The following is a 40,714-nucleotide window of genomic DNA, read 5'->3' as shown; positions in this document are numbered from 1 at the left end:
TTGTCAAGAAACGCATGGCTGAGGTGGTTGCCGGAATCGCCCAGGTCACTGGCGCGAAGATAGCTCTTACTATCGAGGGCAGCAACGCCGCTGTCTTCAACCATCCGGTGCCGACCGAGCTGGCGATGAATGTGGCCAAGGAGGTGGCCGGTGAAGACAAAGTGGTCGAGACGCCGCCGGTACTGGGGGGAGAGGATTTTTCTGACTTGGCGGCGGTCCGGCCGGGTGCCTTCATCAGATGCGGCAACGGTGACAGCGCCGGTTTGCACCACGCCGCCTATGACTTCAACGACCAAGCAATTCCGTTCGGCACAACGTTCTGGATCAAGCTTGTAGAGAACACGCTCGCGGCTTGAGGTGTGAGAATGGCAAGTACTATGGTCGGGATGTCAGATGTTGAGGACCAGATCGGCACCCTTGGGACAGAACCGATCAGAAATTGATTTTAGAAAAAGACCGGCTCGACAGATGGTGTGGCGGTACATCGAATTTGGATGAAGACGGTCGCCACCCGGCCGATCAGCTTCTTGCACACCCGGCGCCGGAGCGTTAACCGGACATCCGCCAGTCAGGATCAAATCGGGATGGATAGCGTCGAATGCATCGTCGCGGGAGCAGGTGTTGTCGGCCTTGCCGTCGCCCGGGAACTCGTGCGGCTCGGCATAGAGACGATCGTAATCGAAGCGGCGGATGCAATCGGCACCGAGACAAGTTCCCGCAATTCCGAGGTGATCCACGCAGGCATCTACTATCCGGCCGGCAGCCTCAAGGCGAAGCTCTGCGTCGACGGCCGCACGAAGCTCTATCGTTACGCCGCTGAGCGCGGAATCCCGCACAAGCGCTGTGGCAAACTGATAGTGGCGACGCTCCCCGAGCAGGAAGCGACGCTCGCAACGATCGCCACGAAGGCCGCCAGTTGCGGCGTCAGCGATCTCATCAGACTCAGCGCCGCCGAAGCGCACGCCTTGGAACCCTCCCTGCGCTGTACGGCTGCCGTCCTGTCGCCCTCGACCGGCATCATCGACAGCCACGCCTTGATGCTTGCGCTGCTCGGGGAAGCCGAAGAGGAAGGCGCCTACCTCAGCCTCAACACCAGGATCGTATCGGGCCGGATCGAGCCGGGCCGCTTCGTACTACAGACTCATGATCACGGCACCGGCAGCGACTACGACATCTCCGCCCGATATTTCGTCAATGCCACTGGCCTCGACGCCAACGCGCTCGCCGTTTCGCTCGGAGGGCTGGAGCGGAAATTCGTCCCCCGGCTCTACTATGTGCGTGGCAACTATTTCTCGGTGACCGGACGTCCGGCCTTCTCACGTCTGATCTATCCGGTTCCTGAGCCGGGCGGCCTCGGCATTCACCTGACGCTCGACCTCAATGGCGGCACGCGCTTTGGCCCCGATGTGGAATGGATCGAGGCCAAGGATTACAGGGTCGATGCGCGCCGCGCCGAGCACTTCTATGGCGAGATCCGCAAATACTTGCCCGACCTCGCCGACGGCAGTCTGAGCCCAACCTATAGCGGCATACGGCCCAAACTCTCGGGTCCGGGCGAGTCGTCCGCCGATTTCATGATTCAGGGGCCCGACGCCCACGGCATCGACAGGCTCGTGAACCTTTTCGGCATTGAAAGCCCGGGCCTCACCGCGTCGCTTGCGATCGCCGAGGAGGTGGCTCGGCTTCTCACCGCGACTGCAACCAGGACGCGATGAGGGCACGGCCAGGTCATATTTTCGAAGACCTGACTACAGAAGCCACTCCTCCCCTGCCGCCACACCGCCTTCGATACGATCCCAGCCGAGCGCGCCGACGAAAAGATCGCGGTCGAGAAGGCACAGGCCGCCTATTCTATTCAGCAGCGACGTACCGATGACGAAAGAGGCCCGACAGACCGACTGCAGTGAAAAGGCAACAACGTGAGCCGAAAGGGCTACTCCACAGTACCCGTCCGCATCGGCTTACCGGCGCGAAGATGCTTGCGGTGCCCGTGGACGCGGCAGATGCTGCGCAATTTGGCTCGAGGCGATGTAGATGTCTGCTCAGATGGGATGGGGACCGTGGCAATCATCCGGTGAGTGCCGGTGAGTTCCTCTCGATACGGATCGTGCGGCGAGGTCTATAAGCAGGCGCCGTCCGCAGTGTTTCTGCTGCACTTAGCTTGGGTTTTTGACCGCCAGCACCAATGAGGGTAGCTGCACCTTCCGCTGGGATCGGAAGCTTGGTGGATTTCCCATGCCACGCTGGACCTGCTTGGCTGTTTCAATCCGCTTTGGGACGCGGCAATCCATCGCTCGGAGGTGTCCAGCTGACAGTTTCGGTTGAGTAGGGATCTCTTCTCACCAACAGCACTTTAGGATGCGCAGGCGCGCAGAAAACGCGGGTTTCCTGCGCTCATACATTGTAATTGGCGGAAACGGACCATCCGACGCTGCTAATTTCACGAAGCAGGCACTGAGCTGTCCGGTCCCGGCACGAGGTCCCAGAAGTATCGAGCCGCGAGTTTGGTCCCGCATTTCGAAACAATAACGTGAGCTGGGAGGAGCTAAAGATGAAAAGGAAGCAACGCCACGAAACCAGGAATGATCCCCTGCGACGTGCAATCCTGAGGGCGATAGCTGCACTCGGCATAGCGGCGCTAGCAATCGCCCCGTTTGCCGGTTTGGCCTCGGCGCAGTCGCTGCTCGATAAGATCAAGAACGGAGAGACTGTTCGCATCGGCTTCTCCAATGAAAACCCGTGGGCCTATCCGGGCACGAATAACGAGCCGCTTGGCTTCGTCAATGCCATGACGATCGACATTTTGAAGAAGTTGGGCACGACCAAGGTCGAGCCGGTCGTCACCGAATGGGGCTCGCTCATTCCTGGCTTGCAGGCAGGCCGCTTCGACATCATCACCGGCGGCATGTACATCACGCCCGAGCGCTGCCGCAACGTGATGTTTACCGATCCGATCGTGACCCCCATAACAGCGCTGATCGTGCCCAAGGGCAACCCGGAAGGACTGCACTCCTACCAGAACGTGCGCGACAAAGGACTTACGTTCGTCACCGGTTCCGGCTGGTCTGAGGTGAGCAACGCGCAAACAATCGGCATCCCCGACGACAAGGTCATGCAGGTCGCCGGAGCGGTGGAGGTCGTGCAGGCTGTGAAGGCCGGCCGCGCCGCCGTCGGCGGCGGCGATTACTGGACCATGAAGAGATTTGCCGACGAGGATGACAGCATTGAGCTAGCCGATCCTTTCACCCAACCCGTCGAGCCGCCTAGTTCCGCGCTCGCCTTCCTGCCCAATCAGCAGGCGTCGGTCGATGCTTTCAATGCCGTGCTAAAGGATTATCTCGGCTCCGACGAGATGATGAAGTCGGTCGGAAAATACGGCTACACCAAAGCAAACTTGCCGCCGGAGAGCCACACGACCGCCGGGCTCTGCAAGGGCTGAGGCCGGCAGAATTGCCTTCCATGACTATGATCGCCTCCCCGCTCTCGTGCCGGGGAGGCTCCAGTGCAGCCGCGTTGTCTATTATAGATGAACGATTGTAAAGTGACGTCGGGTTGGTGATAGCCCTATTCGAGGTCTCCCAGAATTGGGGCGGACATTGAGCAGTGACCTGCGGGTTCGTGTTGTAAAGACTTCGAGTGAGGCATGTCCGCACGCAGGGTGGGTGTGCTGCCCGTAATCCCTGGACGCAGACTTCCGGCAGGCCGCGAAAAATCGGTCACAATCGCGGCCTCACCGCCTTGTTCGGTCTGGGTTCTCAACCCCAGATGTTCGCCGACAGCCCAAGCGCCTGAAGCTGGGAGCCCCGATCCTCGATGCCAACAACCCGCAGCGTATCGGCCTCAGGGCGAGCTCGCCGTGGCACGACACTCAAAAGTGCGTCGTTGCTGGCAGGCACCATCAGCCGCGGAGCGCCGCGCCAGCACAAAATGTCAGGCAAGGCAACTCCAGCTGAGGTCTGGCAAGGTCGCTCGGCGACAACGCCATCGCCGAAGCGCTCGGCAAGAGTTGGCGGCGGCAAAACGGGGGTATCGTAGAGGAAGCGGCGGGCGATCCGCCCAAGTTCGACCCTTGCCGGCAAAAAGGCAGATCCGAAACCGTTATGACAGACCGGCTGGGGACATGTGCGGACGATCGCCGCAGAGCGGACAAGCCCCGTCATCGGTCGCGGCGCGCGTCGAAAACACGATCACTCCTTTCTCCTCGGCAACCGATCCGGCCGTGATGATGACGACAACGGCAATTTGTTGGCCAGGATGCTCCCCTTGGGAAAACACCAAGCGAGCAGCTGGAATCATCAAGCTGAGTCGAAGCCGTTCTTGCACGCCGGCTCAACCGCTTGGTACCAATCGACATCCTGAAGTTGACGGACGCGCAGTTTGCCCTTGAGAATGCCGTCAACTACGCAGCCCGTCCGGAATCATGCCGGGCGCCATGGGCGGATAGCTCCCGGATCACGGAGTGCGGTAATCAACGCTGACCGTTGAGGAACTGCGAAGTTGGCAAGAATCGCCACTTAGTTACGCATCCCACACGGCGGCGCGCCCGTGTTGATCTCCGCAGACCAAATCTCCCGCCTGTGCCAGCAGAACGCGGCTTTTATGCGCATTTGGTATTACAACGCCGATCTCCTGCGCCTATAGATGAGGCATTCGCGCAAACCGTCTCATAGGACGCGCTAAATTCGCGGAGCGGCACTGGCCGTCCAATACCCCATATGAAGATCGGCCTGACCTGTTTGCAGGCCGCCAATTCGAAGGATTTCGCCGCTATGAACAAGCAACTCTCGCCTGCAAAGGATGTAACCTTCGCGCTCTTCGATCGCCTCGAATCCGAGGTGCGCAGCTACATCCGGGTATATCCAGTCCTGTTCGATCGTGCGGTTGGCACCAGCATGATGGCTTCAGACGGTCGGGAATATCTTGACTTCTTCGCAGGCGCAGGCGCGCTCAATTACGGGCACAACAACCCAGTCTTCAAGAGGGCATTGCTGGATTACATCGAGCGCGATGGAATACTTTTCTCGCTCGACCTTGCTACGACCGCCAAGAAGGCATTCATCGAAGCTTTTGAGCGGTATATTCTGAAGCCCCGGGGCTTAACGTATAAATTGCAGTTCACTGGTCCTACCGGTACCAACGCCGTCGAGGCGGCGCTAAAGCTGGCACGCCAAGTGACAAAAAGGTCGAACATTGTCTCGTTCACGAATTCGTTCCATGGGGAGAGCACCGGGTCATTAGCGGTAACCGGAAACAAGGAGCACCGTACAGCTGCGGGCTTTCCTCTCGCGAACGTGACCTGTTTGCCTTACGAAGGTTATCTCGGCGCTTCAGTTGACACGATCGACTACTTTGAAAAGCTGCTCGAGGATCCAAACAGCGGCCTCGATAAACCTGCCGCAGTGATCCTGGAAGCAATCCAAGGTGAAGGGGGCATCAATGTTGCTAGCGTTCAATGGCTGCAACGGCTGCGTGACCTGACATCGCGGCACGGGATCCTGATGATCCTTGATGACATCCAGGCCGGTGTCGGTCGCGCGGGTAGCTTCTTCAGTTTCGAAGCGGCTAAAATCGTGCCAGACATCGTCACGCTCTCCAAGTCTTTGTCGGCGATCGGAACGGCGATGGCCCTTGTTCTCATTAAGCCTGAACTGGATGTTTGGGCTCCTGGCGCACACACGGGTACGTTCAGAGGCAACAATCTCGCTTTCGTAACCGCCCGTGCGGCTCTTGAGGCCTACTGGTCCGACTCCAAGTTTGAGGACGAGATCGCTCGCAAGTCCGCTATCCTGGCTGAGGAACTAAAGTCGATCGTAGACGATTTCCCTGCCCTTGGCTTCAGCGTACGAGGCCGCGGATTGATGTATGGCCTCGTATCGCCAAAGCACCGTTCATTGCCGGTCCTCATAGCGCAGGAGGCTCTCCACCGCGGTTTGCTAATGGAGACCGCCGGCTCGTACGGTGAGGTACTCAAGTCCATGCCTGCTCTGACGATCACCGAGGATGAGCTCCGCCGTGGTCTATCTATCGTTCGCGACAGCATCAGCGCGGTGCAAGGCAGCGTGGCGGCAACCCTTTGAGGGGGCGTTCCGCTAGTGAAGCACTACAACTTTTGCGGCGAGAGGCACATAGAAATGGCAACCAATGTATCGTCGGTTCAGTAGCGAGCCCGCCGATATTTGTGTCGGGCAAGTTCCGAGCGGCCCATTAGATCCTTGCTTCAAGTCGTGAGCCCGGCAGATGTCCAGGAGTGTGCGACCGTCCTGATGGCGACAAACCCAACGACCCGGCGCGCACGTGGAGGCTGCGCGCATAACGTGGCCACGTCGGCCGCAGATAGCCTTATACGCAAGGATTCCGACTACGCCACCTCCCTAGGCGTACCGGCCCCGGCAGCGAGCTTAGTCTCCTGCCGGGGATTCATCTGCTGAGTGTCTGTGCACTTAGCCGCTCTCGGCGCTTTCAGCCGGCCTCCTTCAGTGGCGGTAGCGTGTGGCTGCAGAAGAATTCAGCAGATGGAAAATGAGCAAGAGTGAGGTTGAATCAATACAATGTCACTCATAGCATGGAAACGTGCGTGCCGAGCATAGAAACCTGGTGCTTATGAACAGCCACGTCGGACCATCGTTGGCGCTGAAGCACCGATCGCCGGGTGATTTATATGATTTAGGATCGTCTTGCGCCCGGCTATTAAATGCTCGGTGCCGCATGCCTGCACGAATAGCTCGCCAGTCAAAACGCGACCGAAATCCTGTCGCTGTCATCTGGCCAAGCGTATAGAGGAACAGAAGAAACAAAACGAGCCAGCAGGAACTGATCCGAGACAGTGCGCGCGGAATCGTAGAGAAGCTATCAAGCGGTATGGTTACTCCAGTCGACCTGCTGGATGTCTTGGAGAAGCGGATCTCGGATGTCGACGGCAAGGTCAATGCTTTACCGATGCTATGCTTCGACCGTGCGCGGAAATCAGCAACGGAACTCATGAAAAAGCCCATAGCCGAGCGCGGCACTTTAGCGGGACTGCCGGTGCCGATCAAGGATCTCACGGACGTCTCTGGCGTGCGCAACACCTCGGGCTCACCCATCTTCAAGGACAACATCCCGGCGCGGTCAGACCTTTTGGTCGAGCATTTGGAGGAAAATGGCGCACTGATTTATGCCAAATCGAACACGCCAGAATTCGGTTCCGGCGGCAATACTTTCAATACGGTGTTCGGTGCAACACTAAATCCTTGGGATACATCACGTTCCGCCGCCGGGTCCTCCGGTGGTGCGGCAGTAGCACTCGCCACTGGCATGGCTTGGCTTGCACAAGGCTCAGATATGGGGGGCTCGTTGCGGAATCCAGCAAGTTTTTGCGGCGTGGTGGGTCTACGACCCAGCATTGGCCGGGTGGCGCGTACGCCAATGAGCAAGGTCGACGCCACGCTTGGCTTGGCCGGACCGATGGCGCGCAACGTTGAAGATGTTGCTTTGATGCTTGATGCAATGAGCGGCCATCACCGACTCGTTCCTTTCGGCCGCGCGCTCAGGCAAAAAGCCCAAACGCGTCGCCTATTCGCCTGATCTTGGGATCACGCCCGTTGACCCACAGGTCGCTGCAATCACACGCGCGGCAGCAGAGCGATTTGGAGAGGCAGGCGCGATCGTCGAAGAAACGCATCCGGATTTTGCCGAAGCGCATGAGTGCTTCCATGTGCTGCGAGCGTTCGAGTACGCCGGCATGGGAGTGCTTTTGCGTAAGCATCGCGAACTGATAAAACCGGAGGTCATCTGGAATATCGAAGCGGGATTGCGGCTCACGGTCGAACAGATTGAGCGCGCCGAGATGCTACGTGCAATGGCTCGGTATCGCCTATGCGATTACGCTTGCCTGCTGTCCGGCGCTGTCGTTGCCATGCGGCTTCACCGAGTCTGGCCTGCCCGTCGGATTGCAAATCGTGGCCGCGCCGCGTGGCGAGGCTCAGTTACTTGCTGGCGCCAAGGTTCTGGAGGATATTTTGGACGTGCGCCCTTCAACACCGATCGATGCGCGGGGAACCGAATCTGGTTGCTAAAGGGCGGTATTAGGTTCGCTTTCTCTGCGTCGACTTCTTTGTCTGCAAGAGAGTTGCGGCCACGGAGAGCAGAACAACGAGGCTCCTGCTGACTTCCCTCGTTGTAGGCTTGGGACGAAATCAAAATATGAATCAAAATCAGGCGCTGCGCACCCGCCCATCGACTAGGGCTTTTACCGAAAACCAGGGCCAGTACCTGGCCGTCATCTACGCCTATTCGCACATGTTTCGGCGCCGGCCCGCCGAAGCCACGTGAAGTCAGTCCGCCGTCGGTTCACCAGATGGTCATGACCCTCGAACGAAAGGGCCTCATTCGACGTCAATCCGGCGCTCCCCAAAGCGTTGAGGTCCTCATTCCGCCCGCAACGCCCTGCACAAATGAACCAACCAAGATTCGTGGGAAAATCTGTAAGCGTCCCAGACCGTGACCTCTACCAGCACAGGTAGGCCGCATTGGTCACGTGCTGAAGATCGTCGGCTGCAGGCGTCTACGCGACGTCACTCTAAGGCGACCACGTCTACATCTTGAAGCGAAACGACCTTCGTGGTCATCAATCTGGCGGGCAAGGCATTGGACATGAAGATTGTCGTGTTTCTAACTAAGGTCGAGCGTGTCCGGATGAACCTGATCACGGAAGAGTCAGGAACCTCCCCTTACACCAGAAAGCGGTGCGCTACGCCGAACGCCGTGCGGGCGCAAATGTGCGCAGACCGTGAAAAGACGCCGATTTCCTGCATCCAAGAGGCATGTTCGCGCAAAGTGGCGCACAAATCCTACTACACTAGTATAGTGGGCACTGAGCGGTCCCATGTCGAACAAAGGTAGATGGACAAACCCCAATGTAGCCCGCATAGCAAGGGAACCGCCGCATCATAATTCATCTGAACAAAATGGATATGAGGTCGTCTCACGGTGTGGTTGGTGGGGCCCGCGGCAAAACAAAAAGGAGGAACTATTGGATGGATAAGTGGCAACACCTTAGGAACAGGAGTGATGTCTTGAGACGTGCAATCCTGAGGGGAATGGCTGCACTCGGCATAGCTGCGATGGTAATCGCCCCGTTTGCCGGTCTAGCCTCGGCGCAGTCGCTGCTCGATAAGATCAAGAACGGTGAGACGGTCCGAATCGGCTTCTCCAACGAGATTCCCTGGGCCTATCCCGGTGAGAACAACGAGCCGCTCGGCTTCGTCAATGCCATGGCGGTCGACATTCTGAACAAGCTGGGCACGACGAAGGTCGAGCCGGTTGTCACCGAATGGGGCTCGCTCATCCCCGGCCTGCAGGCCGGTCGCTTCGATATCATCACCGGTGGCATGTACATCACGCCCGACCGCTGCCGCAATGTGCTGTTCACCGAGCCGCTGGCTAAGGTAACAGGGGCCCTGCTCGTACCAAAGGGCAACCCGGAAGGCCTACGCTCCTATAACGATCTGCGCGACAAGGGTCTAACCATGGTCACTGGCTCGGGCTGGACTGCCGTCAAAAATGCGCAAACAGCCGGCATCGCCGACAATAAGATAATGCAGGTCGCCGGAGCGGCGGAAGTTCTGCAGGCGGTGAAAGCCGGCCGCGCGGCTGCAGGTGTGGGCGACTACTTCACGATGAAGGCGTTCGCCGATAAGGACCCCAGCGTAGAAATCGTCGATCCGCTCATCGGTCGCGCCGAGGACGGCCTCTTTCCCGCAGGCTATGTCGGCCTCGCCTTTCCGCCCGACCAGCAGGCGACGGTCGACGCCTTTAACGAGGTGCTGAAGGCCTATACCGGCTCCGACCAGATGTTGGAGTCGGTCGGTAAATACGGCTTCACCAAGGCGATGCTGAGGGACGACACCAAGGCCGCCGAAATCTGCAAGGGGTGAAGCTCAGCCACGCGTGCGCCTGCCCGCCTCCCCGGCCCAGGCCGGAGAGCGCGAGGGCGAGGGTACAAACGTGGACGAACTCGATCTCGGCTTCAACGCGCGGAGCTGCGCGCCAGAGGTGTCGCTGATCACCATTGTCGTGACCCCGGGGGGGGCACCCTGGCGATCGTCTTGAGGCAAATCGTCGGACGTCCGGGTCTCGCCCGTTGGCCGCTACGCTGGTTGGGCGTCGCCAATATCCCGAACGTCGAAGCAGACACTGTGCACGACCAGCTAAGTGCCCAATTCGACCATGCTCAATTCCTGGGAATGGCCCTGAAACCATTGGCGGGCGCGTCAACAAAGTCAGAGCGGGCAAGGCACGACGGCAAACGCTGCGCCTTCAGCGGATTATCAACGGGCCAGTACGGGAGCCGACGGGGGATGCCTCGGATTTGGGAGCTTTTGGATGAGTTCGATGTTGGAACGAGCTTCTTCGTTCCCGCTGCAATCGCTCGCATTGTTTGCAGACGAACAACGCGTAGACGTAAATGAAGGCCAAGAAATCGGGATGCGCTGCTGGAAAGGACTCGCACGAGAAATCCGAAGGGGTCGGTCTCATTCCGCGACCTCGTCAATGTGGCCGCTTTCCTGGGGTTCTTGATCAGCTTGGCCCGGAACATCAGGCCTGGATAAAAGGCTCTTTAGCGATCGGTATGTCTTCCTGCCAGCGCTATTGCCCTTCCCCTGCGGCTTTCCGATCTCCAGCCGATGGAAGCTGGCATACGCGCACAAGCGGTATTGGGACGATGGCGCCTGACTTCCTTTTCCTGGAACCCCGCGCATGCTCTATGTCTGCAATGCGCCCTCTGCAGCAGCGATTTCGGCTTTTCCTATCGGCGGCATGATTGCCGACCGCCCTTTGAATAGTTCAACGACAGGCATTGGCGAGAACACCGAAGACCTCGCCGTTATTTGCCCGCCGAGCAGGTGAACCAGTCGCGCAAAGCACAGAATTACAGCAGCCAATGGGAGACGGCTTCAATGGATAGAAGTAGCCGAAAGGTCCTTGTTACTGGCGGTAGCAGAGGACTAGGTTTCGCAATTGCTAAAAGGTTGTCGGAAGATGGGGCGCAAGTGGTCATTTGTGGTCGCGATCAGTCAAAATTGGATCTAGCTGTCGCTGAATTACTTTCGAGATCCGCATTTGCTCACGGCATAGTTGCCGATCTTTCGCGGCGAGCGGATGTTGACATGTTGTTCGATCGCACACTGGAACTGTTGGGAGGCCTTGATTGCCTCATCGTGAATTCTGGTCACGCGCCATACGGAACTATCGAAACATTAAGTGACAGGGATTGGGATCAGTCCTACGAGATGTTGCTTATGAGTGCAGTTCGGCTATCGCGAGCTGCAGCCAGACTGATGAAAGCGTCAGACCTTGGTGGGGATATCGTCTACCTGACGACTACAGGCGTTCACGAAGCGACAGATCACCGACTTGTGTCAAATGTCATGCGGGCCGGAATAGCAATAGTGGCCAAGCATCTTGCAGATTCCCTTTCAGGAAGCGGTGTTCGTGTAAATGTTGTAGCGCCAGGATATTTCGATACCGGCAGGGTACGCAGGAGAATTGAGGACCTGATGGTTAATGAGGGACTTGATAGACCGTCCGCCACTGGACGAGTCGCCACCGCTAATCCCTTGGGGCGGATCGGAGCGGCCGATGAGCTTGCAGAACTAGTCGCATTCATAGTGGGCGATCGCGCAAGATACCTGAATGGAACCACGATCACGATTGATGGGGGCAGTAGCCGCCTTGTTACGTAATCCGACTAGAGCACGTCCTGTTTAATCCGGTTCATATCCTGCGGCTTTGAAGTAGTTGGCACATTCGGCTGGGGTGAAGAGGTCGACGACCGCGCCGACCGCGTCCCAGAGAGCCTTGATGGTTCTCTTGGGCCTTTGCTCGCAGCAGCGCCTTGAGTTTGGCGAAAGCGTTCTCAATCGGATTGAAGTCGGGACTGTAGGGCGGCAAGTAGAGCAGGCTCGCGCCTGCGGCCTCAATCGCGTCGCGCACGCCGGCGGCCTTGTGGGCGGGCAGGTTGTCCATGACGACTACGTCGCCCTCCGACAATGTAGGGACCAGCACCTGCTCGACATAGGCCAGGAACACGTTGCCGTTCATGGCGCCGTCGTAGACGAAGGGCGCAGTCATGCCCGTCAGCCGCAGCGCTCCGGTGAAGGTCGTGGTCTTCCAGTGATGGGGTGGACGCCCCCGACGGCATCGATGTGCCAGAGTGGAGGTGTTCTCAGCCACTTAAAGGAGGCGCCTATGACGGAAGTTAGCACCATCGGCCTGGATCTGGCCAAGAATGTCTTTCAAGCACAGGAGCGAGCTCTGCCGGAGCGGTCATCTTCCGCAGGAAGCTGCGGCGCGACCAGGTGCTGGCTTTCTTTGCCGCCCAACCACCGTGTTTGGTGGCAATGGAGGCATGCCCGGGTGCCCACTACTGGGGTCGGGAGATCGGGAAGCTCGGCCACACCGTGCGGCTGATCGCACCCGCCTATGTGAAGCCTTTCGTCAAACGGCAGAAGAACGACATGTCCGATGCGGAGGCGATCTGCGAGGCGGCGCAGCGCCCGACCATGCGCTTCGTGGCTGTGAAGAGCGAAGCCAAGCAGGCCTCCGCCGTGATCTTCCGGACCCGTGATATCCTGGTCGGCCAGCGCACTCAACTCATCAACGCGATCCGCGGCCATCTTTCCGAATACGGCCTGATCGCGCCGCAAGGACCTTTCCATATCGGACGCCTCATCGCTCAAATCGAGGATCCCACATCGAGTGTGCCGGAAGCTGCTCGCTCCTGCCTTGCCCTCCTCGCCGAGGGGTTGCGCCATCTGCAGAACCAAATCGCCGCGCTGGATACGGAGATCTCTGCCCGCGCCAAAGCCGACGACGCGACTCGGCGTCTGATGAGCGTGCCTGGGATCGGCCCCCTGATCGCCACCGCCATAGAGGCGCTCGCGCCGCCAGCGGAGACGTTCCGATCGGGCCGTGATTTCGCTGCCTGGGTCGGATTAACGCCGGTTCAGCGCTCTACGGGCGGCAAGGAACGACTGGGCCGAACATCTCGGATGGGAGAGCGCACACTGAGGCGGCTCCTTATTATCGCAGCGAGCGCCGTGGTGCGGTGGGCCAAGCGCAAAGGGGTGCCTAAAGGATCCTGGCTCGGCCGGATGCTCGAGCGCAAACCGCCGATGTTGGTGATCGTGGCGCTGGCGAACAAGAACGCCCGAATAGTCTGGGCGCTTTTAACGAAGGGGGAAAGCTATCGGGCTGCGGTCGTGCCCGCTTGAGCGGGACGGGCGCGAGGCCGTTGGCGGCGTGAGGAGGTCAAAGGACAGGTATGGCGCAACGTCGGTGAGGCGGGATCAGGAGAACCAGGCGCATGGGGAGCGCTTCCAGCGCGTTCCAGTGATGTGGACCCGATCCTCGAACTCCCATACGGGCCCGCGGCCATGACGAGCCGCAAGAGAGGCCGAACACATGGCAGCACCCGATCACGCGCAACAGCCTGTACCAAAGATTCTTCTTGCCCGAGGGGCGTCCATACATGGCCATGCGGCACGCCGGCCCGGCAGCGCTCGCCGCGCGGCGCTCTTCCACGCAGGCGGGCCATCTTTGTGGAGAGGCCGGTCTCATCGATGAACACGAGCTTCGCCGGATCAAGATCGAGCTGGCCGTCGAACCAGTCCCGGCGCCGCTTCAGGATGTCGAGGCGACCCTGCTCCAGTGCGTGCGCGGACTTTTTTTGAATGTCCAGCCGTGACCGCGAAGCCAGGCGCTCAAGGCGCTGCGGCTGATCCGCACTGACTGCTCGGCGACGAGCCGCTCCACCATCTCGTTCAGCGTGATGTCCTTGCGCTCCTCGATCAGCCCGACGATGAAGGCTTCATGCGCATCGAGGCTGGAGGCGCGACGGCGGCCCTGCGGGCGTGGCGCCAGTTCGCCGATCTTCGCCCGCGCAATCCAGCGGATCGCGCTGGACACTCCACGCCGAACCGCGCCGCCGCTTGCCGCGCCGACATGCCCTCGTCCGAAGCCTTCAAGACCCGCGACCGAAGATCACCGCTCAATGCTCTTCCCATCGTCCACCTCCATCGAGGTGGATGTTGAATCAGCACAAAACGCAGCCGTCACATCACAATCGATTCATCGATCACAGGACGTGCTCTAGATGACGCGGATACGCAGACCCAGCAGCATTTCGATGCGGCCTTCGATGCATTCAAGTACTGTGGACACCAAAATGGCGATCTAGAACTGATGCGCGGCGCTGGCGACTTGCGCCACCTCCACGGCGGATGGGTTCTGGAGTTCTGGACGCTGTATCTTCGGCTATTGCCGGCATCATCGCGGCCGAGGTTGAGAGTATGCTGTCACGGGCTGAAGTGACGAACCAAACAAGACAGTGCAGGCAGCGTCGGACCAGCGAATAGGGAAAAATATGTGCAGACAGCGGGAAAACGCCAGTTTTCTGCGTTCAGGGGGCATAATTCGCGCAAGCGGCTCATTTCACGCTGCTACATTCGCCGGGCGGGCCTGAGCAATGCGTATAATGGATAGTCAACATAGACGAGACCTAGAACGATTACAGAAAGCATCCGGTTGCTGAAGGGCAGGTTGTCTTCTTAGTCAAGTCTTCAGCGCAAGCTGCTAGTGAACGACTGGTACAAGACTTTATGTTTGCAATTCCGTCGGCGGGACCACGCCACTGACGCGGCGCATGTTCAGGCGCGCTGCGCGACTAGATCGGCCCGACGATCGCCGCTTGGCTGGTCGCGCCGTCGATCGGCATGTTGACCGCGCCCAGCTTCTTGGCCGCGGACGTTGGATATAGGGATACCCAGAACCGCATGCGTGATTTTCAGCTTCCAGGGCGCTCGCCCGTCCGCGCCACCGAAGGCATGGTTGCAACGTCTCACCCGCTCTCGACGCTTGCAGCCATCCAGTTGCTGCGCTCCGGCGGTAATGCCATGGATGCCGCTGTCTGCGCCGCGGCCGTCCAAGCCGTCGTTGAGCCGCAATCGACCGGCATCGGGGGCGACTGCTTCGTACTCTATTGCCCGAAAGGTGAGGGGAATGTGCTCGCCTTCAACGGCTCGGGCCGTGCACCCCGCGCAACCACGGCCGACTGGTATCTGGAGAACGGCTTCAGCGAAGTTCCCAAGCAAGGTCCGCACGCGGTCACGATTCCCGGCGCCGTCGACGCCTGGTGCCGGCTCCTGGAGGACCACGGTCGGAAAGGTCTCGCCGACGTGTTAGCACCCGCAATCCATTACGCGGAGAGCGGTTACGTCGTGCACGACCGTGTTGCCTTCGACTGGTTAGGATGCAAAACCGATCTGTCGTCCGACGAGGCGGCGGCGCGCATCTTCCTGCCCAGTGGCAAGCCGCCCAAGGCTGGCGATGTGCACCGCCAGCCTGAATTGGCGGCTACACTGCGCATCATCGCTAAAAAGGGCCGCGCCGGCTTCTACGATGGTGAGGTCGCCGATGATATCGTGGGCCGGTTGCGTCAGCTTGGCGGGCTGCACACGCTGGACGACTTCGCCGCCACCAAAGGTGACTACAAGACCGCGATCAGCACGTCCTATCGGGGCTACGCGATCCACCAGATGCCGCCCAACAATCAAGGTCTGACCGCGTTGGTGATGCTGAATGTGCTCTCTGGCTTCAACCTTGCTGCGCTCGATCCGAGGGGCGCAGAGCGGCTGCATCTGGAGGTCGAGGCTGGGCGGCTTGCCTATCGCGACCGCGATAACCTGATTGCTGATCAGGATCACGTCGCCGTGCCGGTAAAGACACTGCTCTCCAGTGTTTATGCCGATCAGCTGCGCGCCGCCATCGACCCGCAGCGCGCCATGACCGAATTGCCGCGCCTCGAACTGCCGGGCAGCGACACGGTCTACATCTCCGTCGTGGACCGTGATCGCAACGCCGTGAGCTTCATTAACTCGACCTATGATTCGTTCGGCAGCGGTGTCGTGGGTCCGAAGACGGGCGTCGTCCTGCAGAATCGCGGCAGCAGCTTTCGGCTCGATCCGAGACATCCGAACTGCATTGCGCCCGGCAAGCGGCCGATGCACACGATCATGCCTGGCATGATGACGAAAGATGGCCGCGCGGTGATGCCTTTCGGTGTCATGGGCGGTGGCTACCAGCCCTTCGGCCATGTCCATCTGCTGACCAACATGATGGACTTCGGCATGGACCCGCAAGAAGCGATCGATGCCGCGCGCGTGTTTTACAACCGCGACGTCGTGGAGGCCGAGCGAGGCGTTGGCGCCCGCGCGGTCGAAGGCTTGCGCCAGCGTGGCCATCAGGTGGTGGAGTCGCGTCGCCCGCTGGGCGGCGGGCAGGCGGTGCTTATTGATTGGGAGGAGGGAACGCTGACCGGCGCTTCCGACCCGCGCAAGGACGGACTCGCGCTCGGCTATTGAGCACCCGCTTGCTGGAAGTGGACCTATCCATCGAACATAGACGGGAACCATGACTGGAAATAAAAATACCTACCTGGCCCACCGTCTTTCTTCTGGCATCGCAGACGCGCCGGCGATCTTGGCGCCGGGCCGGGCGACACTTTCGCATGGCGATCTGCATGACTTGATCCGAGAGACCGTCGCGCAGCTCAATGCGCTCGGCATCGGTCGCGGCGATCGCGTCGCCATCGTGCTGCCGAACGGCCCGGAGATGGCGGCGGCGTTCCTGGCGGTGGCCGCGGGCGCCTCGACCGCGCCGCTCAATCCGGCCTATCGAGCCGACGAGCTCGATTTCTATTTGGGCGATATCGGCGTCAAGGCGATCCTCGTCGGCAAGGATGAGGTTGGACCAGCGGTCGAGGCTGCTGGACGTCTCGGCATCCGCGTGCGGCGGCTCCTCGTGCCAGACGGTGTGCCGGCCGGCGTCTTTTCGATCGATGGTGATCCGGTCGGGGCGCCGGTATCGTCGGGATTTGCCGAGAACGGCGATACAGCGCTTCTCCTCCATACCTCCGGCAACTACGTCCCGCCCGAAATTGGTGCCGCTCAGCCACGCCAATCTTGCGGCCTCCGCCGCTCACATCCGCGCGACACTTGGCCTGACGCCAGCGGACCGTTGCCTCAACATCATGCCGCTGTTCCACATCCACGGGCTGATCGCGGCGGTGCTCTCCTCGCTTGCTGCTGGCGGCAGCGTATTCTGTACGCCTGGCTTCAACGCGCTGCGTTTCTTCCTATCGCTAAGCGAAGCAAAACCGAGCTGGTACACGGCCGTGCCGACAATGCATCAGGCAATACTCGCGCGGGCTGCACGCAATCCCGAAGCGGTGGCGAAAGCGCGGCTGCGCTTCATCCGCTCGTCGTCGGCCTCGCTTCTGGCGCAGGTCATAGCTGAGCTGGAATCGGTGTTCGGCTGCCCGGTGATCGAATCCTACGGCATGACGGAAGCCGCGCACCAGATGGCGTCCAACCGCCTGCCGCCGGGCCCGCGCAGGGCCGGCAGCGTCGGCGCCGCCGCGGGGCCTGAGGTCGCGATCATGGCGCCTGACGGGCGGCTGCTCGGACCCGGCCATACGGGGGAGATCGTCATACGCGGCCCGAACGTGACCGCTGGCTACGAAAACAACCCGGATGCGAACGCCGCGGCCTTCGCCCATGGCTGGTTCCACACCGGCGATCAGGGCGTGCTCGACGATGACCGCTATCTGCGCGTCACCGGCCGGCTGAAAGAAATCATCAATCGCGGCGGCGAGAAGATCTCGCCGCTGGAAGTCGACGAGGTGCTGATGGACCATCCCGCCGTCGCCCAGGTCGTCACCTTCGCGATGCCGCACGACAAGCTCGGCGAGGAGGTCGCCGCCGCGATCGTGCTGCGCGAAGGCGCCGCCGCCAGCGAGAGTGAAATCCGCAGCTTCGCCTCCGACAGGCTTGCCGACTTCAAGCTGCCGCGCAGGATCCTTGACGAAATCCCGAAAGGCGCGACGGGCAAGTTGCAACGCGTCGGGCTTGCGGCGAAACTCGGCCTGGGATGATACGCATCACTGTCTTCGGCGCCGGCGCGATCGGCGGCTACCTCGCAGCGAAGCTTGCTCTCGTCGGCAAGACCGACCTGTCGATCGTGGCGCGCGGCGCGCATCTCGAAGCGATCCGGTCCGGCGGGATCCGCCTGATCGAGGACGGCAAGGAAACCGCCGTTCCCGTACGTGCTGCTGTGCAGGCTGAGGAACTCGGCATTCAGGACTACGTCGTACTCGCCCTGAAGGCCCATTCGATCGGGCCGGCGCTCGACCAGATCGCGCCGCTTCTGGGCGAGGAGACCACAGTCGTCACCATGCAGAACGGCGGGCCGTGGTGGTACTTCCATAGGCTCGGTGGGCCGCTCGAAGACACCCGGCTGCAGGCGGTCGATCCGGGCGGTCGCATCTGGGAGAGACTTGGACCGAACCGAGTCATCGGGTCAGTGGTATATCCCGCGGTCGAGGTCGACAAGCCCGGTTTGATCCGTCACATCGAGGGCAAGCGCTTCTCGCTCGGGGAGCCCTCCGGCGAAAGGAGCGAGCGAGTCACGCGGCTTGCCGAGGAGCTGGTCGCGGCGGGACTGCAGGCCCCTGTGCGCGACGACATCCGCAGCGAGATGTGGGTAAAGGTTTGGGGCAATCTGTCCTTCAACCCGATCTCGGCGCTCACCGGCAGCACGCTTGCCGACATCGTCAGCGATGAGGGCACGCACTCAGTCGCCCGCACTATGATGCTGGAAGCGCAGGTGATCGGCGAGAGCTTGGGCGTGCGTTTCCTGCTCGGCGTCGACCGCCGTATTAAAGGCGCCGGAGACGTTGGCGCCCACAAGACCTCGATGCTGCAGGATCTAGAGCGTGGTCGTCCGATGGAAATCGATGCTTTGGTCACCGCCGTCCAGGAACTTGGCCGCTTGACTGGCCACCCGACGCCAACCATAGACAGCGTGCTGGCGCTGGTACGGCGCCTTGCCATACAGCGCGGCTGCTATTCTTCCTAGCATGAGTTTTTTGGCCTCTGGCCTTCGGAACCTTCCTGAAGAACCAGCCACGAATCACGAACGACCTGGGATCTTCTACGCTAGCAGGTCGTATCTGGAAGTCGTCGGATCGACGGATGATCTCGACCACGAAGTCGAGATAGGTGGCTTTGTCCACGAGCTTCAGCCGGTCATAGGCGCCGTCGGCGAACAGAGCTTCACCCAGGCCAGCGCTTGCGGATACCATCCAGGATCGCCTGAGCGCCGGCACTGTCGGAGATATCGGCGGTGGTGAGATTGACCATCAACAGCCGCCCATCCGTATCCACGGCAATGTGTCGCTTGCGGCCGACAATCTTCTTGCCGGCGTCGTAACCGCTTGTTTCAGCTTGCGGAGCCTTGACCGACGGCTGTCGATCACGCCAGCCGTGGGAGTGGCCTCGCGCCCGGCTCGCTCGCGATCCAGCATCAGCGCCACGTCGCTGATAGTCTGGAGCAGAAAACGCCGCCAACTCGCGAGACCAGCCGTAGACCGTCTGCCAGGGCCGAAATGGATCGGCAGCATTCGCCACCGCAACCGGAGCGGACCAGGTAGCGCACGGCTTGGCCACCTCCCGGAAATCAACCTCGCGCGGAGGGCCGCGACGCCCAGGCTTGGGCATCAGCGGTACGAACTGCTCCCACCCTTCGTCCGTCAAATCAGACGGGTAGCGCTTGGTCTTCTTGGCATCTGGGCCATCCGCCCACGGCTCTGCTCTGTCCACATCAACACCGTGAATCATAACCAGGCCTCAGACGGAACCCAATAGCCAGGCGATTTTCAAAACGGTCTCTCAACCCCCGATCTCCTTTGTGCACGATACAACGCCGGGTGAACTCTGAGCTCCTTTAATATTAAAGTACGAATAAAAGTACATCATAATATTTCACGAAGCACGGAGCCTTGAACGTCTTGTTATATCGGACAGTATTTGTTATTCCGAAATGACTTCAGCTGGCGGCCCGCTTTTGGAAGCAGGTCCCGCGTCTGCTGTAGATCGAGAAGCGCTGTGCGCTCATTCTGCAACGCGTAACGAAACGGATTCATGCCATGACACGCTACCGCAAGTCTCACTTGCTAAACTGGCAGCCGACGCAACACAAAAAGAAGAGCGTTTAGGCAAGCGCGAGAGTTGCAGTGAGTTGCTGGGCCGCGGAGTAAAAGGGATTAAGGAGAGCTAGTGCCGAGGATATCCCAGGCTGGAGACTGCACGGGACATTTCGGTGTCAACCGGCCTTCTTGGGGCAGCCGCAAGGGGACGGGTTCTGAGGCACTCTTACCGCAGGCCGGGGTGGGGCTTACCTATAGAGGCGCGACGGGCAGTCCCGCCAGAAGGGCGGGGACTCAATTTGCATGCAACTGCGCGAGAGAAGCATTTTGAGTTCATGCGGCAGCGAGATGGACGATGGCGCCGCTCCTTCATACGTGCAACCAGGTGCGCTCTCAGCCCTCGCCTACTGAAAGGTATCGTATGATATTCGACTACGTGGTTGTTGGCGGTGGCTCCTCTGGTTGCGTCATGGCGAGCAGACTTTCTGCCGATGGAAGTCGTGTGCTGCTCGTCGAGGCTGGTCCTGATACGCCGCCGAACGCCGTCCCTGACGACATCCTCGATAGCGATCCTACTCGCGCCTACTTCAACCCCGATTATCAGTGGTCATCCCTCAAAGCGACCTTGGTGCGAGACGGCCGAAAGGCCTTCCACTACGAGCAGGCCCGCGTCATGGGCGGCGGTTCCAGCATAAATGCCCAAGTGGCCAACCGCGGTGGTCCTGGAGACTACGATGAATGGGCCTCGAGCGGTGCTGCAGGCTGGGGTTGGCAAGAGGTTCTGCCCTATTTCCGTCGCCTCGAAAGCGATTTGGATTTCGGTGGCGAATTTCACGGCAAGGATGGTCCTCTGCCGATAAGACGTGTTCGACAATCGGAATGGTCGGGCTTCATCCAGGCTGTATCGAAGGCGTATGAGGCTTCGGGTATTCATTTCAGGCCGGATTTCAATGGTGCGTTCGGCGATGGATATTCCGTTGTGCCGTTGACCAATTACAACTGTCGTCGGGCTTCTACGGCAATGGCCTACTTGACCGAAAGCGTGCGCGCGCGGCCCAATTTGAAAATTTTGCCGAAAACCTCGGTGGTACGTCTTATCTTTTCCGGACAGGCCGTCACTGGCGTCGAGACGGAAAACAGCTCCGGCCGGCGGACCTATCGGGGTTGGACCGTGGTTCTCACCGCTGGAGCTCTGCATTCGCCAGCCATCTTGATGCGCTCCGGGATCGGTTCAGCTGAACAACTCACAAAGCTTGGCATTCCAGTGATTGCGGACGTCCCGGGTGTTGGCCAAGGCCTCCAGGAGCACCCGGGGATCGCCATTTCGGCATATTTGGAGCCGAACAATCGCATGGCACCCAATGTCAGTGGTCACATCCAGATGCATGCACGTTACTCGTCGGGTTACGAAGGATGTCCTTCGACGGATATGGCGATTTCTGCGGTTGCCAAGTCGGCCTGGCATCCGCTCGGGAAGTGTCTTGGCTCCCTCTTCCTGTGGGTCAACCGTAGCTATTCCGCAGGAACCGTAACGCTGAAGGATCGCTCTCATGCCATAGAGCCGGAGGTGGATTTCAATTGGTTGAGCGACGAGCGGGACGTCGAGCGACTGAAGAGTGGTTTTCGATTCCTTGCGCACTTGCTGAAACAAAAGTCGCTTTCGGCGGTCGCACTCGATCCGTTCCCCTCGGCTTGGAATTGGCGTGCCAAACAGGTCAGCAAGATCAATCGCGTCAACTACAGCCTGACGTCAGCGCTGGCACTGCTTATGGACAGTTCACCGCGCTTGCGCCGCAGCCTCGTGAAGCATGTCATCACGAATGGTCAAACCATCTCGAATCTGCTCGACAATGAAGAGCGTCTGGATCTCTTTGTCCGCCGAAACGTAGCGGCCAGTTGGCATCCGACATCGACCTGCCGGATGGGGGCGATCTCGGATCCCTTCGCTGTGACCGATCCGTCAGGTCGCGTCCGCGGCGTTTTCGGCGTGAGAATCGCTGACGCCTCGGTGATGCCGTTCTGCCCCCGGGCCAACACAAACATCCCCACGATTATGGTGGCTGAGAAGATGGCTGACACGATTTTGAAAGGGCGTGGCACGACAGACCCTGGCTAGCTACGAGATGATAACGCGGAAGCCGGTATCCAACGCGCTGATGAGGCTCTGGTAAAGCGTGTTCTCTGCTCCCACCCGGGCCCTGTGCATCCCGTGATGCAAAAAGAATCGCAGGTTGCAGCTGTGCGATTTCTTGTCGCTGATAGCGATGGCACCCTCGTTGGTTTGATGGCGCGAGCCGGGCAGCTGCTATAACAGGTGTCGCCGAGGTCAAATTGTATGTTGTATGTTGAGCCGAAGGCGCCGATCGTCAGGAAAAGGTTGATTACCGAGGCTGCATCGGACATGTCGTCGCCGCTTCACCCAGCCATGCTCAGACGGAAGCGATACTGCAGCGTGCCGTCGCCTCAATCGGATGGTCGATAACACAACCGTGATGGCTTTCCTTGGCGTCGGTCGACTGCACAGTCTGAATACTGAAGACTACTTATAAAGCCACAATCCAAATATTAATCTGTGTTTTTTTCGAGGAATTAAAACCTGAATTTACGTTGCTAGGCAGCGCCTACATCGCCCGTGAGACCGCGACGGCCGGGGCGGCACTCGGCCCCAGGCTCACCTCACTCCAGTCGGCGACGCAACGGCATATCCGCGACCCCTGTGAAAACGCTGAACCGCACTAACCCCGAAAGATCATTCTGCCCGACGCCGAAACCGTCTGATCCTGCTGCCGAGATAGCTCGATGTTACTACGAAATCCAGCCGCACTCCGGCTTCCGCTTCGTCTCACCAGGCGAGTTCAGGGCGAAGGCCGCTGGTGCCCCATGCAACCCGCTGCCTGTCTCGGTCAAACGAGGGCCCCCCTCCCACTAGCCCGTCTTATGCACGACGGCGCGTCTGAGAGGTTGGCGGATGTAGCCTAAGCAATTGACTGGGCGTAGGATTCGGTTGTCTAAGCCAGCCCTGCCACCACATCTCGCGAGCCACACCCGCCATGACGACGATACGTTGCTGCCGCTCTCATTTCCAGCCGTTGGGCGCAAGAAGATCACAGCTGCGTTTGACGGCGGACGCATCACCTCGGATGGCGGCGTCATGCTTTTGGCCGCAGACGAGCGACGCCTGCAAAGGGCCGACAGGCTGGCCGGTGCGATCCACGATCCGCGCGACCCACAGCGGGTGAAGCACGCCATGGCCGACATTTTGCGCGCCCGCATCTTTGCGATCGCATGCGGCTACGAGGATGCCAACGATCTCGATCGGCTGCGCACCGGCCCGGCCTTCAAGGTCGCCTGCGGGCTGCCCGACAGCGGGATTGATCTGTGCTAGCAGCCGACCTGCTCGCGCCTGGAGAACCTGCCCGACCTGCGCACCGTCATCCGGCTCGGCCGCGCGCTGGTGGATCTCTGGTTGTCGAGCTATTTCGCGCCGCCCAAAAGCGTTACGCTCGACATCGACGACACGCTTGATGTCGTTCACGGCCATCAGCAGCTCTCGCTCTTCAACGCCCATTACGACGAGCGCTGCTTCCTGCCGATCCACATCTATGACGCCGCGACCGGACGTTCGGTCGCCGTGATCCTGCGTCCTGGCAAGACCCCGACGGGCAAGGAGATCCGCGGCCATTTGCGCCGGCTTGTCCGGCGCATCCGCGCCGGCTGGCCGGCCACCCGCATCCTGGTCCGCGGCGACGGCCACTATGGCCGGGCGCAGGTCATGGCCTGGTGCGAGGACAATGCGCTCGACTACCTCTTCGGATTGCCGGGCAACAAGGTTCTCCAGCGCCTCGTTGATGAAGCCGCCGACGATATCCGCACCCGCCGCGCGCTCGAGCAGAAGCCGGTGCTGCGCGGTTATGCCGAGACCCTATACAAGGCGAAATCCCGGAAGACGCAACGTCGCGTCTGCGCCCGCGTCGAGGCAACCACCCGCGGCCTTGACATTCGCTCGTCGTCACCAATCTCGACAAAGGCGCCGCGCATGTCTACGACGTGATCTACTGCGCCCGTGGCCAGGCCGAAAACCTGATCAAGATGCACAAGAGCCCCAGCTTGCCTCCGACCGCACCAGCTGCCGCTCACCGATTGCCAACCAGGTGCGCCTCGTCCTGCACACCGCCGCATACTGGCTGATGCTCACCCTGCGCGAGGCAGTGCCCAAAACCGATCATCTCAGCAACGCCGAGTTCGCCACACGGCGGCTCAGGCTCCTCAAGCTCGGCGCCCGCGTCATCGAAACCGTCTCGCGCATCCGCCTGGCCTTCGCCGCCGCCTATTCCGAGGCCAGCCTGTTCCGACAAATCGCTCTCACGCTACAGCCCGCAGCACCATGAGCGCCGGGGCATCAAGGCCCCGCCGAACCCGAACTTGACCCTCCAGCGCGTTCCAAAGTCCAGTCTCAGTTGCGGTGAAAACGACGCCTCATACCTGCATGACCGAACGCTCAGCGGCGCTCGAACCACAAGGCTCACGAATAGGACTTTATCGCATTTTCGAGAATTCGATACTAATTGCTTGAGGTTTGCCGACTATGAACTTTACCTGCAATATTAAGCCACACGTGCCAAATATTCAATAATATCATCACATTATATTAACAGTCTTTGTGTTGTCGTAAGTACTCACTAGGTCTATACAGGAACTACATCTTTTAGCGGCGAGAGGCGCCGTCTGCAGGGGCATCCCTGCGCCGATACACTGTCTAAGGGACGGCAGATCCATCGGGTAGAAGGATGCGGGCTCTAGGTTTTTCCAGGAGCCCCATAGGGCAAAGCACCAATGAAGGAACGAATATGACCATGTTACCCGAAATTTCACTGGCAAAACTGACGTCCGATGCAACACGGAGTGATGAGCGAGGGCGCCTGCAAATGGCCTGCCAAGAGTACGGGTTCTTCTACCTTGTTGAGCACGGCATCCCCAAGGAACAGATCGCACAAGCCATCGAGGCTTCCCGGCGGTTCTTCGCCTTGCCACAGTCGATCAAGGAACGCTACGGTCACGCCTCTCAAACCGTGTACCCCGCTGTCGCCCGTGGATACAGTCCGTTGCACGGCGAAATACTACATCCCGACGCCCACACTGATCCAAAGGAATTGTTTGGTCTCGGAATTGAGAACGAAGGCGACCGGCGTCCGTTTGCCGGAATCACGCGTTTTCCTGACGACGCATTGGCTCCAGGTTTCGCGCGAAGCCTGCTCGTTTTGCAGGCTACCGTGCTCAACCAGGTTGTTCCGCAGATCGGGACCGCGCTCGCCGACCTGATCGAAATGGAACAGGGTTGGTTCGAACGCCATTTCAGCCCGCCGACGCTCATGCAACGCGTGATCCGGTATCCAGCTCGTGGCGGCACGTGCGGGAAGCACACCGACGGTGGCTTCTTCACGCTTCTGCTGCAGGAGGAGCTCCCCACGCGATCATTGCAGGTCTGGTTCCACGGGCGCTGGGTGCCAGCGCCGAGCCTGCCCAACAGTCTCGTAGTCAATTTGGGGGATATGTTTCAGGTCCTGAGTGACGACCGCTTTAAGAGTACGCCGCATCAGGTCGCGCACAGTGGTCTGACTGACCGAATTTCGCTTCCCTTCTTTATCTATCCCGATATCGACGCTCGCCTGACCTCGCGGCAAGAGCGGCACGCCTTCAGTGTCGCAGAAATGATGCTGCGCAACATGGAGTCAGTCGAAAACGGCAATGGCGCGGGACGCGCGAGAGAGTTGCAGTAAAGATCGATCTTCTGAAGGCGGGCCTATGCCGACGACGCGGCGCACCTCAGCGTAGTGCTGGGAAAACTCTCCCACAGCTAAATTCGTATGACGTCGCGCTATAGCGCGGCGGCCTGCAACGCGCCTGGGTACCCCTAAATGGTGGCTGCACGAAACTGCGCTGCAGCACGCCCTCACAACTGTAGTAGCGGACCCTCGGCTAGTTCCCGGAACCCGCAAAGCAACGTGGTTGGGCTTGGCCTCTGCGTTCTAATCCACGACCGAAAGGCCGTAGGGAGGTCGACACTCACGGCATCCCACCTTCTCAGGTCGCCTACATCCGCTGCGGACGGCGGTTTGAGTTATCGTTATTGCACATTGGTCCACCTGAGCAGGTATAGTCTGCCTCAGGCCAACGTGACGTACTTCAACATTGGTGAGTAGTCCAATCCTCATAATCTTCAAAGACAGGAGAATGTCTTCAATGTACCTGAGCCATGATCTCAACAACGCATTGCAGGCAACCCACAATTGGATTAGCGATCTGATGTGGAGGCTTCGCTGGCATGACCGCGAACGGGTCTACGAAGCCCTAACCGCGACGCTGCACGCCCTGCGCGACTCCCTAGATGGCGACGAGGCCGTTTACATAGGCGCTCAATTGCCAGCCTTACTACGCGGCTTTTACTACGAGGGCTGGCATCCGAGTCGCCGCGCCATAGCCGGGAACCGGAATTCGTTTCTCGATCGGATTCACTACGGCGTCCATCGTGACCCGGCGGTGGATCCGGAAGAGGTTGCCCGCTCGGTCATAGCCCAATTGGCGGACCGTTTGTCTGCAGCAGAGATCGAAGAGGCCAAGGCCGCCACTCCAAGAGTGCTGCATTACCTTTGGCCAGCCTCCGACAGACGTTTGCCTCCCTGAACGTATCCACGAAGCCACCGCTGGGGAGGAGAAGAGGAAGGCTGCCCCAGTGCTTGCATCAGGACTCGCGGCGTCCAGCAGCAAGGCGGGAAGCGCGGCGAGTCTCGGCTCGCCAGCCGGAACACTGGAATGATTTGAGCAGCCTTTAGCGTGTAGGCCTCAGAACCCGCGTCGCCGGCATAGCGGTCAGTCCTATTATTACCTATTCAGCCAGCAAACGGTTCAATGCCGGCTTAGTCGATGGTGCGACGAGTGCGGAAGCGGTCGAGCTCCTAGGCGGCGACGAGTGGATGAGGTGCGCCTGTGGCGACGCTAGCCGCCCACGCCGGCCTGGCGCTCTGACGATCGTGTGGTTAACCTGCTGCGGCGGCCAAGACACGGCTCCGCCGACCGGTCGAAACATTGATCGTTTGATTTTTTGTCAGATCTCAAACATTTCTCTTGGCGTTTTCGTTAGAAAAACGCCCCCGGCCTCTTCGACGACAACGGAGTCAGATAGAAAATGGTCATTCTGCCCGTCGGTTACCCAGGTCAACAAATGGAACACCATGGATTCGCGTATTTCCATCGAGGTCGTCTCATCCAGGCTCTTTACGCCAGGTCCGCCAGTCCACGTCGGTGGAAAGGATAGACCGAGCATATATCCGCAGTGAGGAGCCTTGGGGCTAACGTTCGCAAGGTCAAGACAAGCCTTCCAAGCGGAATAGACGTCCCTAGCAAGACACCCGGGCTTGAGAGCCGCCAAGGCGGCCAGCTGCGCTTGATGGCTCACTTCGCTTAGTCGCTTTGCTGCTGCAGATGCGGATCCGATGTACCCATATCTGGCCATTGGCGCATGATAGCGATTTACACAGCCCGACAACTCCAGAAGAAGCGGAGCGCCATGTTTGAGAGGCTGTTCGGTCCACGAAGTATGTGGCTCCGCAATCCTGTCCCCCGACCTGAGGAATGGTGGAAAGCCCGGACATTGTCCCCCCGCAGCGATCATCTCACTGTAAATTTTTGCAACGACGGTGTTTTCGACCACCCCCTCACCGGCTGCACCGAGGGCGGTGGAAACCATGAGATCGGAAATTTGAGCAGCGCGCTTGATCTGCTCTATCTCGAAGGGCGATTTTACCTCTCGCAGGCTCTCGACTATACCCGATGCATCAGTGAAATGAGCTTTGGGAAGATACGATTGAAGATGGGCGTCAACTTTAACCGTAGCGGCACTGTTTCGCTGAAGGCCAACGCGCGCGCCCTTGCCTGCCAACGAGACAATTTTAGCCGTTATCAGTGCAGCGACATCACCCGTGTCTGTGTATCCAACAAATTCAACACCAATAGTCTGCCGAGAAACCGTAAGCGCCTCGATATAGCGTGCGAATAAAGTTAACCCTGCGTCTGGAAATACCAGAAGAGCATGAAGGGCAAAATAACCTTCATAATCTAGGCCTGTAATGTAACAGATATCTTCCGGGCTGGTAAATACTGCTGCGTCAATATGTCGGTTACGGCAAGCTTGCTTCACCGCATTTAGCCGACGTTTATGCTCAATACTTGATGGCTTGGCGCGTTGATCCATTCTGGATTCCCAGGTTTGATTGCAATTGTCCACGTTCTTCCTTTGGCGACTGTGTTTTCGTTGGTACAAACACGCAAATGCGGATGGTAGCAGAGCATCGTCGACACGTTCTCCTGCTATGTGCCTATGCTCGACCCGCGGTTCAGCTATCGGGCGGAGGATGTAGTCAGGCACTGGCGCAGATCTGTCCGAAGATCGGCTGTCCAAAGACGATCCGCCGCACAATCGCCATCACCCGAAATTTGTCCATGGTCATGTACGCCATCCCGCGACCGGCGCCGCCAGCTACGATGTTGATCCAAGGAAGCTTCTGACAGCATTCGCCAGTAGTCAGTCGATGTCATCTTAAATCTCACCTGCGGCGGAAATTCCGGTTTGCGCCCGACCCGGAGGATGAATCGCGCGCCGCGCTTCGCACGACGGGAGATTGCCTCTCGAGGTACTCGTGCTTCGCCGCAGGGGTAGTTCCGCGTCCTCGGCAACCGAGTTTCGAGTCAGGCTCTGAGGAAAAGGAAATTAATGTGCCCTTTACAATTCGATAATTCCGAGGTCCACGGCTTTTATGGCCGCGACTGTTCTGCTGGCCACAGCCAACTTTCGCATCACGTTTTTCATATGAAAATTGACAGTATCTACGGAAATTCCTAGAATTTTTCCTATTTCCCACGACGATTTTCCTCGCGCCACCCACAAAATGCACTCTTTTTCTCTCGGAGAGAGGCTAGGAGCTTCCTCAATGGCACTCGAATTGGCGAACTCGGCGACCTTCATGTGGAAATGTAAGGCGGCAAGTTCTAAGTACGTGATTGTTCTATTTTTGAATTCGCTTTCGTCGCCTTGAGCAAAGCTCAAAGTGGCAAAGCAGCCATCGGGGCCGTGCAGTGGAACGCTAATGCCTGACTTTAAGCCGAACATAGCAGCCTCATCGAAAATGCGCCGTTCGTCTTCAGTCGTGCTTGCGGCGTTGTACACCTCGCTCCAGCGAAAGGCGCCTGCCCGCTTTCGACACATTTTGACGATAGGATCTATCTTATCGTAACCCATTTCGAAATAGCGCTCCTGCCATTCATCAGGATAATTCAGCATGACCACCGGGCGGCGTCGGACTGGCCTCCAATCTTTTCGGTCTAGTGTAGGAGAACCATAGGCGATCCACGGGAAGTCAAAATTCAGGGCAAAAGCAGACAGCAGATGGAACAACCGTTCAGATTGAGTAACGCCATTAGCCTGGTCGAGGAATCGGCCGAACTGGACCGCAAACGCTTGCTCGGCTGCCATTGAGAAGTCCATTGACGGGACCGACACTCTGGTTGCCAGCCTTCGCAGTTGAGGGACTGAAGTCGTCGTCGGGCATCCCATGTTCTCTGCTCCGCAGCCATCTGCGCCGGATGTTTTCACTGGTTGCACAAAGCTGCCGCCTATAAAGCTGCGCCTCTGGGCGCCGTGTGTCTGAGGCCGGCATCGCCAAAGCTCTATCAGATTGCCGTAGCACCCAACATTATCTTCGGGTTAAGTCTACGTTACCCAAGCTCTTCTGAAGCTTCATATCGGGACCGTAAATTAAACTTGGGCAACATTTTCATGATTTTTTTCAAGAAGCATGTCGATATTGACCTGATGGGATGGACGGCCTCCAGACTATGTCGTGCCCCAGCAGATGATTAGTTCTAGCGGCGACGAAGCCGCCGACCTGCCCTGCGTCGGTCCTCTGCCACACGGCTTTTGCCACTTGTGGTTCACTCTGGGCATGATGAGCCTGGTTCCTGCAGTCCCGCGCAAAAGCCTCTATCCGCTCACGCCCTCTACGCCGATCCCCGTCTGTCCCAGCCATTAGGCACCGACACATCTGTCCCCAGAGATTGTCCCACCCCGAGCTTCTACGATATCTGTGTCCATAACGACGCGTCAGGGTTTGCTTTCAACTCCAGACAGGTCACCTGCCTCAGGTCTTGCCGGGAGCTTTTGACCTGATGCCCGCCACCAAGGCTCTTTACCTGAGCAACTCGGACTGGCTTGAGGCCTACTCCTGAAGGCAGGTCTCTGCTGGTCGCCGACATTCGAGAGGATTTCGCCTTGATGGTCAGCGCCGCGAATGCGTTTCCGTCGAAGACCCGGGCTTCACCTTCTCCTCCAGCTGCTTTTCCGCCGTTCCAGCGCGTGCCAGAGCGATCCGGCGGACGAGCGCGCCCAACATCATGCGCTTCGCTTCGGCGGACGATGAAAGAACTCCTATGCTCAAGGCTGATATGCGATGCCAAGCTCGGGCCAAACTCCCAGAGATCGATGTTGACGACCTTCGAGAGCAGTGCACCGAGGTGCCATACCCTCCCCGACACAATCTTGAACGGACAAAGGCTGCAACAAAGATATTAACATAGTTATGGAAATTTTCGCAAATGTTTTCTTTCAATGCTATACGATTCATGCAAGACTAAGTTAGGGGACGAAATAATGGAGTATTCGCTATCAGAACGAGGAAATGCGTATGACCGGAAATACCAGGGGTACGGTATCGTTGTCAGATCTTGAGATGTACTTCGATGAAGACTACATTCACTTTGGCGATGTTGTTAATCCCCCCGAAATAAGTGACAGACAATCAGAACTAATTTGGCGGATTCTTTCTCTTAGAGAAGACGTCCCAGTTCTCGAACTTGGGTGCGGGTATGGGCGAATTACCAACCGGTTGGCGGAAAAAGGAGCGCAGGTGGCCGGACTTGATATTTCGCCGATTTTGCTGAAAAAAGCCGAGGCAGATGCGGCTGAACGCGGAGTCAATGTTCAATATGTTCTGGGTGACATGCGTTCGCTGCCCTGGCGAGATCGATTCGACGCGGCATTTCTGTGGTACACGACATTTGGATATTTCGATGACGCGGACAACGAGAGAGTTCTTCGTGAAGCCGCTTCCGCACTTAGAAAGGGCGGCCGCCTGCTAATCGATTACCCCAATCGTGTCGATTTCCTGCGCCACAAGTCGCCTATCTGTTACGTTACGGAGCGTAGCGCCGATGTAAGAATCGATATATTTAGCAACGATGTTCTAAGTGATCGCTCGAACCTCGAAAGGATTGTCGTTCGCGATGGATCCGTTAGACGAACGCACCTTTCTTTCAAACAATATGGCTTTTCTGAATACGTTCGTATGTTGCGAAGCGCGGGATTCGAGGCCGTTGAAGCTTATGGGCAGGAAGGTGAAGCGTTTACATACGATAGTTCTCGCCTCTTGGTTGTCGCATACAAATAACTTGCTCTTGCCTGAACTCAAAGTGGAGGGGGGCATCAGCCCCGATAATCTAAGGAACTATTTTGAAACAAAGTTGCCGCCGGTTTCGACGGTGGGGCGATCACCCTCGGATGCCGCGTCTTGCTGCTTCGCCGACGGGGCTCTCGGCTTTTCGACCGGGTGGCCGCTTTGCTTCATCGACCACCGCGATCCGGATTGCACGGTGCACAAGTGTCGAGACGCTGGTCGGACAGCGCATCGCGGCAATCGCGCTTGGTTACGACGCCGACGATCACGATACACTTCGCCACGACCCGGTGCTGGCGCTCTTGTCGGAAAGCCTGACGTCGGAGATGTGAGGGAGGCAAGGACCGCATGGGCAAATGATCGATCAGATCGGGGCCAAGCAGATTTATGCCTGATCCGCGCTGTCAAACGGCCCTTTAATTGCGGGTAGTTGTCAATCCGGATCTCGCACTGCCATCGCCGGGGTCATGGTCCTTTCCGAGGTCGAGTGCCTCATGATGATGTTCGGGTCGGGCGCCTCAACCTTTCCAACGAGATGCAGATGAACTGCTGTCAGCCGTTTGACCGAGGTCGCCGCAACCACCGTCCCGGCGGGGACATCACGAGCTCCGGAAACGGGCCCGCGATTGGGATCGAGTGCTGATCTGTTATGCCATCTTTTCGCAGCCCCACTCGAAGCTGGTGCCGTCAACCCAAATGCAATGAAGCAGAACCGCGATCTTCCGTGCGACCGCGACCTTTGCCTTCTTCAAGCCGATCCGCCTCGACAGACGCATCCCCCAGGCTTTCAGTGTGGACCATTTCTTAGTCCGGTGCAGGAGCACGCTGGCCGCCTCGTACAGGTAGGTTCGCAGCAGTCGATCGCCCCAACGTGAGACGCGGCCATTAATATCCGTTTCACCGGACTGCTTTCGTCGCGGAGTCAGGCCGAGATAGGCTCCCACGTTGGCGGCCGAGCGAAAGCGCGAGGGATCGTCGATCGTGTGGCGGAAGGTGAGCGCGGTCACCACGCCGATGCCGGGGACTGTCATTAGCCGGCGTGTGGTTTCGTCTTCACGAGCGAGATGCCGGACCTGCCGATCAAGCTTCTCTTGTTCACAGCAGGCCTGCTCGTGGACAGACAGAAGCGCCTGAACCAAAGGGCGAAGCGGATGGCCGTCGGCAACCAGTTCCCAAACCTTTCGCCGGAACTGTGACCCAATCGATCGACTGAACTGCAGCCCATATTCCTTCAGCATGGACCGTGTCTGATTTTCGAGATCGCGACGGATCTCGACAAGTCTCGACCGGGCGACGAGCATGGACCGGGTGGCCTGACTCTCTGCGCTCTTGACCTTCACTTCCCGATACCAGCCGACGAGAACCAGTTCGGCCAGGCCGCGGGCATCGTTCTCATCGCTCTTGTTCATTCGGACTGAAAGCGCTGCCTTTGCATGCCGAGCATCAAGGCAGACGACCGGCAACCCTACCCTTTTCAGCTCGTGCCAGAGCCAGCTGGACATGGCACCCGTCTCAAATCCGATGCGCACGGCTGAGGCGCACGTTTACGCAGCAACTCCGTCAAGGCTCCTGGATCGGACTTCGCCTTTCCCTGGAACACCGTCTTTCCAGTATCTTCGACCACGCAGACGCTCGTCTCCCTCTGCGACACATCCAGTCCGACATATTGCTTCACTGCGGCCTCCTTGATCTCAATGGTCGGCGGCTTTTGCCGTCAGCCGAATCTTCGTTCAAAGGAGCGACGGCAGCAATTACGTCATCGTTTCCAAAACTGAACCCGGATTGGAGTGCGCCCCTCGGACCGGACAGGATGAACAAGCAGAATTGACTTGGATGCCGGCTTTCGAAGGATAGAAGCCCATGGTGACTTATCGCACGCACAGCATCGAGTTCAAACGTCAGGTAGTGCAGGAGTTCCTGTCCGGCGAGACGCTGCATGGTCTCGCCAAGCGGCACGAACTGCCGCGTTGCCTGATTCGCATCTGTTCAGAAATACGAGGCCGGCTCCTTCGACGAAAACATGGCGGCGGCCGACACGATGCAGACCTATGAGGCGCGGATCGCAGCGCTGGAGCGACTGGTAGGCCGGCAAGCCTTGGAAATTGAGTTTCTAAAGGGGGCTCTGAAAAGCGCACCACGTCCGAGAAGCGGGACTACATCCGTGATCACCGGTCCGGCGGCTCCATCGCTGAAGGATGCCGGCTGATGGGGATCGCGCGATCAACCTACTACGATCAACCCGAAACCGCGGTGGATGACACAGAGCTCGTCGAGACGATGGGTGAGATCTCTGACAGCTTCGAAGCTTACGGCTATCGCCGCTTGCAGGCGGCGCTGCGGCAGCGCGGCATCGTCGTCAACCACAAGGAGGCCAGACGGTTGATGCGCGAGCACGATCTGCAGCCCAGGATCAGGCGGCGCTTCATCGCCACTACTGACAGCGATCACGAGTTGCCGATCTTCCCGAACCTGGCGAAGAACGTGACACCCGACGGCCAGAACCAGCTCTGGGTGAGCGACATCACATGCGTGGCGATTGCGGCGGGCTTCGTCTACGTCGCGGTCATTTTGGATGCCTGGTCACGCAAGGTCGTTGGTTACGCCATCGGTCGGTCGATCGACGCGCGCTTGACCGTTGCAGCATTGAAGGCGGCAATCGAACGACGAAAACCCCCGCCGAGCTGCGTCCATCACTCGGACCGAGGTCGCAATATGCCGCACTCCTCTACCGCAACGTTCTCGCCGAGCACGATCTTATTGGATCGATGGGCCGGCGCGGCAATCCCTACGATAATGCGAAAGCGGAAAGCTTCATGAAGACGATGAAGGTCGAAGCCGTCTATCCGATGGCCTACCAAACCTTCGCGTCGCTGAGGACCTTCCCCGCTTCATTGATGAGGTTCAACACCCGCCGATTGCACTCGGCGCTCGGCTATCTCAGCCCGCAACAGTTCGAGGACCACACGCCCGGCAGATGGTAAAAAACTGCGGCTTGACCCTGTCCGATCCGAGGGGCGCACTCTAGATCGGCGTCCAATTTTGCACGCCGATTCACATCCGCGCATCACCATACCGGCCCGCGGCATGTGAAATGATCGCACCCGAAAGGCCTTACACAAGTCCCGCACTCGATCACGCGCTCAAAGGTTCAAATCTTCCTTGCAAAACGCCTGGCATCCCACAAGTTCAAGCGTAAGACCGTATGTCCGCCTCTGCCGATGAGGTGGCTCGCCCTACACTGCGCGTCCGAGTTGCTCGGGCGGGCCGAGCCGATCCTCACCACAGGAGGACGAGCCGTGGCGGATTATAGAGAAGCATTTGTCGGAATCGATGTTGCGAAGCTGAAGAACGCTATTGCGATTGCGGAGGCAGGCCGGGAAGGAGAGGTTCGGTTCTTCGGTGAGGTCGACGCGTCGGCCACCAGCATGGGGCGGGTCATAGGCCGGATCGCCAGCCGCTTTCGTCACCGGCGGCCTCGATCCGGCCTCTTCGAGCCCCAGCAGCAATTGATCCTCGGGGAGCGTCTCAGCACGACGGCCGAAGCGGTGGCGCTGCAATTCCTTGATGATCTGGATCAGCCGGGCGTTCTCGACGTCGCGCGCCAGGACCATCGCCTTGAGCGCGTCCGGATCGTCGGGAAGCGACACCGTCGATCTCAAGCTCGATCAGGCCGGCGTCGCGGACCGTCTTCTGCTTCCGTGGTCGTGCTGGGCGCTGCGCCACCGGTTCCCGCAAGGACCTGCAATCACCGCAGGAACGAACAGAGATTCTGATGCCGTCGCCTCTGCCGAGGGCTGACGCGCAGCTCGGCGCCAGGCAAACAGTTGCTGCGGGGAAAGCGCACATCGGCGAGCTACAGCACAAACCGTCTCACCAGCCTCGTAGCTCTCCGCAACGATCCGCGCCTTCTCCTCTGGAGGTCACTCGCGTCGCCGGCCGGAGCCCGTGGACACCTCGAACCGGCGCACCGGCTCCAAATCGTTCGACTTAAGCGTAAGCTCTGAAATCGTCATATGTCGAAGCCCTCAAAGGCTCCGAACATCGTCCTTCACGCCGATCCGGAAAGGTGCCGTCGGAACATCGCGTACCATCGGCCACACCAAGGGCGAGCACCGGATCGACCGCCAACTACCTCGCCGGTCAGCAGGGCGATGCCGTCAACGCCAACCTGGCCGCCGCCGGCTAAAACTTCTCTCTCCTGCTCAGAGCGACAAAAAGCCTTTCAGCCACCCGGATTGTTCACGGCCGATTCCTGATGCTTGTGAGGCGACACCCACGCTATTTATCAGCTCGAAACGCTGCATCCCTAATGTCGCATGTCAGCCGAGGCACAAGTTACCTATACCGCCTCCTTCACGGCGCTTAGGAACTGCTGGGTGCGCTTGCGCTGCGGATTGCCGAACAGCTGCTCCGGCGTGCCCTGCTCCTCGATCCTGCCGCCGAAGAAGAAGCAGACACGATCGGCGATGTCGCGGGCGAAGCCCATTTGATGCGTAACCATCAGCATGGTCAGGCTGTAATCCGACACAAGCCGGCGGATGACGTTTGTCACTTCGACGATGACCTCAGGATCCAGCGCCGACGTCACCTCGTCGAAGAGCATGACTTTGGGCCGCATCGCAAGCGCTCGAGCTATCGCCACGCGCTGCTGCTGCCCACCGGACAGGCGCGAAGGATGCTGGTTGCGCTTGTCGCCCATTCCGACCATCTCTAGCAGCTCCTCCGAGCGCTCACGCGCCTGCTTGCGCGGAATGCCCAGTACGTGTACGGGCCCTTCCATGCAGTTTTCCAGCGCCGTCATGTGCGGGAACAGATTGAAATGCTGGAAGCACATGCCGATCTTCGAGCGCACTGATCTTAGATATTTCTGGCTGGCGGGCACCAACTTGCCGTCCTTCTCCATGTGGGTGAGCGGCTTGCCGTCGACGTAGATAACGCCCTCGTTGATGTTTTCCAGTGTCATCAGTGTGCGCAGCACCGTGGTCTTGCCCGAACCTGACGGCCCGACGATTGTGACCATCTCGCCCTCTGCGACATCGAGATCGAGATGTTCGAGAACAATCAAAGATCCATAACGCTTTGCGACCTTCTGGAAACGCACCATCGGCACACCCGCGCCGGTAAGCTCTAGCGGGTATTGGGAAAGGTCTTCTGTTTCGTCCATCAGTTCGTCCCGAGTTTGCCGCGAACCCAACCATCGAAGCTGCGAAGAACGGCGGCCGACGGCAATGAAATCAAAAGGAAGATGATACCGACCATCGTATAGGGTTCAAGGTAGCGATAGTTTTCCGAGCCAATTGAGTTTGCGGTTTGAACCAATTCCGCCACGCCGATGACTGACAGCACGGGCGTGTCCTTAAGGATGCCTACCAGGTAATTCCCCATGCCCGCCACGGAAGGCGGCAGCGCCTGGGGAATGATGATGCGGAAATAAGTACGCGCCGTCGACAGATTGAGGGAGGTCGCCGCCTCCCACTGTCCCTTAGGCACATTTTCTAGACCCCCGCGGTACAACTCCGAAAGGTAAGCTGCATAGTGCAGCCCGATGGCTATCATGCCCGCCACCCACGGCGAAAGGACAACGCCGAACTCCGGCCCGACGTAGAACACGAAGAATATCTGCAGCACCAGCGGCGTGGAGCGGATGAACTCGACCCCCTCGCGCGCGGTCATTGTCAATGTCCTGTACGGCGTGCGTTGCGCAAGCGCGAACACGAGCCCCAGGAAGATCGCGATGATGTAGCCGATACCGGCGGCCAAAAGCGTATTTCCGGTCGCCGCCAGCAGGCGGGGGAGAATTTCCCAAGCGAAATCCCAGTCCCAACCGAACATCGCTACGCCCTTCCCGACTTGCGTTCCATAAAGCATTCAAGCCAGCGCATGAAGGGCGTGATGATGAAACGGGCCATGACATAATAGATGATTAGTGCCGTTCCGAAAGCCTTTGCGGACAGGAAAGTCGTCGCATTTATCTGCTTGGCTTGGAACGTTAAGTCGGCGACGGAGATCAATGAAACCAGGGCGGTTCCCTTAAGAAGCTCGATCAGCAAATTGCCCCATTGCGGCAGCAGGATGACGAGAGCTTGGGGAAGAATGATGCGTCGCATGCGAGTCAGCGGCGACATGTTGATCGCCGAGGCTGCCTCCCACTGTCCCCTGGGCACTGAGAGGATCGCGCCGCGAACTAGCTCCGCCCCGTACGCTCCAAGGTTCATACCGACGCCGATAAAACCCGCTATAAACTTGTCCAGCGAGAGCCCGAACAGTGGCAGGACGAAAAAAATCCAGTAAAGCTGCACCAGCAGCGAAGTGCCGCGGAGAAACTCGATATAGACGGTGGCGATCCAGCGAATAGGACCGGCCGGCGCGAGCCGCATCAGGCCCCCGGTGAGAGCCAGTACGATCGCCAGCACGATCGACACGGCGGCCAGCATGGCCGTAACCAGCGTGCCGCTTAGCAGCAGATTCCCACGCGTGACAAGGAATTCGGAATAGGACATGGGCTCGATAAACATCAACGGACAATCGGACATCGGCTGCAGAAGCCGCAGTGAGCTGCTGAGGACAAACCCTCTATAATTGCACTATCGAGCGGCCCGAAGTGCCAACCCGCTTCAGTGATCGCCATGCCGGCATGGCGCTCTAGAACCATAAATTCGACCGGGTCGGCCAGGCTGGGCCGGCGAATAGGCATGCCGGCCCCGCTGGCGCGACCCGCCTGCCTTGCCGCCTTGGTGTAGGGGCAGGCGTCCACTTGATGTCGGGCAGCTCGTCGTTCCGGAAGTCTACTATTCCCGACGTCCTCCTGCGATCTTAAATGCCTCCTGGAATGCAGCTGAAGCGGTTGGTGTACAACGATGACAAGGTCGCCCTGATCTGGAGCAAGGTGGAAGGGCCCACCACGATGCCGTCACTAACGATTGGAGCAAATCCACTTGGTTGTCGTGGCACCCGGAAGGCTGGCAGCTACGATTCCATATTGTTTAACAGAGTTCATCATCTCGTCAGAGCCGACGTACTGATTCAGAGCCTCGTTGAATTTGGCCAGAAAGTCGGCATCTTCGGAGCGGAAACCGAGACCGACCCAATTATAGGTCCACGCCGGCAGAGCGGCAGGATCGGTGGCTTGGATTTCGCCATCCGATTGATCTGCCATGAGTTTGGCTTCCAAATACGTCATGCTTCCAGCATCGCCACGTCCTGCCTTAATTGCCGCGATCACCTCCGAAGGTCCGGGAACAACCATAATTTTGTCCTTGGCAATTCCTTCTTTTTTGGCGGCTGCAATCGTGCTGGATCCAGCATATGCCACAAACACCGCTCCTCTATCGGCGATATCTTTGTACGTATTGATGTGTTTCGGATTGCCGGCCCTCACTATGAAGCCATCGCCGAGCTTCGCAATAGGCTCGGAAAAAGTGACATTCTTGCACCGAGCACCCAAGATATACATTCCACCCGAAATAATGTCATAGCGGCTTGCCTGAAGCCCAGGGATTAGGCCTCCCCAGTCGGTGACGTTTGTCTCCACGTTTGTGTAGCCCATCTTCTTCAGGACACCGAGGGCAATTTCGTTTGCAAACCCTTTTGGATGGCCCTGATCGTCGGCAAATGCAAAGGGCACGACACTGGCGAACCCTATCCTGATTGATTGCTCTGCCTTGACACGATCGGTTACTGGACCGGCATCGGCAGTCCACGAACCCACAAAGAGCCCGAGAACTGCCATCAAAGTGTTGAGTTTCAGCTTACCCATTGTTTTACCCTCTATGGTGACGCTTTTATTTTTGACAAGGCAGCGATCTGTGGTCACCGCAGCTCCGGAGCCTCGGCGCAGGATCGCCTCGATATTGCAAGACTAAGTGGCCAACGCACTTTGTCTGTCGATTACAATTCTGATGCCACGGCCTTTCCTCAACGATTTCCCACGCCGAACGGCCGCCTGGTCTACCCCTTCATCCGCAGCACTCAACGCACGCGACCGAAGATCCACACCGAGCCCTCGAGCCAGCATCCAGCTCTATCGAAGTGAAAGTGGATTGGCAGGCGCCTTGTCTCACATCACAATCAACGATCCCCGACGGGCCCCAGGCGTCGCGAGCTTTTTCAGAGGCCTGCGCACCCGCGCGCATCCCATTCCGGCCTCAGTAGCGACAGTACAAGCTCGTCGCGATGCTCACCGCGGAAAAAGGCGCTGCTGCGCGCCACGCCTTCGGCAACAAAGCCGACGGCCTCGTAGCTGCGCCGCGCCCTGAGATTGTCTGGGAAACAGCAAATCCAGAGCCTGTGGGCGTCGGTCTCCGTGAACGTCGCATCTACTACGGCGCGCATCATTGCCGTGCCGAATCCTCTGCCCGGCTCAGCGACAGCAACCCGCTCTATAAGCGTCGTGTGCTCTGGCGAAGCCCAGTCGCGTAGGATGGCGAAGCCGAGCGGCATTCCGTCATCCTCGGCCACAAAGTAGGCATAACGCGAATCCGCGAGAGCCGCCAAATGCCGGGCTTCCTCCCAGCGGCCGACTAGCGCTTCGTATCCTTCCAGCCGCTCCGTGCGCATGATGAACGGGATGTCGGCGGCGGCCCGCCTCAAGGTCACGTTCATTGGACAATCCTGTCGATCGATGCTTCGCAATAGCGCACAAGACCGCTCGAGAGCTTTGCCAAAGTCTTCTCACCTCATGAGACTCTCTTATTCGTTTGTGGATCGGCCCTAGGTCGAATCGCTCAGCTCGCTCATGATGTTGACCCTGAACTGGCGGCGGAAGCTGGTCAGTTGCTTCGACATCGAACATTAGGTCCACCAGAGAACAAGATCTGGTCGCGCAAACCCGAAAAAGCTGTTCAGCACCAGGCGACGCGTTCCGTTGCCTGATTGACCGGTGACCCCGTGAACGAAACCGCCATTGATCAGGCCGATATCCCCCGCCCTGAGCTGGAAGTCGCGACAAGGAACGCCCTCGAGATAGGCTGCCGAATAGGGATAGCCCGTAGTCTCCACACCTTGAGACTTTCGGTCGGTGACTGTCGGCTTGTGGCTCCAGAGCCGCAGATTGCCACCTTCCTCGGGCATGCTGGGATAGAAGTTGAGTGCTGCGACGGTGTTGTGCGCCACCGCAGAAAGCTCGTAATCGTTCCCAGCACATAAGACTTGAGCGACGTCGTCGTGGGGGTCCAAGGAGAATGTGCCGCTG

At 58.9% G+C, this 40,714-nt stretch carries 24 protein-coding genes and 14 pseudogenes; 24 read left to right on the top strand and 14 right to left on the bottom strand.

The genetic code is table 11. The features are described 5' to 3' along the window. The 9 genes and pseudogenes from NKI35_RS28210 to NKI35_RS28170 form a co-directional block, all read left to right on the top strand. The coding region (locus NKI35_RS28210; protein ID WP_352742028.1) for a M20/M25/M40 family metallo-hydrolase at positions 1 to 356 on the top strand (356 nt) is incomplete at its 5' end. Positions 357 to 584: 228 nt separating this feature from the next. Further along, a complete protein-coding gene (locus tag NKI35_RS28205) occupies positions 585 to 1,715 on the top strand; it encodes an NAD(P)/FAD-dependent oxidoreductase (RefSeq protein WP_352742036.1) in 1,131 nt (376 codons plus the stop codon). 836 nt (positions 1,716 to 2,551) lie between these two features. Further along, positions 2,552 to 3,439 carry an ectoine/hydroxyectoine ABC transporter substrate-binding protein EhuB gene (ehuB, locus tag NKI35_RS28200; protein WP_352742026.1) on the top strand — a complete coding sequence of 296 codons (888 nt, stop codon included), beginning with the start codon at positions 2,552 to 2,554 and terminating at the stop codon, positions 3,437 to 3,439. Positions 3,440 to 4,769: 1,330 nt separating this feature from the next. After that, positions 4,770 to 6,077: a diaminobutyrate--2-oxoglutarate transaminase gene (gene ectB / locus NKI35_RS28195; RefSeq protein ID WP_352742034.1), complete on the top strand. Its 1,308-nt coding sequence runs from the start codon at positions 4,770 to 4,772 to the stop codon at positions 6,075 to 6,077. 781 nt (positions 6,078 to 6,858) lie between these two features. Next, positions 6,859 to 8,054, top strand: a pseudogene (locus tag NKI35_RS28190) (amidase). A 127-nt stretch (positions 8,055 to 8,181) separates the two neighbouring features. Next, positions 8,182 to 8,310 (top strand): hypothetical protein, encoded by a 129-nt coding sequence (locus tag NKI35_RS28185; protein ID WP_352742024.1) that lies wholly within the window; start codon positions 8,182 to 8,184, stop codon positions 8,308 to 8,310. Between the two features lie 743 nt (positions 8,311 to 9,053). Then, entirely contained in the window at positions 9,054 to 9,914 is an 861-nt protein-coding gene (gene ehuB / locus NKI35_RS28180; protein WP_352742022.1) for an ectoine/hydroxyectoine ABC transporter substrate-binding protein EhuB, read from the top strand. 823 nt (positions 9,915 to 10,737) lie between these two features. Continuing rightward, positions 10,738 to 10,887, top strand: a complete 150-nt coding sequence (locus NKI35_RS31400; RefSeq protein ID WP_502897182.1) for a hypothetical protein — start codon at positions 10,738 to 10,740, stop codon at positions 10,885 to 10,887. 50 nt (positions 10,888 to 10,937) lie between these two features. Continuing rightward, the gene (locus NKI35_RS28170) at positions 10,938 to 11,723 is read left to right on the top strand and encodes an SDR family oxidoreductase (protein ID WP_352742020.1); all 786 of its coding nucleotides are present in this window, start codon (positions 10,938 to 10,940) and stop codon (positions 11,721 to 11,723) included. Positions 11,724 to 11,744: 21 nt separating this feature from the next. Here the strand turns inward: NKI35_RS28170 and NKI35_RS28165 are convergent. Further along, a pseudogene (locus tag NKI35_RS28165) lies at positions 11,745 to 12,183 on the bottom strand (IS630 family transposase); the annotation flags it as partial. 45 nt (positions 12,184 to 12,228) lie between these two features. On the opposite strand from NKI35_RS28165, the pseudogene NKI35_RS28160 reads away from it, so the two are divergent. Then, positions 12,229 to 13,253 (top strand): annotated as a pseudogene (locus NKI35_RS28160) (IS110 family RNA-guided transposase). Between the two features lie 257 nt (positions 13,254 to 13,510). Here NKI35_RS28160 and NKI35_RS28155 read toward each other — a convergent pair. Then, positions 13,511 to 14,045 (bottom strand): annotated as a pseudogene (locus NKI35_RS28155) (transposase); the annotation flags it as partial. 768 nt (positions 14,046 to 14,813) lie between these two features. Here NKI35_RS28155 and ggt point away from each other — a divergent pair. From ggt to NKI35_RS28140, 3 genes and pseudogenes are all read left to right on the top strand, one after another. After that, a complete protein-coding gene (gene ggt, locus NKI35_RS28150; RefSeq protein WP_352742018.1) occupies positions 14,814 to 16,400 on the top strand; it encodes a gamma-glutamyltransferase in 1,587 nt (528 codons plus the stop codon). A 49-nt stretch (positions 16,401 to 16,449) separates the two neighbouring features. Then, a pseudogene (locus tag NKI35_RS28145) lies at positions 16,450 to 17,971 on the top strand (acyl--CoA ligase). Continuing rightward, the gene (locus tag NKI35_RS28140; protein ID WP_352742032.1) at positions 17,971 to 18,954 is read left to right on the top strand and encodes a 2-dehydropantoate 2-reductase; all 984 of its coding nucleotides are present in this window, start codon (positions 17,971 to 17,973) and stop codon (positions 18,952 to 18,954) included. Before NKI35_RS28145 ends, NKI35_RS28140 begins: the two are co-directional and overlap by 1 nt. A 34-nt stretch (positions 18,955 to 18,988) precedes the next feature. Here the strand turns inward: NKI35_RS28140 and NKI35_RS28135 are convergent. Beyond that, positions 18,989 to 19,699: pseudogene (locus tag NKI35_RS28135) on the bottom strand (IS5 family transposase); the annotation flags it as partial. 745 nt (positions 19,700 to 20,444) lie between these two features. Between NKI35_RS28135 and NKI35_RS28130 the strand changes: the two are divergent. The 5 genes and pseudogenes from NKI35_RS28130 to NKI35_RS28115 all read left to right on the top strand — a co-directional run bounded on the left by NKI35_RS28130 (position 20,445) and on the right by NKI35_RS28115 (position 26,704). Continuing rightward, entirely contained in the window at positions 20,445 to 22,139 is a 1,695-nt protein-coding gene (locus tag NKI35_RS28130; RefSeq protein WP_352742016.1) for a GMC family oxidoreductase, read from the top strand. A 108-nt stretch (positions 22,140 to 22,247) separates the two neighbouring features. Continuing rightward, positions 22,248 to 22,516: pseudogene (locus NKI35_RS31395) on the top strand (ATP-grasp domain-containing protein); the annotation flags it as partial. 557 nt (positions 22,517 to 23,073) lie between these two features. Beyond that, positions 23,074 to 24,411 (top strand): annotated as a pseudogene (locus tag NKI35_RS28125) (IS1380 family transposase). Positions 24,412 to 24,870: 459 nt separating this feature from the next. Next, positions 24,871 to 25,800 carry a 2-oxoglutarate and iron-dependent oxygenase domain-containing protein gene (locus NKI35_RS28120; protein WP_352742014.1) on the top strand — a complete coding sequence of 310 codons (930 nt, stop codon included), beginning with the start codon at positions 24,871 to 24,873 and terminating at the stop codon, positions 25,798 to 25,800. 463 nt (positions 25,801 to 26,263) lie between these two features. Next, positions 26,264 to 26,704: a DUF2267 domain-containing protein gene (locus tag NKI35_RS28115; protein WP_352742012.1), complete on the top strand. Its 441-nt coding sequence runs from the start codon at positions 26,264 to 26,266 to the stop codon at positions 26,702 to 26,704. 421 nt (positions 26,705 to 27,125) lie between these two features. On the opposite strand, the gene NKI35_RS28110 is transcribed toward NKI35_RS28115, so the two are convergent. Together NKI35_RS28110 and NKI35_RS28105 are read right to left on the bottom strand one after the other, a co-directional pair. Then, positions 27,126 to 28,271 (bottom strand): M24 family metallopeptidase, encoded by a 1,146-nt coding sequence (locus NKI35_RS28110; protein WP_352742010.1) that lies wholly within the window; start codon positions 28,269 to 28,271, stop codon positions 27,126 to 27,128. A 528-nt stretch (positions 28,272 to 28,799) separates the two neighbouring features. Beyond that, positions 28,800 to 29,549 (bottom strand): LuxR family transcriptional regulator, encoded by a 750-nt coding sequence (locus NKI35_RS28105; RefSeq protein ID WP_352742008.1) that lies wholly within the window; start codon positions 29,547 to 29,549, stop codon positions 28,800 to 28,802. Positions 29,550 to 30,756: 1,207 nt separating this feature from the next. On the opposite strand from NKI35_RS28105, the gene NKI35_RS28100 reads away from it, so the two are divergent. Further along, positions 30,757 to 31,518: a class I SAM-dependent methyltransferase gene (locus NKI35_RS28100; protein WP_352742006.1), complete on the top strand. Its 762-nt coding sequence runs from the start codon at positions 30,757 to 30,759 to the stop codon at positions 31,516 to 31,518. A gap of 66 nt (positions 31,519 to 31,584) precedes the next feature. Further along, a pseudogene (locus NKI35_RS28095) lies at positions 31,585 to 31,844 on the top strand (transposase); the annotation flags it as partial. Positions 31,845 to 32,171: 327 nt separating this feature from the next. On the opposite strand, the pseudogene NKI35_RS28090 reads toward NKI35_RS28095, so the two are convergent. Beyond that, positions 32,172 to 33,199: pseudogene (locus NKI35_RS28090) on the bottom strand (IS110 family RNA-guided transposase). A 185-nt stretch (positions 33,200 to 33,384) separates the two neighbouring features. On the opposite strand from NKI35_RS28090, the gene NKI35_RS28085 reads away from it, so the two are divergent. The 4 genes and pseudogenes from NKI35_RS28085 to NKI35_RS31390 all read left to right on the top strand — a co-directional run. Next, positions 33,385 to 33,576, top strand: coding sequence for a hypothetical protein (locus NKI35_RS28085; RefSeq protein ID WP_352742004.1), 192 nt, complete (start codon positions 33,385 to 33,387; stop codon positions 33,574 to 33,576). 105 nt (positions 33,577 to 33,681) lie between these two features. Continuing rightward, a complete protein-coding gene (locus NKI35_RS28080; RefSeq protein ID WP_352742030.1) occupies positions 33,682 to 34,341 on the top strand; it encodes an IS3 family transposase in 660 nt (219 codons plus the stop codon). Continuing rightward, on the top strand, positions 34,338 to 34,505 hold the full coding sequence (locus NKI35_RS28075) for an IS3 family transposase (RefSeq protein ID WP_352742002.1): 168 nt from the start codon (positions 34,338 to 34,340) through the stop codon (positions 34,503 to 34,505). The genes NKI35_RS28080 and NKI35_RS28075 overlap by 4 nt, the downstream gene beginning before the upstream one ends. Before the next feature lie 315 nt (positions 34,506 to 34,820). Next, positions 34,821 to 34,985: pseudogene (locus NKI35_RS31390) on the top strand (IS110 family transposase); the annotation flags it as partial. 21 nt (positions 34,986 to 35,006) lie between these two features. Here NKI35_RS31390 and NKI35_RS28070 read toward each other — a convergent pair. From NKI35_RS28070 to NKI35_RS28035, 8 genes and pseudogenes are all read right to left on the bottom strand, one after another. Further along, positions 35,007 to 35,135 (bottom strand): annotated as a pseudogene (locus tag NKI35_RS28070) (transposase domain-containing protein); the annotation flags it as partial. 54 nt (positions 35,136 to 35,189) lie between these two features. Next, positions 35,190 to 35,432: pseudogene (locus NKI35_RS28065) on the bottom strand (transposase); the annotation flags it as partial. Between the two features lie 431 nt (positions 35,433 to 35,863). Continuing rightward, the gene (gene ehuA / locus NKI35_RS28060; RefSeq protein ID WP_352742000.1) at positions 35,864 to 36,688 is read right to left on the bottom strand and encodes an ectoine/hydroxyectoine ABC transporter ATP-binding protein EhuA; all 825 of its coding nucleotides are present in this window, start codon (positions 36,686 to 36,688) and stop codon (positions 35,864 to 35,866) included. Next, positions 36,688 to 37,356, bottom strand: coding sequence for an ectoine/hydroxyectoine ABC transporter permease subunit EhuD (gene ehuD / locus NKI35_RS28055; protein ID WP_352741998.1), 669 nt, complete (start codon positions 37,354 to 37,356; stop codon positions 36,688 to 36,690). The genes ehuA and ehuD overlap by 1 nt, the downstream gene beginning before the upstream one ends. Before the next feature lie 2 nt (positions 37,357 to 37,358). Then, positions 37,359 to 38,039 (bottom strand): ectoine/hydroxyectoine ABC transporter permease subunit EhuC, encoded by a 681-nt coding sequence (gene ehuC / locus NKI35_RS28050; RefSeq protein WP_352741996.1) that lies wholly within the window; start codon positions 38,037 to 38,039, stop codon positions 37,359 to 37,361. 398 nt (positions 38,040 to 38,437) lie between these two features. Continuing rightward, positions 38,438 to 39,337: an ectoine/hydroxyectoine ABC transporter substrate-binding protein EhuB gene (gene ehuB, locus NKI35_RS28045; RefSeq protein WP_352741994.1), complete on the bottom strand. Its 900-nt coding sequence runs from the start codon at positions 39,335 to 39,337 to the stop codon at positions 38,438 to 38,440. Between the two features lie 293 nt (positions 39,338 to 39,630). Continuing rightward, positions 39,631 to 40,125 carry a GNAT family N-acetyltransferase gene (locus NKI35_RS28040; protein ID WP_023827135.1) on the bottom strand — a complete coding sequence of 165 codons (495 nt, stop codon included), beginning with the start codon at positions 40,123 to 40,125 and terminating at the stop codon, positions 39,631 to 39,633. 189 nt (positions 40,126 to 40,314) lie between these two features. Beyond that, positions 40,315 to 40,714, bottom strand: a pseudogene (locus tag NKI35_RS28035) (2OG-Fe(II)-dependent halogenase WelO5 family protein); the annotation flags it as partial.

This window comes from Mesorhizobium sp. M0676 (genome assembly GCF_040320535.1).
GTDB lineage: Bacteria > Pseudomonadota > Alphaproteobacteria > Rhizobiales > Rhizobiaceae > Mesorhizobium.
Note: the sequence above shows the minus strand (reverse complement) of the source record. Positions and strands in the feature narration are given on the sequence as shown.

Excerpts from the sequence above, each read along its gene's own strand:
- ggt (WP_352742018.1), top strand. The coding sequence starts at position 14,814 with ATGCGTGATTTTCAGCTTCCAGGGCGCTCGCCCGTCCGCGCCACCGAA.
- NKI35_RS28120 (WP_352742014.1), top strand. The coding sequence starts at position 24,871 with ATGACCATGTTACCCGAAATTTCACTGGCAAAACTGACGTCCGATGCA.
- NKI35_RS28040 (WP_023827135.1), bottom strand. The coding sequence starts at position 40,125 with ATGAACGTGACCTTGAGGCGGGCCGCCGCCGACATCCCGTTCATCATG.
- NKI35_RS31400 (WP_502897182.1), top strand. The coding sequence starts at position 10,738 with ATGCTCTATGTCTGCAATGCGCCCTCTGCAGCAGCGATTTCGGCTTTT.
- ehuA (WP_352742000.1), bottom strand. The coding sequence starts at position 36,688 with ATGGACGAAACAGAAGACCTTTCCCAATACCCGCTAGAGCTTACCGGC.
- NKI35_RS28185 (WP_352742024.1), top strand. The coding sequence starts at position 8,182 with ATGAATCAAAATCAGGCGCTGCGCACCCGCCCATCGACTAGGGCTTTT.
- NKI35_RS28170 (WP_352742020.1), top strand. The coding sequence starts at position 10,938 with ATGGATAGAAGTAGCCGAAAGGTCCTTGTTACTGGCGGTAGCAGAGGA.
- ehuD (WP_352741998.1), bottom strand. The coding sequence starts at position 37,356 with ATGTTCGGTTGGGACTGGGATTTCGCTTGGGAAATTCTCCCCCGCCTG.
- NKI35_RS28110 (WP_352742010.1), bottom strand. The coding sequence starts at position 28,271 with ATGGATCAACGCGCCAAGCCATCAAGTATTGAGCATAAACGTCGGCTA.
- NKI35_RS28130 (WP_352742016.1), top strand. The coding sequence starts at position 20,445 with ATGATATTCGACTACGTGGTTGTTGGCGGTGGCTCCTCTGGTTGCGTC.
- NKI35_RS28115 (WP_352742012.1), top strand. The coding sequence starts at position 26,264 with ATGTACCTGAGCCATGATCTCAACAACGCATTGCAGGCAACCCACAAT.
- ehuC (WP_352741996.1), bottom strand. The coding sequence starts at position 38,039 with ATGTTTATCGAGCCCATGTCCTATTCCGAATTCCTTGTCACGCGTGGG.
- NKI35_RS28205 (WP_352742036.1), top strand. The coding sequence starts at position 585 with ATGGATAGCGTCGAATGCATCGTCGCGGGAGCAGGTGTTGTCGGCCTT.
- NKI35_RS28100 (WP_352742006.1), top strand. The coding sequence starts at position 30,757 with ATGACCGGAAATACCAGGGGTACGGTATCGTTGTCAGATCTTGAGATG.
- NKI35_RS28075 (WP_352742002.1), top strand. The coding sequence starts at position 34,338 with ATGAAGACGATGAAGGTCGAAGCCGTCTATCCGATGGCCTACCAAACC.
- NKI35_RS28105 (WP_352742008.1), bottom strand. The coding sequence starts at position 29,549 with ATGGCAGCCGAGCAAGCGTTTGCGGTCCAGTTCGGCCGATTCCTCGAC.
- ehuB (WP_352742026.1), top strand. The coding sequence starts at position 2,552 with ATGAAAAGGAAGCAACGCCACGAAACCAGGAATGATCCCCTGCGACGT.
- NKI35_RS28085 (WP_352742004.1), top strand. The coding sequence starts at position 33,385 with ATGGTGACTTATCGCACGCACAGCATCGAGTTCAAACGTCAGGTAGTG.
- ectB (WP_352742034.1), top strand. The coding sequence starts at position 4,770 with ATGAACAAGCAACTCTCGCCTGCAAAGGATGTAACCTTCGCGCTCTTC.